This is a genomic window from Pseudomonas fluorescens HK44 (assembly GCF_000217955.3).
GTDB lineage: Bacteria > Pseudomonadota > Gammaproteobacteria > Pseudomonadales > Pseudomonadaceae > Aquipseudomonas > Aquipseudomonas fluorescens_AQ.
In genome coordinates this window covers 1-56,351 of the sequence record NZ_AFOY02000023.1, presented here as the reverse complement: position 1 = coordinate 56,351, position 56,351 = coordinate 1, and the positions used below count along the sequence as shown (strand labels likewise).

57 protein-coding genes (1 of these 57 running past the window's edge) are annotated in these 56,351 nt (G+C 61.2%); 29 read left to right on the top strand and 28 right to left on the bottom strand.

The features are described 5' to 3' along the window. From mrdA to HK44_RS26070, 5 genes are all read right to left on the bottom strand, one after another. Positions 1-227 carry the 5' end (the start) of a penicillin-binding protein 2 gene (mrdA, locus tag HK44_RS26090; protein ID WP_019693810.1) on the bottom strand. Its footprint begins 1,669 nt before the window's first position, so only the first 227 of its 1,896 coding nucleotides appear in the window; its start codon is at positions 225-227; its stop codon lies off the left edge, out of view. Between the two features lie 12 nt (positions 228-239). Continuing rightward, positions 240-707 (bottom strand): 23S rRNA (pseudouridine(1915)-N(3))-methyltransferase RlmH, encoded by a 468-nt coding sequence (rlmH, locus tag HK44_RS26085; protein ID WP_003185785.1) that lies wholly within the window; start codon positions 705-707, stop codon positions 240-242. Positions 708-716: 9 nt separating this feature from the next. After that, entirely contained in the window at positions 717-1,211 is a 495-nt protein-coding gene (gene rsfS / locus HK44_RS26080; protein ID WP_019693811.1) for a ribosome silencing factor, read from the bottom strand. 72 nt (positions 1,212-1,283) lie between these two features. Further along, on the bottom strand, positions 1,284-2,006 hold the full coding sequence (nadD, locus tag HK44_RS26075; RefSeq protein ID WP_242031602.1) for a nicotinate-nucleotide adenylyltransferase: 723 nt from the start codon (positions 2,004-2,006) through the stop codon (positions 1,284-1,286). Next, complete coding sequence (locus tag HK44_RS26070) at positions 1,975-3,246, bottom strand: glutamate-5-semialdehyde dehydrogenase (protein ID WP_019693813.1); 1,272 nt, start codon at positions 3,244-3,246, stop codon at positions 1,975-1,977. The genes nadD and HK44_RS26070 overlap by 32 nt, the downstream gene beginning before the upstream one ends. 162 nt (positions 3,247-3,408) lie before the next feature. Between HK44_RS26070 and HK44_RS26065 the strand changes: the two genes are divergently transcribed. Next, positions 3,409-4,095, top strand: a complete 687-nt coding sequence (locus tag HK44_RS26065; protein ID WP_031319711.1) for a DNA-3-methyladenine glycosylase — start codon at positions 3,409-3,411, stop codon at positions 4,093-4,095. Positions 4,096-4,159: 64 nt separating this feature from the next. Beyond that, a complete protein-coding gene (locus tag HK44_RS26060; protein ID WP_019693815.1) occupies positions 4,160-5,476 on the top strand; it encodes a bifunctional DedA family/phosphatase PAP2 family protein in 1,317 nt (438 codons plus the stop codon). A 6-nt stretch (positions 5,477-5,482) separates the two neighbouring features. Here HK44_RS26060 and HK44_RS26055 read toward each other — a convergent pair whose 3' ends face one another. From HK44_RS26055 to HK44_RS26045, 3 genes are read right to left on the bottom strand one after another with little or no spacing between them, the layout of a single operon-like run. Next, entirely contained in the window at positions 5,483-6,073 is a 591-nt protein-coding gene (locus HK44_RS26055; RefSeq protein ID WP_019693816.1) for an LON peptidase substrate-binding domain-containing protein, read from the bottom strand. Positions 6,074-6,083: 10 nt separating this feature from the next. Then, entirely contained in the window at positions 6,084-6,800 is a 717-nt protein-coding gene (locus HK44_RS26050) for an LrgB family protein (protein ID WP_019693817.1), read from the bottom strand. Then, positions 6,797-7,162, bottom strand: a complete 366-nt coding sequence (locus HK44_RS26045) for a CidA/LrgA family protein (protein WP_019693818.1) — start codon at positions 7,160-7,162, stop codon at positions 6,797-6,799. The genes HK44_RS26050 and HK44_RS26045 overlap by 4 nt, the downstream gene beginning before the upstream one ends. A 194-nt stretch (positions 7,163-7,356) precedes the next feature. Here HK44_RS26045 and HK44_RS26040 point away from each other — a divergent pair, with 194 nt between their 5' ends. The 3 genes from HK44_RS26040 (at position 7,357) to HK44_RS26030 (ending at position 10,304) form a co-directional block, all read left to right on the top strand. After that, complete coding sequence (locus HK44_RS26040) at positions 7,357-7,812, top strand: MaoC family dehydratase (protein ID WP_019693819.1); 456 nt, start codon at positions 7,357-7,359, stop codon at positions 7,810-7,812. 103 nt (positions 7,813-7,915) lie between these two features. Continuing rightward, the gene (locus HK44_RS26035; RefSeq protein ID WP_019693820.1) at positions 7,916-9,634 is read left to right on the top strand and encodes a C13 family peptidase; all 1,719 of its coding nucleotides are present in this window, start codon (positions 7,916-7,918) and stop codon (positions 9,632-9,634) included. A 28-nt stretch (positions 9,635-9,662) separates the two neighbouring features. Further along, positions 9,663-10,304, top strand: a complete 642-nt coding sequence (locus tag HK44_RS26030; protein WP_019693821.1) for an oxidoreductase — start codon at positions 9,663-9,665, stop codon at positions 10,302-10,304. A 170-nt stretch (positions 10,305-10,474) separates the two neighbouring features. On the opposite strand, the gene HK44_RS26025 is transcribed toward HK44_RS26030, so the two are convergent. The 4 genes from HK44_RS26025 to HK44_RS26010 form a co-directional block, all read right to left on the bottom strand. Further along, positions 10,475-10,759 (bottom strand): YceK/YidQ family lipoprotein, encoded by a 285-nt coding sequence (locus HK44_RS26025; RefSeq protein ID WP_019693822.1) that lies wholly within the window; start codon positions 10,757-10,759, stop codon positions 10,475-10,477. Continuing rightward, complete coding sequence (gene ubiX / locus HK44_RS26020) at positions 10,752-11,384, bottom strand: flavin prenyltransferase UbiX (protein WP_019693823.1); 633 nt, start codon at positions 11,382-11,384, stop codon at positions 10,752-10,754. Before ubiX ends, HK44_RS26025 begins: the two co-directional genes overlap by 8 nt. Continuing rightward, a complete protein-coding gene (gene mpl / locus HK44_RS26015) occupies positions 11,381-12,730 on the bottom strand; it encodes a UDP-N-acetylmuramate:L-alanyl-gamma-D-glutamyl-meso-diaminopimelate ligase (protein ID WP_019693824.1) in 1,350 nt (449 codons plus the stop codon). Before mpl ends, ubiX begins: the two co-directional genes overlap by 4 nt. A gap of 257 nt (positions 12,731-12,987) precedes the next feature. Further along, positions 12,988-14,904 (bottom strand): sigma-54-dependent Fis family transcriptional regulator, encoded by a 1,917-nt coding sequence (locus HK44_RS26010; protein ID WP_019693825.1) that lies wholly within the window; start codon positions 14,902-14,904, stop codon positions 12,988-12,990. A gap of 428 nt (positions 14,905-15,332) precedes the next feature. On the opposite strand from HK44_RS26010, the gene exaC reads away from it, so the two are divergent. The 13 genes from exaC (at position 15,333) to HK44_RS25945 (ending at position 30,695) form a co-directional block, all read left to right on the top strand. Further along, complete coding sequence (gene exaC, locus HK44_RS26005) at positions 15,333-16,853, top strand: acetaldehyde dehydrogenase ExaC (protein WP_019693826.1); 1,521 nt, start codon at positions 15,333-15,335, stop codon at positions 16,851-16,853. A 215-nt stretch (positions 16,854-17,068) separates the two neighbouring features. Further along, positions 17,069-18,439: an ethanolamine permease gene (gene eat / locus HK44_RS26000; RefSeq protein ID WP_019693827.1), complete on the top strand. Its 1,371-nt coding sequence runs from the start codon at positions 17,069-17,071 to the stop codon at positions 18,437-18,439. Between the two features lie 178 nt (positions 18,440-18,617). Beyond that, positions 18,618-20,012: an ethanolamine ammonia-lyase subunit EutB gene (locus HK44_RS25995; protein ID WP_019693828.1), complete on the top strand. Its 1,395-nt coding sequence runs from the start codon at positions 18,618-18,620 to the stop codon at positions 20,010-20,012. 11 nt (positions 20,013-20,023) lie between these two features. After that, a complete protein-coding gene (gene eutC, locus HK44_RS25990; RefSeq protein WP_031319709.1) occupies positions 20,024-20,848 on the top strand; it encodes an ethanolamine ammonia-lyase subunit EutC in 825 nt (274 codons plus the stop codon). 129 nt (positions 20,849-20,977) lie between these two features. Next, positions 20,978-21,439: a GNAT family N-acetyltransferase gene (locus tag HK44_RS25985; RefSeq protein WP_019693830.1), complete on the top strand. Its 462-nt coding sequence runs from the start codon at positions 20,978-20,980 to the stop codon at positions 21,437-21,439. Positions 21,440-21,785: 346 nt separating this feature from the next. Continuing rightward, the gene (locus HK44_RS25980) at positions 21,786-22,442 is read left to right on the top strand and encodes a DedA family protein (RefSeq protein ID WP_019693831.1); all 657 of its coding nucleotides are present in this window, start codon (positions 21,786-21,788) and stop codon (positions 22,440-22,442) included. Between the two features lie 6 nt (positions 22,443-22,448). Continuing rightward, positions 22,449-23,261: a zinc-dependent peptidase gene (locus tag HK44_RS25975; protein ID WP_019693832.1), complete on the top strand. Its 813-nt coding sequence runs from the start codon at positions 22,449-22,451 to the stop codon at positions 23,259-23,261. 122 nt (positions 23,262-23,383) lie between these two features. Then, on the top strand, positions 23,384-23,911 hold the full coding sequence (ppa, locus tag HK44_RS25970) for an inorganic diphosphatase (protein WP_019693833.1): 528 nt from the start codon (positions 23,384-23,386) through the stop codon (positions 23,909-23,911). 230 nt (positions 23,912-24,141) lie between these two features. Then, entirely contained in the window at positions 24,142-24,891 is a 750-nt protein-coding gene (locus tag HK44_RS25965) for a S24 family peptidase (protein ID WP_019693834.1), read from the top strand. A gap of 578 nt (positions 24,892-25,469) precedes the next feature. Further along, positions 25,470-25,712: an exodeoxyribonuclease VII small subunit gene (locus HK44_RS25960; RefSeq protein ID WP_019693836.1), complete on the top strand. Its 243-nt coding sequence runs from the start codon at positions 25,470-25,472 to the stop codon at positions 25,710-25,712. Further along, positions 25,709-26,596, top strand: coding sequence for a (2E,6E)-farnesyl diphosphate synthase (gene ispA, locus HK44_RS25955; RefSeq protein WP_019693837.1), 888 nt, complete (start codon positions 25,709-25,711; stop codon positions 26,594-26,596). The genes HK44_RS25960 and ispA overlap by 4 nt, the downstream gene beginning before the upstream one ends. A 110-nt stretch (positions 26,597-26,706) precedes the next feature. Continuing rightward, positions 26,707-28,605 (top strand): 1-deoxy-D-xylulose-5-phosphate synthase, encoded by a 1,899-nt coding sequence (gene dxs / locus HK44_RS25950; protein ID WP_019693838.1) that lies wholly within the window; start codon positions 26,707-26,709, stop codon positions 28,603-28,605. Positions 28,606-28,811: 206 nt separating this feature from the next. Continuing rightward, a complete protein-coding gene (locus HK44_RS25945) occupies positions 28,812-30,695 on the top strand; it encodes a TonB-dependent receptor domain-containing protein (RefSeq protein ID WP_019693839.1) in 1,884 nt (627 codons plus the stop codon). A gap of 151 nt (positions 30,696-30,846) precedes the next feature. Here HK44_RS25945 and HK44_RS25940 read toward each other — a convergent pair whose 3' ends face one another. The 12 genes from HK44_RS25940 to nrdR form a co-directional block, all read right to left on the bottom strand. Beyond that, positions 30,847-31,644 carry a cobalamin-binding protein gene (locus HK44_RS25940; protein WP_019693840.1) on the bottom strand — a complete coding sequence of 266 codons (798 nt, stop codon included), beginning with the start codon at positions 31,642-31,644 and terminating at the stop codon, positions 30,847-30,849. Further along, a complete protein-coding gene (locus HK44_RS25935; RefSeq protein ID WP_019693841.1) occupies positions 31,644-32,063 on the bottom strand; it encodes a hypothetical protein in 420 nt (139 codons plus the stop codon). Before HK44_RS25935 ends, HK44_RS25940 begins: the two co-directional genes overlap by 1 nt. Beyond that, positions 32,060-32,677, bottom strand: coding sequence for a GTP cyclohydrolase II (gene ribA / locus HK44_RS25930; protein ID WP_019693842.1), 618 nt, complete (start codon positions 32,675-32,677; stop codon positions 32,060-32,062). The genes HK44_RS25935 and ribA overlap by 4 nt, the downstream gene beginning before the upstream one ends. A 111-nt stretch (positions 32,678-32,788) precedes the next feature. Next, positions 32,789-33,544, bottom strand: a complete 756-nt coding sequence (locus HK44_RS25925; protein ID WP_019693843.1) for a substrate-binding periplasmic protein — start codon at positions 33,542-33,544, stop codon at positions 32,789-32,791. Positions 33,545-33,566: 22 nt separating this feature from the next. Continuing rightward, the gene (locus tag HK44_RS25920; protein ID WP_019693844.1) at positions 33,567-34,070 is read right to left on the bottom strand and encodes a phosphatidylglycerophosphatase A family protein; all 504 of its coding nucleotides are present in this window, start codon (positions 34,068-34,070) and stop codon (positions 33,567-33,569) included. Next, the gene (gene thiL, locus HK44_RS25915; protein WP_019693845.1) at positions 34,067-35,032 is read right to left on the bottom strand and encodes a thiamine-phosphate kinase; all 966 of its coding nucleotides are present in this window, start codon (positions 35,030-35,032) and stop codon (positions 34,067-34,069) included. The genes HK44_RS25920 and thiL overlap by 4 nt, the downstream gene beginning before the upstream one ends. 23 nt (positions 35,033-35,055) lie before the next feature. Beyond that, on the bottom strand, positions 35,056-35,556 hold the full coding sequence (gene nusB / locus HK44_RS25910) for a transcription antitermination factor NusB (RefSeq protein WP_019693846.1): 501 nt from the start codon (positions 35,554-35,556) through the stop codon (positions 35,056-35,058). Beyond that, entirely contained in the window at positions 35,553-36,029 is a 477-nt protein-coding gene (ribH, locus tag HK44_RS25905) for a 6,7-dimethyl-8-ribityllumazine synthase (protein ID WP_003228649.1), read from the bottom strand. Before ribH ends, nusB begins: the two co-directional genes overlap by 4 nt. Positions 36,030-36,119: 90 nt before the next feature. Beyond that, on the bottom strand, positions 36,120-37,211 hold the full coding sequence (ribBA, locus tag HK44_RS25900; protein WP_019693847.1) for a bifunctional 3,4-dihydroxy-2-butanone-4-phosphate synthase/GTP cyclohydrolase II: 1,092 nt from the start codon (positions 37,209-37,211) through the stop codon (positions 36,120-36,122). 31 nt (positions 37,212-37,242) lie between these two features. Beyond that, entirely contained in the window at positions 37,243-37,905 is a 663-nt protein-coding gene (locus HK44_RS25895) for a riboflavin synthase (protein ID WP_019693848.1), read from the bottom strand. A 48-nt stretch (positions 37,906-37,953) separates the two neighbouring features. After that, positions 37,954-39,087, bottom strand: coding sequence for a bifunctional diaminohydroxyphosphoribosylaminopyrimidine deaminase/5-amino-6-(5-phosphoribosylamino)uracil reductase RibD (gene ribD / locus HK44_RS25890; protein WP_019693849.1), 1,134 nt, complete (start codon positions 39,085-39,087; stop codon positions 37,954-37,956). Then, on the bottom strand, positions 39,084-39,548 hold the full coding sequence (gene nrdR, locus HK44_RS25885) for a transcriptional regulator NrdR (RefSeq protein WP_019693850.1): 465 nt from the start codon (positions 39,546-39,548) through the stop codon (positions 39,084-39,086). Before nrdR ends, ribD begins: the two co-directional genes overlap by 4 nt. Before the next feature lie 128 nt (positions 39,549-39,676). On the opposite strand from nrdR, the gene HK44_RS25880 reads away from it, so the two are divergent. The 3 genes from HK44_RS25880 (at position 39,677) to trxA (ending at position 41,861) form a co-directional block, all read left to right on the top strand. Then, on the top strand, positions 39,677-40,138 hold the full coding sequence (locus tag HK44_RS25880; RefSeq protein ID WP_019693851.1) for a hypothetical protein: 462 nt from the start codon (positions 39,677-39,679) through the stop codon (positions 40,136-40,138). Continuing rightward, positions 40,135-40,791, top strand: a complete 657-nt coding sequence (locus tag HK44_RS25875; protein WP_019693852.1) for a class I SAM-dependent methyltransferase — start codon at positions 40,135-40,137, stop codon at positions 40,789-40,791. The genes HK44_RS25880 and HK44_RS25875 overlap by 4 nt, the downstream gene beginning before the upstream one ends. Positions 40,792-40,988: 197 nt before the next feature. Further along, the gene (trxA, locus tag HK44_RS25870; RefSeq protein WP_019693853.1) at positions 40,989-41,861 is read left to right on the top strand and encodes a thioredoxin; all 873 of its coding nucleotides are present in this window, start codon (positions 40,989-40,991) and stop codon (positions 41,859-41,861) included. On the opposite strand, the gene HK44_RS25865 is transcribed toward trxA, so the two are convergent. Beyond that, the gene (locus tag HK44_RS25865; protein WP_019693854.1) at positions 41,858-42,217 is read right to left on the bottom strand and encodes a hypothetical protein; all 360 of its coding nucleotides are present in this window, start codon (positions 42,215-42,217) and stop codon (positions 41,858-41,860) included. The genes trxA and HK44_RS25865 overlap by 4 nt on opposite strands. Before the next feature lie 133 nt (positions 42,218-42,350). Here HK44_RS25865 and HK44_RS25860 point away from each other — a divergent pair, with 133 nt between their 5' ends. The 5 genes from HK44_RS25860 to HK44_RS25840 all read left to right on the top strand — a co-directional run bounded on the left by HK44_RS25860 (position 42,351) and on the right by HK44_RS25840 (position 46,478). After that, positions 42,351-42,962, top strand: coding sequence for a DUF2796 domain-containing protein (locus tag HK44_RS25860; protein ID WP_019693855.1), 612 nt, complete (start codon positions 42,351-42,353; stop codon positions 42,960-42,962). Positions 42,963-43,097: 135 nt separating this feature from the next. Continuing rightward, a complete protein-coding gene (locus tag HK44_RS25855) occupies positions 43,098-43,808 on the top strand; it encodes an ABC transporter ATP-binding protein (protein ID WP_019693856.1) in 711 nt (236 codons plus the stop codon). Position 43,809: 1 nt separating this feature from the next. Then, complete coding sequence (locus tag HK44_RS25850) at positions 43,810-45,075, top strand: ABC transporter permease (RefSeq protein WP_019693857.1); 1,266 nt, start codon at positions 43,810-43,812, stop codon at positions 45,073-45,075. An 11-nt stretch (positions 45,076-45,086) separates the two neighbouring features. Then, a complete protein-coding gene (locus HK44_RS25845; RefSeq protein WP_019693858.1) occupies positions 45,087-45,605 on the top strand; it encodes a DUF3299 domain-containing protein in 519 nt (172 codons plus the stop codon). Between the two features lie 174 nt (positions 45,606-45,779). Further along, positions 45,780-46,478: an OmpW/AlkL family protein gene (locus tag HK44_RS25840; protein ID WP_019693859.1), complete on the top strand. Its 699-nt coding sequence runs from the start codon at positions 45,780-45,782 to the stop codon at positions 46,476-46,478. A 103-nt stretch (positions 46,479-46,581) separates the two neighbouring features. On the opposite strand, the gene HK44_RS25835 is transcribed toward HK44_RS25840, so the two are convergent. Together HK44_RS25835 and HK44_RS25830 are read right to left on the bottom strand one after the other, a co-directional pair. Further along, on the bottom strand, positions 46,582-47,511 hold the full coding sequence (locus HK44_RS25835; protein ID WP_019693860.1) for an NAD-dependent epimerase/dehydratase family protein: 930 nt from the start codon (positions 47,509-47,511) through the stop codon (positions 46,582-46,584). Next, entirely contained in the window at positions 47,504-48,388 is an 885-nt protein-coding gene (locus HK44_RS25830) for a sugar nucleotide-binding protein (RefSeq protein WP_019693861.1), read from the bottom strand. Before HK44_RS25830 ends, HK44_RS25835 begins: the two co-directional genes overlap by 8 nt. Positions 48,389-48,752: 364 nt before the next feature. On the opposite strand from HK44_RS25830, the gene HK44_RS25825 reads away from it, so the two are divergent. Both HK44_RS25825 and HK44_RS25820 read left to right on the top strand, forming a co-directional pair. After that, on the top strand, positions 48,753-53,069 hold the full coding sequence (locus HK44_RS25825) for a DEAD/DEAH box helicase (protein WP_019693862.1): 4,317 nt from the start codon (positions 48,753-48,755) through the stop codon (positions 53,067-53,069). A 127-nt stretch (positions 53,070-53,196) separates the two neighbouring features. Then, positions 53,197-54,408, top strand: a complete 1,212-nt coding sequence (locus HK44_RS25820; RefSeq protein WP_019693863.1) for an MFS transporter — start codon at positions 53,197-53,199, stop codon at positions 54,406-54,408. 249 nt (positions 54,409-54,657) lie between these two features. Here HK44_RS25820 and HK44_RS25815 read toward each other — a convergent pair whose 3' ends face one another. Then, entirely contained in the window at positions 54,658-55,647 is a 990-nt protein-coding gene (locus HK44_RS25815; RefSeq protein ID WP_019693864.1) for a GlxA family transcriptional regulator, read from the bottom strand. A gap of 98 nt (positions 55,648-55,745) precedes the next feature. Here HK44_RS25815 and HK44_RS25810 point away from each other — a divergent pair, with 98 nt between their 5' ends. Continuing rightward, positions 55,746-56,300 (top strand): cysteine hydrolase family protein, encoded by a 555-nt coding sequence (locus tag HK44_RS25810; RefSeq protein ID WP_019693865.1) that lies wholly within the window; start codon positions 55,746-55,748, stop codon positions 56,298-56,300. Positions 56,301-56,351 lie beyond the last annotated feature (51 nt).

Sequence of the window (56,351 nt, the reverse complement as noted above, 5' to 3'; positions counted from 1 at the left end):
CCATTACGGTCATAGATCAGCCCGCGAGTCGGCGGTATCGGCTGAACGTGGACGCGGTTGTTTTCCGACAGCGTCGAGTGGTACTCGTACTGAATCACTTGCAGGAAATACAGCCGCGCGATCAGCACGCCGATCAGCGTGACCACCGCAATTGCCCCGAACACGACCCGGCCGCGCACCAGACGGGCGTCTTTCTCGTGGTCCTTGATGCGGATCGGCTGGGACATGGGGGCGCTGAACTACTTGTGGTAAGGGTGCCCGGACAGCACGGTCCAGGCGCGATACAACTGTTCACCGATCAGAATCCGCACCAGCGGGTGCGGCAGGGTCAGTGGCGACAGCGACCAGCGCTGATCAGCCCGCGCGCAGACTTCCGGCGCCAGCCCTTCGGGACCGCCGACCATGAAGTTCACCGTACGCGAGTCCAGCCGCCAGCGATCCAGCTCGACCGCCAGTTGCTCGGTGCTCCAGGGCTTGCCGTGAACTTCGAGGGTGACGATGCGCTCGTTCGGGCCGACCTTGGCCAGCATGGCTTCGCCTTCCTGGCGAATGAAGCGCGCCACGTCAGCGTTCTTGCCACGGGTGTTGAGCGGTATTTCCACCAGTTCCAGCGCCAGCTCGGAAGGAAGACGCTTGGCATATTCATGCCAGCCTTCTTCCACCCACTTGGGCATGCGTGAACCGACGGCGATCAGACGCAATCGCACAGCGAACCCTTATTGCTGGTCTTTGTTGAGCTTGGTGAAGTGCTCATGAGGGTTTTCCGGGCTGTGATGCGCGGCGCTGGCCGAACGGCTTTGCTCGGCACCGGCCCACAGGCGCTCCAGGTCATAGAACTGGCGAGCCGAGGCGGTCATCATGTGCACGATGACGTCGTCCATATCCAGCAGCACCCAGTCGCTGTCGCCCTTGCCTTCTTCACCCAGCGGCTTGACGCCCTGGGCCTTGACCGCCTCGCGAACCTTATCCAGCATCGCGCCGATCTGACGGTTGGAAGTACCGGTTGCGATGATCATGAAGTCAGTGATGCTCTGCTTTTCACGAACGTCAATTACCTGAATGTCCTGGGCCTTGACGTCTTCCAGGGCCGCCACGGCAACCTTGACCAGCTCTTCGCCGGCAAGTACCACGCCGGTGTGAGCCTCTACTGGCAGCGGGGCGCTCTTGAACGTGCCCTTGCGCTTTACTTTGCTTACGTCTTTGTCAGTCATATAAAACTCGTTTTTGCTCGTATGTTCGGGCGCTTCGATACACGCGTTCACGTGCCTTGAAGCGCGCCTTTTTCAGTTCGACGCACGGTAAAGTCCGTGCGCATCGATATAGGCCAGGACCGCGTCGGGCACCAGGAAACGTACCGACTTACCGCTGGCCAGCAGTTGACGGATCTGGGTGGCGGATACCGCGAGCGGCGTCTGCCAGACGAATGCAATCTGTCCGCTCGACCCTTTGAGGGCCAGCGGGTCGCTCACCGAGCGCGCTGCCAGCAGGTTGCGCAAGGCATCCGGCGGTTCGCTGTCGGCATCCGGGCGTTGCAGCACCAGGATGTGGCAATGCTGGAGCAACTCTTCCCAGCGGTGCCAAGTGGGCAGGCCGCAAAATGCGTCCCAGCCCAAAAGTAGAAACAACTGGTCATCAGCGGCGAGTTCAGCGCGCATCAGTTCCAGGGTGTCGATGGTGTAGGACGGCTTGTCGCGCTTGAGCTCGCGGTCATCCACCACCAACGGCGTCATACCGGCTACCGCGCGCTCGACCATCGCCAGACGGTCCTGCGCCGAAACCTGCGGCGTATCCCGATGGGGCGGCCTGGCGCTGGGCGTCAGGCGCAACTCATCGAGGGCCAGCGCTTCAGCCACTTCCAGCGCACTGCGCAAATGGCCGATGTGCACCGGATCGAAGGTCCCGCCCAGGACGCCAATACGCCGTGGGCCGGTTTCGCTGGCGGTCACAGCGGCGCTCTGGCCGAGATCGCCCAAGTCAGACCGGCTCCTGGCCGCGCAACTGGCCATCACCGACCACGATGTACTTCTCGCAGGTCAGACCTTCCAGGCCCACCGGGCCGCGGGCGTGCAGCTTATCAGTAGAAATGCCAATCTCGGCACCCAATCCGTATTCGAAGCCATCGGCAAAGCACGTCGGGGTGTTGATCATCACCGAGGCCGAATCGACTTCAGCCACGAAACGCCGGGTTTCACCCTGGTGTTCGCTGACGATCGAGTCGGTATGGTGCGAGCCGTAATGGTTGATGTGCTCGATGGCCTGGTCCAGGCCGTCGACCACCAGGATCGACAGGATCGGCGCCAGGTATTCGGTGCTCCAGTCTTCTTCAGTCGCGGCCACGACGTCGATGATCGCCCGGGTGCGTTCGCAACCGCGCAGTTCGACGCCCTTTTCGCGGAACTGTTCAGCCATCGCCGGCAGAAATGCCTTGGCGACCGCTTGATCGACCAACAGGGTTTCCATGGCGCCGCAGATGCCGTAACGGTAAGTCTTGGCGTTGAATGCAATGCGTTGGGCCTTCGGCAGCTCGGCGTGGGCACTGACATACACGTGGCAAATGCCGTCCAGGTGCTTGATCACCGGCACGCGAGCGTCGCGGCTGACCCGTTCGATCAAGCCCTTGCCGCCGCGCGGTACGATCACGTCGACGTACTCGGGCATGGTGATCAACGCACCAACGGCAGCACGGTCGGTGGTTTCGACCACTTGCACCACGGCCGCCGGCAAACCGGCTTCAGCCAGGCCGCGCTGAATGCAGGCGGCAATCGCACGGTTGGAATGAATGGCCTCGGAACCACCGCGCAGGATGGTTGCGTTACCCGACTTCAGGCACAGGCTCGCGGCATCGATGGTCACGTTTGGCCGCGACTCATAGATGATCCCGACCACGCCCAGGGGCACGCGCATCTTGCCGACCTGAATACCCGACGGCCGGTAACTCATGTCGCGGATCGAGCCGACCGGGTCGGGCAGCGCCGCCACCTGACGCAAACCGACAATCATCCCGTCGATGCGTGCGGGGGTCAGGGCCAGACGCTCGAGCATGGCTGGCTCAAGCCCATTGGCCTGGCCTGCGGCCAGATCCAGCTCATTGGCGGCGGTCAACTCGGCGCGAGCGTTATCCAGAGCGTTGGCAGCAGCCAGCAGGGCGCGGTTTTTCTGCCCGGTACTGGCACGGCCAATCACGCGGGAAGCGTCGCGGGCAGCGCGACCCAAACGGGTCATGTAGTCAAGAACGGACTCAGTCATGGTCTCTGTGGTCTTGGCAAAGAGGAAAGCGGCAGATTATAGCTGTCGCGCGCTCCTACTAACAGCAGTGACGGGCGGATGGTCGAAATGGGCAGTGTTCAGCCTCGATTAAGTCCGCAGTTGTTATCATTCCGCCATATTTTCCTGATCTCTTCGGCCGCCATGCCTATTCTGACCACAGCGAAGTTGCCAAAAGCCCTGCCCAACAGCTTTTTCAACCGTGATGCTCAGCTGCTTGCCTGTGAATTGCTGGGTAAAGTGATCCGCCATCGGGTCGGTGACCTGTGGCTTTCGGCGCGGATTATCGAGACCGAAGCCTATTACTGCGAAGAAAAGGGCAGCCATGCCTCGCTCGGCTACACCGAAAAGCGTAAGGCTTTGTTTCTGGATGGCGGCCACATCTATATGTACTACGCCCGCGGCGGTGATTCGCTGAACTTCAGCGCCCACGGGCCGGGCAATGCAGTGCTGATCAAGTCGGCTTACCCGTGGGTCGATGAATTCTCCGGCCCGGCAAGCCTGGCCCAGATGCTGCTCAACAACCCCGACGCCAAGGGTCGACCGCGCCCCTCGCAAAAGCTCTGCGCCGGCCAGACCTTGCTGTGCAAGGCGCTGGGCCTGAAGGTACCGATCTGGGATGCCAAGCGCTTCGATCATGAAATACTGTTTGTCGAAGACGTCGGTGCACCTCCCCCGCATGTCATCCAGACCACACGCCTGGGCATTCCCCATGGACGCGACGAACACCTGATGTACCGCTTCGTCGACAGTGCTTACGCGCCCTACTGTACCCGGAACCCCCTACGACGCGGCCAGGTCGAAAACCGCGACTATTTCCTGCTTCCGTGAGCACTGCTGCGGCAAGCAGCAAAAACACCCACAGTTCATTTGACGATTTGATGGAGTTGTATGTATGGGCCCATGGCTCGATAGCCTGACCGTCTGGTTGACGGCAAATCCGCAATGGCTGGCGGTGGCGGTATTTATAGTGGCCTGCATTGAGTGCCTGGCAATTGTCGGGTTAATCGTGCCCGGCATCGTGTTGCTGTTTGCCATCACGGTGCTGGCCGGCAGCGGCGCGCTGTCGCTGGGCGAAACGCTGCTGCTGGGCTTTCTTGGCGGCCTGTTCGGCGATCTGCTGTCGTACTTCCTGGGCAGACACTTCCACCAGAACATTCGGCGCTTGCCAGGGCTGCGTCACCATCCGGCATGGATCAACGGTGCCGAGAACTATTTCCAGCGCTATGGCATCGCGAGCTTATTGGTCGGGCGCTTTATCGGCCCTTTGCGCCCGATGCTGCCAATGGTTGCCGGGATGTTCGACATGCCGTTCCCACGCTTCTTTGCGGTCAGCTTGCTCGCGGGCGCCGGCTGGTCGGTGGCCTATCTGCTGCCGGGCTGGGCCACGGGCGCGGCAATTCGCCTGCCGCTGCCGGAAGGTTTCTGGCCTCAAGCCGGGTTGGTCGTTGGTAGCATCGCGGTATGGGTGGGCCTGAGCATCAACAGCAGCTTGCGCGGTCATCGCCAGGCCACCGCACTGATCGCCGGCCTGAGCCTGCTGATACTCGGCGGACTGTTCATAGGCTATCCGCACCTGAGCGCCTTCGATCAAGGCTTGATGACGCTGATTCAAAAACACCGTAGCCCGGCGCTGGATGAAGTCGCGGTGATGTTCACCCTGATCGGCGAATTCAAAAACATGTTGGTGATCAGCGCCGCGCTGACGATTCTGTTACTGATCACACGCCAATGGCGGCAGATGATCTTCGCCGGCAGCACGCTGCTGATCACCGCGGTGCTGAACACCGGAACCAAGAACCTGTTCGCCCGGATGCGCCCGGAAGTACTGACCGATCCGCTGACCAGCTACAGCATGCCCAGCGGTCATGCGTCGGGCTCGTTTGCGTTGTTCCTGACCCTCGCGGTACTGGCCGGCCGAGGTCAACCGCAGCGCATGCGCCTCACCTGGTTGCTGCTCGGTTGCTTGCCGGCAGCCGCCATCGCCCTGTCGCGGGTTTATCTCGGCGCACACTGGCCAACCGATATAACCGCCGGCGCGATGCTCGCGGCTTGCGTGTGCGCTGCCAGCCTGGCCGTGACCCAGCGCCAGCCCCCCTTGAGCCCTATGCCGGCCAAGGTCTGGTGGCAGGTATTGCCGGTAATGCTGGCATTGTTCGGGTTCTTCGCGCTGTGGCACTTGCCTCATACATTACAGCGGTATGCTTACTGACGAGTGTCAGGCAAACAATTCCCCCTGCAACTCGTCCAGCAGCGCCTGAATTGCATCCAGTCGCTGCTGCGGGTCGTCGAGTTGCAGCAGTTCGATCTTGTCCACTTCAGAAAACGGCAACAGGTACGCCAATTGATTGGCCAGTGACTGTTGCCCGGTCGCGTCGCTGCCCATGTTCAACGCTTCGACCATCGGGTGTTCGGCCAAGGCCTTGAGCAGTGCGACCAGATCGGCGTCTTCGTCCTGTAGCGGTTGTTCCGGTTCGTCCTCCAGCCACTCGACGTCGGCGACGGTCAACTGATCGCGTTGAATCTCGGTGTGCAGCACGTGGAAACGCCGCCCGCCCTGCACCCGGATGCCCAGCAGACCATTATCCTGCTGCTTGAAATCGGTAATCAGCGCTTCGCACCCCACCAGCGCATAGCCTTCAGGGGCAATGCCGACTTCTTCGCCGTCAAGAATGCACACCACGCCGAAGCCGCCTCCCTGTTTCATGCAGCGGCTGATCATGTCCAGATAGCGCGCTTCAAAAATCTGCAAGTCGAGGATACAGCCAGGAAACAGCACCGTGTTCAGCGGAAAAAGCGGCAAGCTCATAGACATTTCCTTACACCACCATCGACACCGCCAACGGCAGGAACACCGCCGTGGCCACGCCCATCAGACTCATCGCCAGCGCCGCGAAGGCGCCGCACTCTTCACTTTCCTGCATCGCCACCGCAGTCCCGACCGCGTGGGCGGTCATACCCAGCGCCATGCCGCGGGCTTCAGGGCTGTGCACACCGAGCCGGTTCAACAGGCTCGGGCCGAAAATGGCGCCAATCACCCCGGTGATCAACACGAACACCGCCGCCAGCGCCGCCACTCCGCCAATCTGTTCGGCCACCAGCATGGCAATCGGCGAGGTGACCGATTTGGGCGCCATGGTCATCAGGATCATGTGCTCGGCGCCAAACCACCAACCCAGCAGCACGCCCATGCCGGTGGCAACCACACCACCTATCACCAGCGTAGTAAATATCGGCCAGAACAGCTGTCGAATCCGCCGCAGGTTCAGGTAGAGCGGCACCGCCAGCGCAACGGTCGCCGGCCCCAGTAGAATGCTGAGGATCTCGGTACTTTTGCGGTATTCGGTATACGTCAGCCCGCACGCGAGCAACACGCCGATCACCAGCAGCATCGATACCAGCACGGGCTGCAGGAAGATCCAGCGGGTTTTCTCGAACGCTGCCAACACCAGTTGATAGGCGCCCAACGTAACGCCAATACCGAACAACGGGTGATGAATCACTGCCGCCAGCGCACCCTGCCAGTCGAAGATCATTGCGACCCCTCCGAGCGCACGGCGTGGCGCTTGATCAGCCGTTGCATCAAGACTCCGGCGAACGCCATGGACAGCAGCAGCGACAACACCAGTGCGCCAACGATGGCCCAGAAGTCCGCCGCAATATCGGCGGCGTATACCATCACGCCCACCGCGGGCGGCACCAGCAGCAATGGCAAATAACGCAGCAGGCTGCCAGCGGCCAGGCTCAGGGGCTCAGCCACTTCGCCACGAATGACCAGGAACCCCAGCAGCAGCAACAGGCCGATAATCGGCCCTGGCAGTACCGGCAAAAACAAATGGTTGAGGGCCGTGCCGAGCAATTGAAACAGCACCAGCCAGGTCAGGCCGCGTAGCAACATCCGTCATCTCCAGCAAAACTCGTCCCCACAAGCGGGCCGGACATTATAAGCATGGCACTCGCTATGCATGGGTATTCGCCAAAGGCATGGAGACTTGACCGGCTCTAATCGCCATGATGATCTAAAGTGGTTGTTCCGGGGCCAACCCCCCACCTGAAAAAATCAAAAAACCGATGAACCCAAGGAGAGTCTCAATGCCCTATGTTCCCGTTGCAGAGCTCAAAGATTATGTCGGCAAGGAACTCGGACGTTCCGAATGGCTCACGATCGATCAGGACCGCATCAACCTGTTCGCTGAAGCTACAGGCGATTATCAGTTCATCCACGTTGACCCGGTAAAAGCCGCACAAACCCCGTTTGGCAGCACGATCGCCCACGGTTTCCTGTCGCTGTCGCTGATCCCGAAACTGATGGAAGACATCCTGGTCCTGCCGCAAGGCTTGAAGATGGTCGTCAATTACGGTCTGGACAGCGTGCGTTTCATTCAACCGGTGAAAGTCGACTCCAGAGTCCGGCTCAAGGTCGAACTGAGCGACGTCACCGAAAAGAAACCCGGCCAATGGCTGCTCAAGGCCACCGCCACGCTGGAAATCGAAGGCCAGGAAAAACCGGCGTACATCGCTGAACCGTTGTCGCTGGCGTTCGTTTAACACCCGCCGGATGCGAAGCAGTTCCTACTGTTTCGCACCGCGTCTCTATATATCAGACACATAGCTGCGGCATACTCCCTCGCCTAATTGCCCGGATCCCGCTATGCGCTCACTTGCACCCCTTGCCCTGACCCTGTTGCTCACCGCGTGTGGTGACGGCGAATCGCTGTTGCCGCCCGACGCACGCCTGCCCGATGGCGGCCGCTATCGGGGTGACCTGGTCAATGGGTTGCTGCAAGGCCAGGGCCGGATCGACTACCCGAACGGCAGCTGGTACGCCGGTCAGTTTGACAAGGGCCAGTGGCACGGTCAGGGCGAATGGCACGGCAGCAACGGCGAGGTTTACCGCGGGGAATTCCAACAGGGACTGTTTCATGGCCAGGGCACGCTGACCACCAACGGCAGCAGCTACACCGGCGGCTTCAAACTCGGGCGGCGCGACGGTGAAGGCACCCTCAAAGAAGACGGCATGACCTACCGTGGCGAGTTCAAGGCCGATCAGTATTCCGGCCTCGGCCGCCTCGAACTTGAAGACGGCAGCCAGTATCAGGGCCAGTTCGCCAACGGCAAACCCAACGGTGAAGGCCAGCGTGGCGATGCCAGCGGCAACCAGTTCACCGGTACTTTTGTCGACGGTCAGCTGGAAGGCAACGGCACCTTCAGCAGCGCCGAAGGCGACAGCTACGTCGGTGGTTTCAAACAGAATCAGTTGAACGGCAGAGGCCGCTACGAGAACGCCGACGGCGACGTGTGGGTCGGCCAGTTCAAGGAAGGTGCGCTGAACGGAAAAGGCGAACTGATCGGCGCCGACAACAGCCACTACATCGGCCAATTCAGTGATTGGCGTTTCACCGGTCAAGGCCGCTTGAACCTGGCGGACGGCAGCTTCTACATCGGCGAATTCGATAACGACAGCTATCAAGGGCACGGCACGCTGGTGCTGACGGATGGCACCGTGCAAAGCGGCGACTGGATCAATGGCCAGCGCGTACGCGATGCCAATGGCAAGTTGCTGCCGGACACCCTCGAGCTGGGGTTACTGGCGCAAGGGCGCCTGCTCGAAGACGCCCTGGCCAATGTGCCCGCCTCGACCCCGGCGATCGAGCTGTACACCCTGACCGTGGGCGGCGACGGCAAGCAGAGCGTGTTTCTGCGCGAGTCCGATTACGTCAGCAACATGCTCGCCAGCCGCTTCGGCGCCTATGGCCAGATCCGTCTGGTCAACCATCGCGACCACCTTGGCGACCGGCCGATGGCCACGCGCGAGAACCTGCGCCGCGCTGCCCTGACCCTGGCCGAACGCAGCGGGCCGGAAGATCTGGTGTTCGTCTACCTGACCAGCCACGGCACCCACGAACACGAACTGGTGCTCGACCAACCGCGCATGGAGCTGGCCGACTTGCCGGCTGACGAATTGGCCGCCGTCCTCGCACCGCTGAAAAACCGCGACAAGATCATCGTGATTTCAGCCTGCTACTCCGGCGGTTTCATCCCGGCACTCAAAGACGAACGCACACTGATCATGACCGCCTCGCGCGCCGACCGAGTGTCGTTCGGTTGCTCGGAAGAGGCAGACTTCACTTACTTCGGCGACGCGTTGTTCGTTCAGGCGCTGAACCAGACCGACGATCTGGAGCAGGCATTCAAACTGGCCAAGGCCACGGTCGCCGAGCGTGAACTAGCAGACAGTTTCGAGGCCTCCGAACCACAGATCTGGGCGCCAAAAGGGGTATTGGCACATTGGCAATTACTGCGCAAGCAACAAGCACGCAAGGCACTGCAAAGTGCTGCTTTGACCAGCAAGGAAGCAAAGAGCAACTAAGCTGAATCAGTATCAAGGGGGAAACATTATGTACTTGACGCCTCAGCATGTATTGCTCGCTGGAGCCACCGGCCTGATCGGTGAACACTTACTCGATCGGCTGCTCAACGAGCCGACCATCAGCCGCGTACTGGCACCGTCACGCCGACCACTGGCCGAACATCCTCATCTGGAAAACCCGGTTGGCGATCCGGCGGTGCTTCTCCCCCAACTCAGTGGCCGCGTCGACATTGCCTACTGCTGCCTGGGCACGACGATCAAACAGGCCGGCTCCGAACAAGCCTTTCGCGCAGTCGATCTGGACTTGGTGGTGGCGTTCGCCAAACGTGCACGAGAAATGGGCGCACGGCACTTGATCGTGATCAGCGCCCTGGGGGCCGATCGCAGATCCTCGGTTTTCTACAACCGGGTCAAGGGCGAGATGGAATACGCATTGCGCGCACAGAACTGGCCGCAACTGACCATCTGCCGGCCTTCCCTGCTACTGGGTGATCGGATTGAACCGCGACTCGCCGAACAACTGGCAGGCCCGCTGTCCAAACTGATTCCCGGCAAATACCACGGTATCGAAGCCTGCCAACTGGCCCGAGCCATGTGGCGCCTGGCGCTGGAAGAACAGGATGGCTTGCGGATTGTCGAGTCCGACGAATTACGCAAACTCGGCAAGTAACCTTCGAAGCTACGCGGTTCCCTGTGGCGAGGGAGCTTGCTCCCGCTCGGCTGCGCAGCAGTCGTAATCCGGTCAATTCGATTTGCCTGAAGAGTCACGACGGCAAGTTTTGGGGGTGCTTCGCGCCCCAGCGGGAGCAAGCTCCCTCGCCACAAAGATTGCGTCAGCCCTTACAACCCGCCAGTCGCCTGAAACCCTACCCCTAACACCGTCAACACCGACAGCGGCAACAGCAGCGTGTCGAGCAGTGCGCTGGCCGGCAGGTCGATGCCTGGGTAGCTCGGTGCTTCGGCGCCAAAATGATCCTTGGCGCAGCAACCGCCGTCCAGCGCGTACAGATCAAGGCGCATCCCCGAGTACACCACTGGCGCGCCTGGCTTGGCCGCGTCCAATGTGCGTGCGGTGGCACAGCCGCCCAATTGCAGGGCAAGCAGAAGAATCAATAGCTTATTCATCGCTGCTCAAGTGGTGTTCGCCCCAACGCGGCAGCATGTCTTGCGGGATGTTCAACAAATTGAGAATCCGCGCCACGACAAAGTCCACCAGATCATCGATGGTCTGCGGCTGGTGATAGAAACCCGGCGAGGCCGGCAGAATGGTCACGCCCATGTTCGACAGCTTGAGCATGTTTTCCAGATGAATGCTTGAATATGGCGCCTCGCGTGGCACCAGAATCAATTGCCGACGCTCTTTCAAGGTCACGTCGGCGGCGCGCTCGATCAGGTTGTTGCAGGCGCCTGTGGCAATCGCCGACAAGGTCCCGGTCGAACACGGCACCACCACCATCGCAGCCGGTGAACCGGAGCCCGAGGCCACCGGCGACATCCAGTCTTCCTTGCCATACACCCGAATCTGCCCGGCAGCCGCGCCGGTGTATTCGGTGAGGAAGGCCTGCATCATCTGCGGTTTCGGCGGCAGCGTAACGTCGGTCTCGGTCGCCATCACCAGTTGCGCCGCCTTGGAGATCAGGAAGTGCACCTCGCGGTCTTCGCGCACCAGACAATCGAGCAGACGCAAACCGTACTGGGCGCCGGAAGCGCCGGTCATGGCCAGTGTGATGCGATCCGGACCATTACTCATTTAAGCGCCTCGGCCAACTTGCCATGCAGGCCGCCGAAGCCGCCGTTGCTCATGATCACCACGTGAGTGCCCGGTTTAGCCTGGCCCTTCACCTGCTCGATGATGCCATCCAGCGAGTCGCAGACCATCGACGGCACGGTGCACAGCGCAGCAACGGCGGGCAAGTCCCAGCCGAGGTTGGCGGGTGCGTACCAGATCACCTGATCGGCATCGACCACGCTTTCCGGCAAACCGTCACGGTGCGCGCCGAGCTTCATCGAGTTGGAGCGCGGCTCGATGATCGCAATCAACGGTGCGTCGCCGATGCGTTTGCGCAGACCGTCAAGGGTGGTCGCAATGGCGGTCGGATGGTGAGCGAAGTCGTCGTAGATGGTGACGCCGTGAACGTCAGCGACTTTTTCCATGCGGCGCTTGACGCTCTTGAACGCGCTCAATGCGGCGATGCCCATACTCGGAACCACGCCCACATGCCGCGCGGCCGCCAGAGTGGCCAAGGCGTTGGCAACGTTGTGCTGGCCGGTCATGTCCCACTCGACCACGCCTTGGGCGACGCCTTCGAACATCACTTCAAACTTCGAACCGTCTTCGCTAAGCAACTTGACCTGCCACTGCCCGCCCGTACCGGTGGTTTGCACCGGGGTCCAGCAACCCATTTCGATCACGCGCTGCAACGCAGGTTCGGTGGTCGGATGGATCACCAGGCCTTCGCTCGGAATGGTCCGCACCAGGTGGTGGAACTGGCGTTCGATGGCCGGCAGATCGGGGAAGATGTCGGCGTGATCGTACTCAAGGTTATTGAGGATCGCGGTACGCGGACGGTAGTGAACGAATTTCGAACGCTTGTCGAAGAAGGCGCTGTCGTATTCATCGGCTTCGATCACGAAGAACGGCGTGTCACCCAGACGCGCCGATACCGAGAAGTTCTGCGGCACGCCGCCAATCAAAAAGCCCGGGCTCATGCCCGCGTGCTCCAGCACCCAGGCGAGCATGCTGCTGGTAGTGGTTTTACCGTGAGTGCCAGCAACCGCCAGCACCCAGCGACCTTGCAGCACGTGGTCGGCCAGCCATTGCGGACCGGAGACGTACGGCAGGCCTTTGTTCAATACGTATTCAACCGCCGGGTTGCCGCGCGACATCGCATTGCCGATCACCACCAGATCCGGGGCCGGATCGAGTTGGGCAGGATCGTAGCCTTGCGTCAGCTCAATGCCCTGCGCCTGCAACTGAGTGCTCATCGGCGGGTAGACGTTGGCATCGGAGCCGGTCACATGATGGCCCAGCTCTTTGGCCAGGACCGCCATCGAACCCATGAAAGTGCCGCAAATACCCAGAATATGAATGTGCATAGTCAACCTCGTAAAACATCGAGGCAGGTTAGCGTAGGGAGGGGAAAATCGCACTCTTTAGTGAGATGACCACGACCACTGTGGCGAGGGAGCTTGCTCCCGCTGGACTGCGTAGCAGTCCCATTTTTAGGGCCGCTTCGCGCCCCAGCGGGACGGTGCGGCGTTCCGACAAGCTCCCTCGCCACAGGGAAGCGTCCATCCTTAACTGACTGGCATTAGGGCTTGCCCCCTCGCCACAAAAGTGTGCCCCGTGCGGTTTAACGGGCAATCCCGTGTTTGCGCAGTTTTCTATAGAGGGTGTTGCGGCTGACTCCCAGCTGTTCAGCGGTATGGGTCATGTGCCAACGCTGCTGCCCCAGCGCATTGAGCAACGCCAGGCGCTCGGCATCGTCCAGCGGATATTCGGACACCTCTTCCACCTGCGCCAACACTGGAGCCGGTCGGGCCTGGCGAATCATCACCGGCAAATCCTCAACCCCGATCCGTCCGTCATCGCACAATGCCGACAGGGTCCGCAGCACATTGCGCAATTGCCGCACGTTACCTGGCCAGGCGTAATCGAGCAGAGCCTGTCGCGCCGCCGCGTCAATCAGCACCGCCTCCCCGCCCGACTCTTCAGCCAGCAAAAAGTCCAGCAACTGCGACTTGTCGCTGCGTTCGCGCAACGCCGGCAAAGCGATTTCCAGACCATTGAGGCGGTAATACAAATCTTCACGGAAACTGCCGTCCTGCACCCGTTCGAGCAAATTCCGGTGAGTGGCACTGATGATCCGCACGTTGACCGGCAGCGGCTCGCCACCGATGGGCACCACCTGCCGATCTTCCAGCACCCTTAATAGTCGGGTTTGCAACGCCAGCGGCATGTCACCTATTTCGTCGAGGAACAGCGTGCCGCCATCGGCCTGCTGCAACTTGCCGCGCATGCCCTCTTTGCGCGCACCGGTGAAACTGCCACCGCGATAACCGAACAGTTCGCTTTCGATCAGGCTTTCAGGGATCGCCGCACAGTTGAGCGCGACGAAGGCTTTTTCCGCGCGCTGACTGGCCTGATGCACGGCCTTGGCGAAGGCCTCCTTACCTGAGCCGGTTTCACCGTTGATCAGCAGCGGCACATCACGTTCGAAGACCCGCAAGGCTTTACGAAAATCAGCCTGTAGCCCTTCATCCCCCAGACAAATGCCCGAAAGCGCCGGGCGCTCGGCAATGACCGGCTGTTGCAGCACCGGGGTCGGGACGCTGCGGGGCTGGCCGCGCAGCAGCGCAAACAGCACCCGCCCGTCGCGGGTGCGCAGTGGCCAACTGGCGCTGGCATTGACGCTCGCGCGCGCCAGCAGTTCGTCCAGCGAGCAATCGAAAAACGCCTCGACCGGTTGCCCCAGCAACCCGCCACGAATATGCCCCAGCAGGTTCAACGCGCTCTGATTGACCGCACTGATCCGCCCTTCTCCGTCGAACGCCAGCAGCCCTTCGCTGAACAGCCCGACCGACTCGGCCTGCAAGTGAAAGCGCAGCAGCCATTGATTGTCGAAGTAACGCAGGAAATAGCAGCTCTCGATCATCTTCGCCGAGAGGTTGACCAGCGCCATGGTGTGAAACTGGCTCTGACGCGAGACATCGTGGCGCGCCGACGAAACGTCGAGCACCGCCAGCAGCTCGCCGTGCGGGTCGAACACCGGGCTCGCCGAACAGGTCAGGCCGGTGTGGCGCCCCCGAAAATGCTCATCCTGATGAATGGTCAGCGACTGCCGCTCCACCAAGCAGGTGCCGATGCCATTGGTGCCTTCGCAGGCTTCGCTCCAGTCGGCGCCCAGCCACAGACCGGCGCGCTCGAAAATCTTCCGTTCGGCAGGCGCGGTGACACAGTTGAGGATCACCCCGCGGGCGTCGGTCAACAGCACGGCGTGGCCGGCACCGGAAAGTTGTTGATGCAGGCTGGTCATTTCGCCGCCGGCAATCTGCAGGACTTGCTGCAAGCGCTCGCGACTCTCCAGCACGCGACCGTGTTCAAGCACCGTCGGCGCCATGGTCAGGGCCGGGTCGAGGTGATAGTCCTCAAGACAACGCAGCCAGGAACGGGCGATGGACGGATCGCTACCCGGACCGTGCAAACGGGATTTGCCTTGGGTCACGGTCAAGACTTGCTGGGCATGGCGACTCAAATGGTTGCTGTGCATTTTTTATTATTCTCCCCGAACACTGTGCTGGGCCCAATGAAGGACTGTCACCACCTTGTGGCGAGGACGCTTGCTCCCGCTCGAGTGCGTAGCGCTCGCAAAAAATCATCAACGGCAGACATTTTGGGGCCGCTTCGCGACCCAGCGCGAGCAAGCTCCCTCGCCACAGAGCGCCCAGCATCCTCCTGCCTCGATTGCTTTGCAATGCTGGCAAGACCGCCCAGTCACAGGCTGTGCCACAAGCGGTACAAACTGTCACAAGCGCCGTACCGCATCTGCCACAGCCCCGGTTTCACCACCGTTCAAAAAAACCGTAAGCCCTTGATTTAGCTGACCCGCAAAGCACTGGCCCGACCTTTGCTCTACGCTTCACAAGCGCTCACTGCGCGTACTCCCTTATAAGCACAAAAGCCAAGGAGACACTCACCATGCGTTACGCTCACCCAGGTACTGAAGGCGCTATCGTTTCGTTCAAGAGTCAATACGGCAACTACATCGGCGGCGAATTCGTCGCGCCTGTCAAAGGTCAGTACTTCACCAATACCTCACCGGTCAACGGCCAACCGATTGCCGAATTCCCCCGTTCCACGGCCGAAGACATCGAAAAAGCCCTGGACGCTGCCCATGCAGCCGCCGACGCCTGGGGCAGCACTTCTGCTCAGGCGCGCTCGCTGGTACTGCTGAAAATCGCCGACCGCATCGAGCAAAACCTCGAAGTCCTGGCGATCACCGAAAGCTGGGACAACGGCAAAGCCGTACGTGAAACCCTCAACGCCGACATCCCTCTGGCCGCTGACCACTTCCGCTACTTCGCCGGTTGCCTGCGCGCTCAGGAAGGCAGCGCCGCGGAAATCGACGGCAACACCGTGGCTTATCACATTCACGAACCGCTGGGCGTGGTCGGGCAGATCATCCCGTGGAACTTCCCGATCCTGATGGCCGCCTGGAAACTCGCCCCGGCGCTGGCCGCCGGCAACTGCGTGGTGCTCAAGCCCGCCGAGCAAACCCCACTGGGCATTACCGTGCTGCTGGAGCTGATCGGCGACCTGCTGCCACCCGGCGTGCTGAACGTCGTGCAAGGTTTCGGCAAAGAAGCCGGTGAAGCCCTGGCCACCAGCAAACGCATTGCCAAAATTGCCTTTACCGGCTCGACGCCGGTCGGCTCGCACATCATGAAATGCGCCGCCGAAAACATTATTCCGTCCACCGTGGAACTGGGCGGCAAGTCGCCTAACATTTTCTTCGCCGACATCATGCAGGCCGAACCGGCCTTCATCGAGAAAGCCGCTGAAGGCCTGGTGCTGGCGTTCTTCAACCAGGGCGAAGTCTGCACCTGCCCGTCCCGCGCGCTGGTGCAAGAGTCGATTTACGACGACTTCATGAAAGTGGTGATGAAGAAAGTCCTGCAAATCAAACGTGGCGACCCGCTCGACACCGACACCATGGTCGGCGCCCAGGCGTCCGAGCAGCAATTCGACAAGATCCTCTCGTACCTGGAAATCGCCAAAGGCGAAGGTGCCGAATTGCTGACCGGCGGCAAGGTGGAAAAACTTACGGGCAACCTGGCGACCGGGTATTACATCCAGCCGACCCTGCTCAAGGGCACCAACAAAATGCGCGTGTTCCAGGAAGAAATCTTTGGCCCGGTGGTGAGCATCACCACCTTCAAGGACGAAGCCGAAGCCCTCGCGATTGCCAACGACACCGAGTTCGGCCTCGGCGCCGGTCTCTGGACCCGCGACATCAACCGCGCCTACCGTATGGGCCGGGCGATCAAGGCCGGTCGCGTCTGGACCAACTGCTACCACCTGTACCCGGCTCACGCTGCGTTCGGTGGTTACAAGAAGTCCGGCGTCGGCCGTGAAACCCACAAAATGATGCTCGACCACTACCAGCAAACCAAAAACCTGCTGGTGAGCTACGACATCAACCCGTTGGGCTTCTTCTAAAAACCGGGGGGCGACGCTGATGTTTCGGCGTCGCCCTTCAAATCGCCATCGTCGGATCGCCGCCTTAACTGACACACCAAACACCGCCCTGCCGCTCTGGCACGGGCTTTGCGTGCCTGTTCGACAGATTACCCGCTGCGTGAACAGCGTCGATCCACCCAAACCGCCACACCCGAAAGTCCAACAGATCGAACAATAAAAAACAGAGAGGACTTATGACTTCTTCAACAACGCTCAAACCCACACTCGGCACCTTGCATCTATGGGGCATTGCCGTCGGCCTGGTGATTTCCGGCGAATACTTCGGCTGGAGTTACGGCTGGGGCACCGCAGGCACCCTGGGGTTCCTCGTCACCGCGTTGATGGTGGCGACGATGTACACCTGCTTCATCTTCAGTTTCACCGAACTCACCACCGCGATTCCCCACGCTGGCGGGCCCTTTGCCTACAGCCGACGGGCCTTTGGTGAAAAAGGCGGCTTGATCGCCGGGATCGCCACGCTGATCGAGTTCGTCTTTGCGCCACCGGCCATTGCGATGGCCATTGGCGCCTACCTGAACGTGCAATACCCGGATCTGGACCCGAAAATCGCCGCGGTCGGCTCCTACTTCGTGTTCATGGGCCTGAACATCCTGGGTGTCAGCATTGCCGCGACCTTCGAACTGGTGGTGACCGTGCTGGCGGTAGCCGAATTGCTGGTGTTCATGGGCGTGGTTGCGCCGGGCTTCAGCTTCAGCAATTTCGTGCTCAACGGCTGGTCCGGCTCCAATGAGTTCACCGTCGCCTCGATCCCCGGCATCTTTGCGGCGATCCCCTTCGCCATCTGGTTCTTCCTCGCCATCGAAGGCGCGGCCATGGCTGCCGAAGAAGCCAAGGACCCTAAACGCACCATTCCACGGGCCTATGTCAGCGGTATCCTGACCCTGGTGTTCCTGGCGATCGGCGTGATGGTCATGGCCGGCGGTGTGGGCGACTGGCGTCAACTGGCAAACATCAACGACCCGCTGCCTCAGGCAATGAAAGCCGTGGTCGGCAACAACTCCAGCTGGATGCACATGCTGGTGTGGATCGGCCTGTTTGGTCTGGTGGCGAGCTTCCACGGGATCATCCTCGGCTACTCGCGACAGTTCTTCGCCCTCGCTCGCGCCGGCTACCTGCCTCGCGGCCTGGCCAAGCTCTCGCGTTTCCAGACCCCGCACCGGGCAATTCTGGCCGGCGGTGTGATCGGCATCGCGGCGATCTACAGCGATGGGCTGGTCAATCTGCAAGGCATGACCCTCACCGCCGCAATGATCACCATGTCGGTGTTCGGCGCCATCGTGATGTACATCATCAGCATGCTCAGCCTGTTCAAACTGCGCAAAACCGAGCCGTTGCTGGAGCGTACCTTCCGCGCGCCGGGCTATCCGATCGTGCCAGGCATTGCGCTGTTCCTGGCGGTGGTCTGCCTGGTGGCGATGGCCTGGTTCAATACCTTGATCGGGATGATTTTCCTCGGTTTCATGGTGGCCGGCTTCATCTACTTCCAATTGACCGCCAAACAGCGCTTCGACGCACCGGCGGACGCGATGCTCACGGGTATCTGAGTCGCACCGGCGCCGGGCAACTTTCCCGGCGCCTGCCCTGAAACAACGCAACACCCGTAGGAGCAAGGCTTGCCCGCGATAGCTTCACCGCGGTCTGACAGAGACACCGCGGCGATCCGATCGCGGGCAAGCCTTGCTCCTACGGGTCATCACTTACAGATTCAAGAGGACACCGCTCATGGCTGCATTTGTCCATACCGTCGGCGCCCGGACCTACCGTTTCGACGGCCTCAAGGAAGTCATGGCCAAGGCCAGCCCGGCGCGCTCCGGGGACTTTCTGGCCGGCGTTGCCGCCCTGAACGATGGCGAACGGGTCGCCGCGCAAATGACCCTGGCTGACATCCCGCTCAAGCATTTCCTGCAAGAAGTACTGATCCCTTACGAATCCGACGAAGTCACCCGACTGATCATCGACACCCACGACGCCAGCGCCTTTGCGGCCGTCAGCCACCTGACCGTCGGCGGTTTTCGCGACTGGCTGCTCAGCGATGCCGCCGACGAGCACAGCCTGCGGGCGCTAGCCCCTGGCCTGACCCCGGAAATGGCCGCCGCCGTGTCGAAGATCATGCGCGTACAGGACCTGGTGCTGGTGGCGCAGAAGATCCGCGTGGTGACTCGGTTTCGCGGCACCATGGGCCTGCGCGGGCGCCTGTCGACCCGCCTGCAACCCAACCACCCCACCGACGAACCCGCCGGCATTGCCGCGAGCATTCTCGACGGCCTGCTCTACGGCAATGGCGACGCGATGATCGGCATCAACCCGGCCACCGACAGCATCGCCTCGATCTGCGCCATGCTGGAAATGCTCGACGCGGTCATCCAGCGCTACGAAATTCCGACCCAAGCCTGTGTGCTGACCCACGTCACCACCTCCATCGAGGCGATCAACCGTGGCGTGCCACTGGACCTGGTGTTCCAGTCTATCGCCGGCACCGAAGCCGCCAACGCCAGTTTCGGCATCAGCCTGAGCCTGCTGCAGGAAGGTTATGAAGCAGGCCTGAGCCTCAATCGCGGCACGCTGGGGCAAAACCTGATGTACTTCGAAACCGGCCAGGGCAGCGCGCTCTCGGCCAACGCCCATCACGGCATCGACCAGCAAACCTGCGAAACCCGCGCCTATGCGGTGGCACGGCACTTCAAGCCGTTTCTGGTGAACACGGTGGTCGGCTTCATTGGCCCGGAATACCTCTACAACGGCAAACAGATCATCCGCGCCGGCCTCGAAGACCACTTCTGCGGCAAGTTGCTCGGGGTGCCGATGGGTTGCGATATCTGCTACACCAATCACGCCGAAGCCGATCAGGACGACATGGACACCCTGCTGACGCTGCTCGGCGTGGCCGGGATCAACTTCATCATGGGCATCCCCGGCTCCGATGACATCATGCTCAACTACCAGACCACGTCGTTCCACGACGCGCTCTACGCGCGCCAGACCCTGGGCCTGAAACCGGCTCCCGAGTTTGAGCGGTGGCTGGCACATATGGGCATCTTCACCCAAGGTGACGGCAAGGTGCACTTCGGCAACAACCTGCCGCCGGCCTTCCGCCAGGCCATGGCGCAACTGGGATGAGTAATCTGCTGATGGATAAACCAACCGTCGACCCGCAAAACCCCTGGCTGGGACTGCGCCGCCTGACTCCGGCACGCATCGCTTTAGGTCGTTCCGGCACCAGCATGCCGACCGGCGCGCAACTGGATTTCCAGTACGCCCACGCCGAGGCCCGCGATGCCGTGCACCTGCCCTTCGATCATGTCGGGCTCAGCCAGCAACTGGCCGAGCGCGGGCGCGACAGTCTGCTGCTGCACAGCGCCGCCAGCGATCGCCACAGTTATCTGCAACGGCCAGACCTGGGTCGCAAGCTGAGTGCCCCGTCCGCGCAACAGCTGCGCGAACATGCGTTGGCCAACCCGGGCGGCGTTGACTTGGCGATAGTCGTGGCCGACGGCCTCTCGGCGCTGGCCGTGCATCGGCATACCTTGCCGTTTCTGGCGCGTATGGAAGAACAGACTCACGCCGAAGGCTGGTCGTTGTCGCCCGTGATTCTGGTGGAACAGGGTCGCGTCGCCGTGGCTGACGAAATCGGCGAATTGCTGGGCGCAAAAATGGTCGTGATCCTGATCGGCGAACGCCCTGGACTCAGCTCGCCAGACAGTCTCGGCTTGTATTTCACCTATAATCCAAAGGTCGGCCTGACGGACGCCTATCGCAACTGTATTTCCAATGTCCGCCATGAAGGTTTGAGCTATGGCATGGCGGCACACCGTTTGCTGTACTTGATGCGCGAGGCCTGTCGACGGCAGTTGTCGGGGGTTAACCTGAAAGACGAAGCCCAGGTCCAGACTATTGGGTCGAAAAATGACGCTGATATGAAAGGAAATTTCCTACTGAGTCTGCCGGATGCCTGACCCGTATTGGAATTGCGTTGTTGATCCGCTTTCAGGCAGAGTCGACGAACGGCTGCTCGAGCAGTAAACCGATTGCCGTCGTATCCACTGGAAACTGCCGCCCTATCTACTTGAAAGTTGAGGCTTAGCATGCGGATTACTCAAGCAACCCTCGAGCACCTGGACCTTCTGACGCCATTGTTCGTCAAATACCGCGAATTTTATGGCGCACTGGCCTATCCAGACTCGTCCCGGGCCTTTCTGGAAAAGCGTCTGCGGCGCAAGGAGTCGGTGATCTATCTGGCCTTGCCCGATGATGACGACAACAAACTGCTGGGTTTTTGTCAGCTGTATCCAAGCTTTTCGTCCCTGTCGCTCAAGCGCGTATGGATCCTCAACGACATCTACGTCGCCGAAGACGCCCGCCGCCAACTGGTTGCCGACAACCTGATGCGCACCGCAAAGAAAATGGCCAAGGAAACCCAGGCTGTACGCATGCGCGTGTCGACCAGCAGCGACAACAAAATTGCACAGAAAACCTACGAATCCATCGGGTTTCGCGAAGACACCGAGTTCAAGAACTACGTCTTGCCGATCAGCGAAGAGCTCTGAGCTATTTGTGGTGAGGCGGGCTCTTGTGGCGAGGGAGCTTGCTCCCGCTCGGCTGCGAAGCAGTCGTAAATCTCCTCCCCTTTTTATCTGACACATCGAAAACTCAGGTCTGGGAGTGCTTCGCACTCCAGCGGGAGCAAGCTCCCTCGCCACAGGGGGAGCTCAGTACCGAACCACCGATCCAACTTGGAAATCCCTCGCTACAAACTCGACACGCTTTTCACCTTTCAGTCCGTATAATCACGAACCTCACGGGCTGTAAGAAAAACTCCACAGCCCTGTAGCCCAATTTTCGAAAATATTCGCACAGGCCTGCTGAGTCGGGTCGTTACCACAGGTGCCCACCATGGATTTCAACCCGATCGACCTAATCCTGCATCTCGATGTCTACCTCGACTTGCTGGTGACCAACTACGGGCCATGGATCTACGCCATCCTGTTCATGGTGATTTTTTGTGAAACCGGCCTGGTGGTGATGCCTTTCCTGCCGGGCGATTCGTTGTTGTTCATCGCTGGCGCGGTAGCGGCCGGTGGCGGCATGGACCCGGTACTGCTGGGCGGTTTGCTGATGCTGGCGGCGATTCTCGGTGACAGCACCAACTATCTTATCGGGCGAACAGCCGGCGAAAAGTTGTTCAGTAATCCGAATTCGAAGATCTTCCGCCGCGATTACCTGCAACAAACCCATGATTTTTATGACAAGCATGGCGGCAAGACCGTGACCCTGGCGCGCTTCCTGCCGATCATCCGGACTTTCGCACCGTTCGTCGCCGGCGTAGGCAAAATGCCTTACCCGCGCTTCTTGGCCTTCAGCGTGGTCGGCACCATCCTTTGGGTTGGCGGCCTGGTGACCCTGGGTTATTTCTTCGGTAACGTGCCGTTCATCAAGAAGAACCTGTCGTTGCTGGTAGTGGGCATCATCCTGCTGTCGCTGGTACCGATGATCATTGGTGTGATCCGCAATCGCCTGGCCAACGCAAGCTCCAAAGCCGAGTCGCGCTGAACGTCCATGTGGTTCCTCAATGCCTGGCGCCGCCAGCGCACGCTGGCCAAGCACCCCGTTGCCGATGAAACCTGGCAGCGGGTGCGCCAGCACCTGAGTTTTCTCGACGGTCTCAGCGAGACTGAAGACCGCTGGCTACGTGAAGCCGCGGTGCTCTTTCTGCAAGAAAAACACCTGACCTGCCTGCCCGGCGTCGAACTGCACCAGGAGCAACGCCTGCTGCTCGCCGCGCAGGCGCAATTGCCATTGCTGCACCTGGGCGATTTGAACTGGTATCAGGGCTTTCACGAAATCGTGCTCTACCCCGACGACTTCCTCAGCCCGCAGCGCCATCGCGATGCCAGCGGTGTCGAGCATGAATGGAACGGCGAGCACAGCGGCGAAGCCTGGCAACAGGGGCCGATCATTCTGGCATGGCCGGGCGTGATGGCCAGCGGGGGCTGGGAAGGCTACAACCTGGTGATCCACGAACTGGCGCACAAACTCGACATGCTCAACGGCGACGCCAACGGCTTGCCGCCGCTGCACAGCGACATGCGCGTCAGTGACTGGGCGAAAGTCATGCAACACGCCTACGACGACCTCAATCGCCAACTGGATCGCCACCCGCACGCCAACACGCCGATCGACCCTTATGCGGCGGAAAATCCGGCCGAGTTCTTCGCCGTCACCAGTGAATACTTCTTCAGCGCCCCGGACTTGCTGCACGCAACTTATCCACAGGTCTATCAGCAACTGCAGCTGTTTTATCGCCAGGACCCGCTGGCCAGGCTTGAGCAACTGCAAGCCACCCATCCGGGCTATCAGGCACACGACTAGCTTCCTGCCCGGGTCTATACGACCTCTGGTACGTGGCGCAGGCGACGGAATATGCCTATAATCGCCGCCACTTTTTGGTCAATCCGGCCAAGTCATTTGGCCACTTACGGGGGCACCGCCCAATGAGCTACAGCAAGATTCCGGCTGGCAAAGACCTGCCGAACGACATCTACGTCGCGATCGAGATTCCGGCCAACCACGCGCCGATCAAATACGAAATCGACAAAGACAGCGATTGCCTGTTCGTTGACCGTTTCATGGCCACCCCAATGTTCTACCCGGCCAACTACGGTTACATCCCGAACACCCTGGCGGACGACGGTGACCCCCTCGACGTGCTGGTCGTGACCCCTTACCCGGTTGCTCCAGGTTCGGTGATCCGCGCGCGCCCGGTCGGCATCCTGAACATGACCGACGATGGCGGTGGCGATGCCAAAGTTATCGCCGTTCCACACGACAAGCTGTCCCAGCTGTACGTCGACGTGAAGGAATACACCGACCTGCCAGCGCTGCTGATTCAGCAGATCGAGCACTTCTTTGCGAACTACAAAGATCTCGAAAAAGGCAAATGGGTGAAGATCGAAGGCTGGGACGGCGCAGATGCCGCTCGCGCCGCGATCATGAAGTCGGTTGCTGCCTATAAAGGCTGAGACGGCCTTGGCTGAACGCCACTGACCTCTTGAAGAAACCCCGGTTATCCGGGGTTTTTTTATGAGCGTTAAAACGCCAAGATAAACACAGCGTTTAATGAAACAAAGTCTAACGTTTAGAGATGTTTAATATGAACTAACAATATCCTGCACTACAGCAGAATATTCCCGCGAAAATTGATCCGGTTGTTTATTTAATCCGGCCACCCCCGCCCGTAAACTCCGTATTCATGAAAAAGCACAAATGCGGCCCACGCTTCAAAGCGCTCCTGAAAGAGGTGAACATCACCCCGACGGAATTCGCGGCCTTCTGCAACGTCGAGCCCCAGCACGTGAACAACTGGTACATCCGCGGCGTTCCCTATCCGCGAATGGACGAAATCGCTCGCCTGTTAAGCGTCAACAGCTTATGGCTGATCAAAGGCGAAGGCCCAAGGCACCCCGGCCCGGGCCAACTGGCCGACCAGACCGGCAACGTTTACGAGGCGCAGGAAACACGCGGCGTGTACACCGTGAACGTCGATTCGCTCGATGTAGAAATCCCGCTGTATAAAGAAGTCCCCACGGCCTACGGTGCCAGCGACACCCAGGTCGCCGAAATACCCGGCGAGTTCATCCGCCTGCCGCGACACTACCTCGAAAGCCTTGAAGTCGAACCGGCCCAGGCCATCTGCGTGCCAATGGTCGGCGACAGCATGTCGGAGAAAATCGCAGACGGCTCGACCCTCGCCATCGACCGCAGCCTGACCCAGGTCGTCGACGGCCAGATCTACGCCCTCGAACACGCCGGCATGCTGCGCATCAAATACCTGCACCGCCTCCCCTCCGGCGCCCTGCGACTGCGCAGCCACAACAGCAACGACTACCCCGACGAAATTTTCAGCGCTAAACAGATCGAAGAACAAAACATCGAAATCCTCGGCTGGGTCTTCTGGTGGTCCACGCTGAATAAACAGCGGCCACCGGTGCCGTTCTGCTGACACCGCGCCACCCTTTTAAGCAGCACAACGCTCTGGATAGCACTTCACGCTGGGAATTCCCTACAAAAATCAGTATGCTGCGCCCCACATTTGCATCGCCCCGCCCTGCGCTGGTCCGATCGCACCGACAAAGCAGATGACTTTCTCGCCAAGTCCCACAGCCGGACGCAAGATCCGGGTGTACGTTTTGAAGGCTGGTACGGTTTACCAAAAATAAACCAAGCCCGTCCCCGAGAAGCCGGCCACAAGCCGGCTTTTTAATGCCTGCAGGAAAGTCGTATTAGAGATATTCCGCCATGGACGACATCAAGCCCACCACAGTCGACCTGACGCAGCTCTCACTTACCGAGCAAGACAATCTCAGCGAAGTGGATGAAGCACTGGTAGCTGTGGTTGTAGAACGTCTTGCGACGCCTCAGCGAGTCGCCTGCCCGGAGCGGGCCGCAGCACCCGATATCAGGTCAATTATTCGGACAGCACCGAGGCCTGACTCGACGGGAACCGCCCCGCTCCATTTGCCCCTCTCCCCCCTATCTGCTAGTGTCGCGCCGGTTTAACGTCTACCGGAAATCGCCGCCATGGCCCGCAAAAAAGCTGCACTGGATTTCGAACAATCCCTCGCCGACCTGCAAACGCTGGTCGAGCGCCTGGAGAACGGCGAGCTGTCGCTGGAAGACTCGTTGACCGCTTTCGAGCAAGGCATCGGTCTGACCCGTGATTGCCAGGCTGCGCTGGCGCAGGCCGAGCAGAAGGTTCAGGTGCTGCTTGAGCGTGATGGCGAGCTGACCGAGGCTCCCTTTGACGCGGAACAGCCAGAATGATCGCGGCGTATTCGGCCAGTAGTCAGGCCCGGGTCAACGCGGCACTCGAAACCCTGTTCAATGCGCCGAGCCCTGAACTCGCACGTTTATATGAAGCCATGCGCTACAGCGTGATGAATGGCGGCAAACGCGTTCGTCCGTTGCTGGCCTATGCGGCCTGCGAAGCGCTGGGCGGTGAGGCTGAGCAAGCCAACGGCGCGGCCTGTGCGGTGGAGTTGATCCACGCGTACTCGCTGGTGCACGACGACTTGCCGGCGATGGACGACGACGATCTGCGTCGCGGCCAACCGACCACCCATAAAAAATTCGACGAAGCCTGCGCGATTCTCGCCGGGGACGGTCTGCAAAGCCTGGCGTTCAGTGCTTTGCTCGACCCGCACCTGAATTCAGCCGACGCCGAAATCCGCCTGCACATGGTCAGTGCCCTGGCATTGGCAGCGGGCCCGGCCGGGATGGTCGGCGGTCAGGCCATCGACCTGGGCTCGGTCGGTTTGAAGCTTGATCAGAAAGCCCTCGAATACATGCATCGGCACAAGACCGGCGCGCTGATCGAAGCCAGCGTCAAGCTTGGCGCCCTGGCCAGCGGCCGCGCCGAAAAAGACCAACTGAAATCCTTGCAGACCTATGCACAGGCCATCGGCCTGGCGTTTCAGGTGCAGGACGACATTCTCGACGTCGAAAGCGATACCGAAACCCTCGGCAAGCGCCAGGGCGCCGATATTGCCCGTGACAAACCGACTTACCCGGCGCTGCTCGGCCTCGACGCGGCCAAGGCTTACGCCCTGGAACTGCGCGATCAGGCCCTGCACGCACTGCGACCGTTTGACGCGTCGGCCGAGCCGCTGCGTGATCTGGCGCGCTATATCGTCGAACGCCGCAACTGATCCGGCGCTCGTTGCCCACTGCAAATCGGCCAAGTTCTGAGCTCTGCGTGGGCAGCGTGCGATGCATCAGGTAAACTGCCGCCTCTTTTATACCTATAACGATTCGCCTGATGCCCACGACGTTTCATGAGATTCCCCGCAAGCGCCCGACCACGCCCTTGCTCGACCGTGCCAACACGCCGGACAGCCTGCGCCGGTTAGGCGAAGCCGAGCTGGAAACCCTGGCGAATGAGTTGCGCCTGGAATTGCTCTACACGGTCGGTCAGACCGGCGGGCATTTCGGTGCCGGCCTGGGTGTCATCGAGCTGACTATCGCGTTGCATTACGTTTTCGACACCCCGGACGACCGGTTGGTGTGGGACGTCGGTCATCAGGCCTATCCGCACAAGATCCTCACCGGTCGGCGCGAGCGCATGGCCACCCTGCGCCAGAAGGACGGTATTGCAGCCTTCCCGCGCCGCTCCGAGAGCGAGTACGACACCTTTGGCGTCGGCCACTCCAGCACCTCGATCAGCGCAGCGCTGGGCATGGCGATTGCTGCCCGCCTGCAAAACAGCGATCGCAAGGCGATCGCAGTGATCGGCGACGGCGCACTGACCGCGGGCATGGCGTTCGAAGCGCTGAACCACGCGCCGGAAGTCGACGCCAACATGCTGGTGATCCTCAACGACAATGACATGTCGATCTCGCGCAATGTCGGCGGGCTGTCGAATTACCTGGCGAAGATCCTCTCCAGCCGCACTTACGCAAGCATGCGTGAAGGCAGCAAGAAGGTCCTGTCGCGCCTTCCCGGCGCCTGGGAAATTGCCCGTCGTACCGAAGAATACGCCAAAGGCATGCTGGTGCCCGGCACCCTGTTCGAAGAACTCGGCTGGAACTACATCGGCCCGATCGACGGCCATGACCTGCCCACCCTGATCGCGACCCTGCGCAACATGCGTGACCTCAAGGGCCCGCAGTTCCTGCACGTCGTGACCAAAAAAGGCAAAGGCTTCGCCCCGGCGGAAGTCGACCCGATCGGTTACCACGCGATCACCAAACTCGAACCGCTGGACGCTCCAGCCGCTGCGCCGAAAAAAGCCGGTGGGCCGAAATACTCCGGCGTGTTTGGCGAGTGGCTGTGCGACATGGCCGCTGCTGACCCGCGCCTGGTCGGCATCACCCCGGCAATGAAAGAAGGCTCCGACCTGGTGGCCTTCAGCGAGCGATTCCCGCTGCGCTATTTCGACGTGGCGATTGCCGAGCAACACGCGGTCACTTTCGCCGCCGGCATGGCCTGCGAAGGCGCCAAACCGGTGGTGGCGATTTATTCGACGTTCCTGCAACGCGGTTACGACCAACTGATCCATGACGTCGCGGTGCAAAACCTCGACGTGCTGTTCGCCATCGACCGTGCAGGCCTGGTGGGCGAAGACGGCCCGACTCACGCCGGCAGTTTCGACCTGTCATTCCTGCGCTGCATCCCCGGCATGGTGGTGATGACCCCGAGCGACGAAAACGAACTGCGCAAGATGCTCAGCACCGGCCATCTGTACAACGGCCCGGCGGCAGTGCGTTACCCGCGCGGTACCGGCCCGAATGCCCCAATCGAGAAAAACCTCGAACCGATCGAAATCGGCAAAGGCGTGATTCGTCGTCAGGGCAGCACCGTCGCCCTGCTGGTGTTTGGCGTGCAACTGGCCGAAGCGCTGAAAGTCGCTGAAAAACTCGATGCGACCGTGGTCGACATGCGCTTCGTCAAACCGCTCGATGAAGCGTTGGTACGCGAGATCGCCGGCAGCCACGAGTTGCTGGTGACCATCGAAGAAAACGCCATCATGGGCGGTGCCGGTGGCGCGGTCAGCGAATTCCTCGCCCGCGAGAACATCCTCAAGTCGATGCTGCACCTGGGCCTGCCGGACGTCTACGTCGAGCACGCCAAGCCAGCGCAAATGCTCGCCGAATGCGGTCTGGATGAAGCGGGCATCGAAGAAGCCGTACGTCAGCGCTTGCAGCTGCTGGGCCTCTAAATCTCCTGGATGCACACGTCTCCTGTGGCGAGGGGGCTTGCCCCCGCTGGGCTACGAAGTAGCCCCCAAAACCAGCCAACGCGATCTTCCAGCAAGAGCGCGTTGGCTTTTTTACGACGGCTTCGCAGCCGAACGGGGCGGCGCGGCGTTCCGACAAGCCCCCTCGCCACAAAAGCCCTCCACAAAAAGCCCTCAACACTGTGCCCATGAACTTCCCCCGCCTCGCCCTGACGTTGTCCCTTTTGCCTGCCGGTCAGCTTTTGGCCGACACCTTTGAGCGCGAGCAAGCCCTGAAACTTCCCGACGTGCTGATCAGCGCCAACCGCCAGGTCGAAGCGCGCAACGACAGCAGCGCCGCCAACACTGTGTTTACCCGCGACGACATCGACCGCCTGCAACCGAGCAGCGTGACCAACCTGCTAAGCCGGGTGCCGGGCGTACAAGTCGCACAAAGCGGCGGCCGTGGCAGCTTGCCGGGGATCTATATTCGCGGCACCAACTCAGCGCAAACGCTGGTATTGGTCGACGGCCAACGCATCGGCAACTCGACGTCCGGCGACAGTAATCTGCAGCACCTGAATATCCAGCAGATCGAGCGCGTGGAAGTGCTACGTGGTTCACGCTCGGTGATTTACGGCAGCGACGCGATTGGCGGGGTGATTCAGATCTTTACCCGGCGCGGCGCCGAGTCGGGTCTGCAACCGCGCGTGCACATGGGGTTTGGCAGCAACCAGACCTGGGAGCGCAGCCTGGGGCTGTCCGGGGGCGACGCGCAAACCCGTTTCAACCTCGGCGCCAGCCTTGATGACACGGCGGGGATCAATCGCACTCATACCTCCTACCCCAGCGATGACGACCACGATGCCTATCGCAACCAGTCCGTCAGCCTGAGCCTGAGCCATGCCGTCAATGACGATATCGAGGCCGGCCTGGATATCCTCGATAACCGTGGCAAAAGCGAGTTCGACAACCCGTTCGGTCGCTACGACATGAGCACCGGCAACAGCGTCCAGCAAAAGCCCTACAACGATTTCACTGTGAGCAGCGTCAGCAGTTATGTCGACGCACGCATCAACGATGCGTGGAAGTCCCGCGTGGAACTGGGTCACAACGAAAACCGCGAAGAGACCTTCGACAAACTCAGCAGCGATCACAGCGTGTTCAACACTTACCGCAATTCGCTGAACTGGCAGAACGACCTGACGCTGAACCTGCAGAACAGCCTGATTCTTGGCGGCGATTGGTATGAAGACCGGGTCAACAGCAGCACTCCCTTCGACGAAGACAGCCGCTGGAACCGCGCGGTGTTTATCCAGCATCGTTTCCAGGCTGAAAGCTTCTCCACCGAACTGGGTTTGCGCCGCGACCAGAATCAGCAGTTTGGCGGCCAGAACAGCTGGAGCGGCACCTTCACGCTGCCACTGAACCCGGACAACGACGTGCTGCTGAGCTACAGCGAAGGCTTCCGCGCACCGACGTTCAACGACCTCTACTACCCGGACTTCAGCAACCCTCACCTGAAACCCGAAACCTCGAAAAGCTACGAGGTGCAGTGGCGCAGTCAGCTGAGCGAAACCAGTCGGCTGGAAGCCTCGCTGTACCGCACCGACCTTGAAGACGCGATCATCTTCGGCAGCGATTCGCGCCCGGAAAACATCGCGTCGGCGCGGATCAATGGTTTCGAAGCCGCCCTCAAGCAGGAGGTGTTCGACTGGCAGAGCAACCTCGGCATTGCGATCATCGACCCACGAGATCGCGACAGCGGCCACACCCTGGCCCGCCGTGCACGACGGACGTTGAGCCTGGATCTGGACCGTCAGTTTGATCGGCTCGGCCTCGGCGCCACCTGGCAAGCAGTGAGCGGCAGCTATGACGACAAGGACAACCGCCAGCCGTTGGGCGGTTACGCCCTGCTCGGGTTACGCAGCCGTTGGGCGGCGAGTCACGAGGTCATGCTGGAGATGAAAGTCGATAACCTGTTGAACAAGAACTACAGCCGCGCGCTCTACGAGCATGACGGTAGCCAGTATGGGTATCGGGAAGAAGGTCGGGCGCTGATGTTTGGGGTGACGTGGATGCCGGAAATCTAACAAACAACACTGGCCACTGTGGCGAGGGAGCTTGCTCCCGTTCGGGTGCGCAGCAGCCGTAATCCAGTTGATGCGGTGTGCCTGATTAGAATCGGCTGCTGAATTTGGGGCTGCTTCGCAGCCCAGCGGGAGCAAGCTCCCTCGCCACAGGTCAACGCTGCGGTGCAATGAGTCGGCACAACTTGGCCGTCGCTTCGATCATCTGCCCGCTCGGCCGCTCCAGGCCTTTATCCGCCACCAACAGCAATTGCCCTTGAGCCACCGCAGTCATCTGTGGCCAGGCTTTCCAGGCGTCGAGCTGTGCCTGGCTGCTGGCGAGGATCACCTGGGGATTACGCGAAAGCACTGACTCCACACTGACCTGCGGCGCCGGCAAGGTCATGTCGGCAAACACGTTACGCGCACCGCATACCTCAAGCGCATCGCTGATGATCTGCCTGCCGCCCACGGTGTAGAGCGGTCGATCCCAGACCTGATAAAACACCCGAAGCGGTTCTTTGCGTTGATAGCGCTGGCGTAAATCGTCGAGCTGCTTGCGCAGATCAACCGCAAGCGTGCGCCCACGTTCGGGTCGGCCGAGTTGCTTGGCGATCGCTTCGATTTGGCGGGTCAGTTGTATGAGGTTATGCGGTTCGGCGACGTAGGTCGGGATCCCCAATCGACTCAGTTGCTCACGTTGCGCCGGGCCGACACTGCCAGGCCAGAGCAACAGTAAATCCGGCTTGAGACTGAGCAGGCGCTCCATATCCAGCTGACCGTAACGGCCAACAGAAGGGATGGCGTTGAGTTCTGCAGGACGCTCGCCAGCATCGAGCACCCCCACCAGCAGGTCGGCCGAGCCCAGTTCAACGACGATTTCCGAGAGTGACGGCGCAAGGCTGACCACCCGCTCTACCCCGACCGCCGAGCCATTGATGGCCAGCAGCAGAACCGCCAGCCAACGGCGCATCAGCCGAGTTGACGCGGAATACGGTAAAGGTAGAACAGCACCGCGGTCGACAGCGCCAGCAAGACCAAAGGCACTGCTTCAAGACCGACGAACACCGCCAGAGCACCGATCCAGGCCGGCAATGCCGCGACAAGGAATGCCCGACGACGTTTAGCCGCCAGGGCAACCCAGGCAGCGGGTTCTTCCGGAGTATCGAGGGCTTTCTGAGTGGCGATCAAGGCGTGTTTGTAGCCGCCGAAAAACCGCAGGCTGACAAACATCGAGGCCACCCCGGCAATGAAAAACGGCATCGCCAGCACCGGCAAAAACGCCTCGCTCTGGCCGAACACAGCGTTGATCACCAGCAGCGGCAGCAAGGCCAGCGCCAGGTATTGCCACCAGTTGACGGACAGTCGCCGCCGGACCTGACCACGAGTCACGCCCGGTCTGCCTCGCCCTGATGCTCGTTGCCCATCATGTGGTCGAGCTTGCTGGCCTTGGTCGCCAAGTAGAGCTTGTTGTGCGGATTGTGACCGGTGTGCAGCGGCACGCGCTCGGCAACCACGATGCCCATGTCGGTCAAGGCTTTGACCTTGCGCGGGTTGTTGGTCATCAGGCGCAGGGATTTCACGCCCAGGTGTTCAAGCATCGGCAGGCACATGGCGTAGTCGCGCTGGTCGGCGGCAAAACCCAGACGCTCGTTGGCTTCAACGGTGTCGGCGCCGCCATCTTGCAATTCATAGGCGCGGATCTTGTTCAGCAGGCCAATGCCACGGCCTTCCTGACGCAGGTAAAGCAACACGCCACGACCTTCGCGAGCGATTGCCTGCAACGCCGCCTCGAGTTGCGAACCGCAGTCGCAACGCTGGCTGAACAAGGCGTCGCCGGTCAGGCATTCGGAGTGCAACCGGCCGAGTACCGGGGCACCGTCGGCGACATCACCCAGGCTTAGTACGACGTGCTCGCGACCGGTGGCCTCATCGAGAAAGCCATGCATGGTGAATTGCGCAAAAGGCGTGGGCAGCTTGGAAGCGGCGACAAAAACGACAGGCACCGGTGTGCTCCTGATCTGTATGTACTGGAGATTCGCAGAGGCGGCATTGTAACAGCAGGTTCCGACAGACGCTTAGGCTGAATTATCGGCCATAACGATCAAAAAGTTTGATCACTGCCCTGCCGGCTTGGCACTCTCATCAAAGGGGTAAGGTTGTTTCCAGTGTTCGAAGATCGGTTTCAACTGGCCGGTTTTGACCAGCAATGCCATGCGCTGGTCGTACAGCGCCATCAGGGCACGGGCCCGTGGTGTATCGGCGAAACCAAGGTACAACGGCAGTTCGGTCAAGTGTGTACGTCGGTACAAGGACGGATCCTCAGCTTCTGCAAGCACTTCATTGATTTCCGTCAGCGCGTCGATATAGAAGTCCGCCCGAGCCTGTTTGAGCATCGGCAAGATTCCGGTGCGGCGTTCGATCTGGTTATAGCGGTGGATGTTCGGCAGGTAACTTTCGTAGCGATAGCCACGGACCCAGGCCAGTCGGTACGCCCCCAGAGTCTCCAGAGTCGGTACCGGGTTGCTCGCAAGGCCCAGGGCATAGATATGATCGGAGTCGAAATTCCAGCGGGGATACAGCACCTGATCGGCCTCATTGGAATAGGAGCCAACCAGCGCGTCCACTTCACGACGCTGTACCAGCCCCACCGAACGGGTGTAAGGCACAGTGCGAATATCCAGTTTCACCCCGGCCGGCTCGAACACGGCGCGCAAAATGTCCCAGGCCAGCCCATGACCATCGGCGGCGGTGTAGTCATCCCAGTCTTCGCTGGCCAGATGAATCACGGCCGGTGTCGTCGGCACATCCGCCGCACGGGCGAGCGAACAGAACACCGCAAAAACCAGAACCCACAACCAGCGCACCACCATCCTTTAGCCCTCAATCAGCCAATCAGGCGAAATACCGGACCAGTCCTTGCAACGCCAACCAGGCAAACACGCCTGCCAGCACGTCGTCGAGCATGATCCCGACGCCGCCATGCACATGTTGGTCGATCCAGCGAATCGGCCATGGCTTGAGAATGTCGAAGAAGCGGAACAGCAGGAACCCCGCCAATAGCCAGTACCAACCTGCCGGCACCAGCCACAGGGTGATCCACATCCCGACCATTTCGTCCCAGACGATGCCTTCGTGGTCGTGCACCCGCAAATCGTCAGCAACCTTGCCGCACAGCCAGAAGCCGAACAGCATCGTGATGCCGAGCATCAGCCAGTAACCCCAGCCGGGCAACATCTGCCATAAAGGAATAAAGGGTATCGCAACCAGCGAGCCCCAGGTGCCCGGCGCCTTGGGCAGGGTGCCCGAGCCAAAACCGAAAGCCAGGAAATGCCAGGGATTACGCCAGACCGATGGCGGCACGCGTCCTGCCGGGCTCTGCTTGGGATGATCTGTCACGGTGTCTCCCGAAAATGTTGATAGCCCCGGGCTTGCGGGGTGATGTCTTGCCCGCTCGCGTCCAGCAGCGTCACGCCCTGCCCCGCCACGACCTGCCCGATAACGTGAATCGGCCAACCGTCGGCGAGCAAGGCAGGCAAGTGCGCGGAAGGCAAAGTGAACGCCAGCACGTAGTCGTCGCCGCCACTCAAGGCCGCCATGCGGGCGGCATTCTCACCGAGAAAGCTCACCAGTGCCGTGGACAGCGGCAGCTTTTCGCTTTCGATCAGCAAGCCGACAGCCGAGGCCTTGGCGATATGCCCGCAATCGGCGAGCAAACCGTCAGAGATATCCAGTGCCGAGGTGGCTTTGCCGCGCAACGCCATGCCCAATTCAAGCTGCGGCTGTGGCGACCAATAATGCGCCAACAACGGCCCGGCAACATCGGCGGGCGCGACTCGCTCACCCAACACCAACGACAATGCACCGGCGGCGTTGCCCAGTTCACCGCCCACGCACACCAGATCACCGGGTTGCGCACCGCTGCGGGTCAGCGCCTTGCCTGCCGGGACCCGACCGAACACGGTCATGGTCAGGCTCAGCGGGCCGCGTGTAGTGTCGCCGCCCACCAGCTGTACACCGCAGTTTTGCGCCATGGCGTTCAAGCCACGGGCGAAGGCGTCCAGCCAATCGGCGGTCACCGTCGGCAAGGTCAGGGCAAGGGTAAAGGCAATGGGGGTGGCGCCCATGGCAGCCAGATCGCTGACCGCCACAGCCAGCGAACGCTGACCGAGCAGAAACGGGTCGCAAGGGTCTGCGAAATGCACACCGGCCACGAGCGTGTCGGTGGAAATTGCCAGCTGCTCCCCGGCGGGAACAGCGAGCAAGGCGCAGTCGTCGCCGATCCCCAGGGCAACGCCTTCACCGCCTTGCGCACAAGGCGCGGCGGCAAAGTAATTGCGGATCAGCTCAAACTCGCCCATGGCAATGGCAGTTCAAGCGCCGATCAGCGCTTGAACGCCTTCACTTCAGCTTCACGCAGGCGCGGGGCCAGTTTGTCGAGTACACCGTTGACGAACTTGTGGCCATCGGTGGAACCGAAGACTTTAGCCAGCTCGATGCCTTCGTTGATCACCACGCGATAAGGCACGTCGACACGCTTGAGCAGTTCCCAGGTGGACAGGCGTAGAACCGCCAGTTCAACCGGGTCCAGCTCTTCGATTTCGATGTCCAGGCAAGGCTTGAGCGCGGTGTCGATCTCGGTGCGGTGCGCCGGAACCCCGTGGAGGATTTCGCGGAAGTACGCGGCATCGACATCGGTGAAATCGTTATCGACCCGGAACTGCGCTTCGATCTCGTTCAGCGATTGCTTGGCCATGTGCCATTGATACAGCGCTTGGGTCGCGAGCTGACGGGCTTCGCGACGCTTGACGCTTTTCGATGGTTTGCCAGCATCCGCAGGCTTTGGATCGCGCGGGTTGAAACGATCGCTTTCGTCGCTAATCACTTGGCCTCCAACTGCGCCAGCAGGCTGACCATTTCCAAAGCGGACAAGGCAGCTTCAGCACCTTTGTTGCCGGCCTTGGTGCCGGAACGTTCGATGGCTTGCTCGATCGAGTCGACGGTCAGTACGCCGAAAGCGACCGGTACGCCGAATTCCATGGACACCTGGGCCAGGCCCTTGGTGCACTCGCCAGCCACGTATTCGAAGTGCGGAGTACCGCCACGAATGACCGCGCCCAGTGCGATGATTGCCGCGAACTCGCCCTTCTGAGCGACTTTCTGCGCAACCAGCGGGATTTCGAAGGCGCCAGGGGCACGAATGATGGTGATGTCGCTTTCGCTCACGCCATGGCGAACCAGGGCATCAACAGCACCGCTTACCAGGCTTTCAACAACGAAGCTGTTGAAGCGGCCAACAACCAAAGCGTAGCGGCCTTTGGGGGCGATGAAGGTACCTTCGATGGTCTTCAGGGTCATTCGACAAATCTCTTAAAGAGCCGGGACGCGTTCAGTACGCGTCCCTCAGTGATATTTGAACCGCGAATTCAAGACAAAAACAGCCGGTCTTTATTCGGAGGGCACGTATTCTACAACTTCCAGATCGAAACCGGATATCGCATTAAATTTCATTGGCGCACTCATCAGGCGCATTTTGCGTACGCCCAGGTCACGCAGGATCTGCGAACCGGCACCGACGATGCTGTAGGTGGTCGGTTTTTTCGGCTGCGCGTGATCGGCGGTTTCGCGGATATGCGCCAGCAACACGTCGCCATCGAGCGGGTGACCAAGCAACAGCACCACACCGCTGCCGGCCTCGGCAACCGCAGCCATGGCGGCGCGCAGGCTCCAGCGGCCTGGCTGCTTGACCATCAACAGGTCGCGCAGCGGGTCCATGTTGTGCACGCGAACCAGGGTCGGTTCTTCGGCGCAAATGGTGCCCAGGGTCAGTGCCATGTGCACGTCACCTTCTACCGAATCACGATAGGTCACCAGATTGAACTGGCCCAGTTCGCTGTCCAGCGGCTGCTCGGCAATCCGCTGAACGGTACGCTCGTGGATCATCCGGTAGTGAATCAGGTCGGCGATGGTGCCGATCTTGATGCCGTGTTCGGCGGCGAAGGTTTCCAGCTCGGCGCGACGGGACATGGTGCCGTCGTCGTTCATCACTTCGCAGATTACCCCGCTCGGCTCGAAACCGGCCATGCGCGCCAGGTCGCAAGCCGCTTCGGTATGGCCGGCGCGGGCCAGGGTGCCGCCAGCCTGGGCCATCAGCGGGAAAATGTGGCCGGGGCTGACGATGTCTTCGGCCTTGGCGTCTTTGGCAGCGGCCGCTTGCACGGTGCGCGCACGGTCAGCCGCAGAGATACCGGTGGTGACACCGACAGCGGCTTCGATGGACACGGTGAACTTGGTGCCGAAACCGGAACCGTTGCGCGGCGCCATCAAGGGCAGCTTGAGCAGCTCGCAGCGCTCGCGGCTCATCGGCATGCAAATCAGGCCACGGGCGTGCTTGGCCATGAAGTTGATGTGTTCAGGCTGGCAGCACTCGGCGGCCATGATCAGGTCGCCTTCGTTCTCGCGGTCTTCGTCATCCATGAGGATGACCATCTTGCCTTGGCGGATGTCTTCAACCAGTTCTTCGATGCTATTGAGCGCCACGCGGCACCCCCCTTCTTTCAAAAATTGAGTTTCAGGAATTGAGGTAGCCGTTCTCGGCCAGAAAACTTTCGGTAATGTTGCCCCTCGAGGATTCTGCTGCCTTGTCACCCAGCAACAGACGCTCCAGGTAACGGGCCAGCAGATCGACCTCAAGGTTGACCCGGCGACCTGGCTGGTAAGACGCCATGATGGTTTCGCTCAGGGTGTGCGGAATGATCGTCAACAGGAACTCGGCGCCATCGACCGCGTTCACCGTCAGGCTGGTGCCGTCGACCGTGATCGAGCCTTTATGGGCGATGTACTTGGCCAGGTCTTTCGGCGCACGAATGCGGAACTCCACGGCACGGGCATTCTCGGTACGCGCAACCACTTCGCCGACGCCGTCGACGTGACCGCTGACCAGATGTCCACCCAGTCGGGTGGTCGGGGTCAGGGCTTTTTCCAGGTTGACCGGGCTGCCGCTTTTCAGGTCATTCATGGCGGTGCAGTCGAGGGTTTCGCGACTGACGTCCGCTGCAAAGCCATTGCCCGGCAGTTCGACGGCGGTCAGGCAAACGCCGTTGACCGCGATGCTATCGCCGAGTTTGACGTCGCTCAGGTCGAGCTTGCCGGTTTCTACGTGGACCCGCACATCGCCGCCTTTGGGGGTCAATGCACGGATGCTGCCGATGGATTCGATGATGCCGGTAAACATGGAGTCCTCCTCGAGAACAAAACCTTCGCTTGTGGCGCAGGCCGGGAATTATACGCTCGCTGGCGGAACGGGGACCGCGATGACTCGCCAATCATCGCCCACCGCACGAATTTCTGTGATCTTAAGCGTTGGCGCGTCCTTCATTTGCGCGAGTGGCCAGTCCAGCAATGGTCGCGCTGTGGAGCCGAGGAACTTGCCCGCGATGAAGATATGGAATTCGTCCACCAACCCTTGCTGGGCAAACGCTCCAGCCAGACGCGGGCCAGCTTCCACCAGCACTTCGTTGACGCCACGGGCGGCGAGTTCTACCAGTAGCTTGCGCAGGTCGACCTGGCCATCGTCGCCGGGCACGATCAAGCATTCGGGGCCGTTGGCGTATTGCTCTTCCACCGCGACACAGGTGGCGACCAGCGCCGGGCCGGCCTTGAAGAACGGCGCGTCGAGCGGCACGCGCAGGCGGCCGTCGATCAGCACGCGAAGCGGCGGACGGCTCAACGCCAGCGCGGTTTGCTCGGCATCCAGCCCCAACTCATCCGCACGCACGGTCAAGCGCGCGTCATCGGCCAGCACCGTGTCGGCACCGGTCAACACGACGCTGGCCTGCGCCCGCAAACGCTGGACCGCCGAGCGGGCGGCGGGACCGGTGATCCATTGGCTTTCGCCACTGGCCATGGCAGTGCGACCGTCGAGGCTCATCGCCAACTTGACCCGCACGAACGGCAAGCCATGCTCCATGCGTTTGAGAAAACCTTCATTGAGCTTGCGCGCCTCGCCTTCGAGCACGCCGCTGCGGGTCTCGATGCCCGCCTGCTCCAGACGCTGCAGGCCGCGACCGGCGACTTCCGGGTTCGGGTCCTGCATCCCCGCAACGACTCGCGCCAGGCCGGCGTTCACCAGCGCATCGGCGCACGGCGGCGTGCGGCCATGATGGCTGCAAGGTTCCAGCGTGACGTAGGCGGTGGCGCCCCGAGCGTTTTCGCCGGCGGCGCGCAGGGCGTGGACTTCGGCATGCGGTTCGCCGGCGCGCACGTGCCAGCCTTCGCCGACAATCTGCCCGTCACGCACGATCACGCAGCCCACCCGAGGGTTGGGATGGGTGGTGTAGTGACCTTTGCGCGCCAGTTCCAGCGCGCGCGCCATGTAATGGGCGTCGAGAATCGCTTGCTCTGAAGAAATCGTCATGGTTTGACCGGCTCACGGGCCAGGCGATCGATCTCTTCGCGGAACTCGTTGAGGTCCTGGAAGCGGCGATACACCGAAGCGAAACGAATGTAGGCGACTTCATCGAGCTTTTGCAGCTCGGCCATCACCAGTTCACCGACCACGAGGGACTTGACCTCGCGCTCGCCGGTGGCGCGCAATTTGTGTTTGATATGAGCCAGCGCCGCTTCCAGGCGCTCGACGCTTACCGGGCGCTTCTCCAGCGCACGCTGCATGCCGGCGCGAAGTTTTTCTTCGTCGAACGGCTGACGGCTGCCGTCGGTTTTGATCAGGCGCGGCAACACCAGTTCGGCGGTTTCGAACGTCGTGAAACGTTCGCCGCAGGCCAGGCATTCGCGCCGGCGGCGCACCTGTTCGCCCTCGGCGACCAGACGCGAGTCGATGACCTTGGTGTCGTTGGCACCGCAGAAGGGACAGTGCATGGTGGCAGGCAACAAAAAAAGGGAGGGCCATGGTAGCGCATCCCACTGGCAAGACAAGCCATAGGGTTTGCGGTATACAGACGAGCTATATTGTCTGATCGATGGATTTCACTTTGCTGGAGCCGCAAATGCCGCTAAGGCCGCTTGTTTTACTCAGTCTCATCGGCCTGTTGGTCGCGTGTAGCAGCGCACCCAAACCGGCGGCACCAACCCCAGGCCCTGCGCCGCAGATGGCCCAGAAGAAAGCCCAGGCCTCGGCCGACCTCGGACCGCTACCCGCGTATCAACGGGAATTGAGCGGCACCTTGCAGGGCGTGCCGGCCGGCGCCGAGGTTGAACTGGCGCTGCTGGTGATCGACGAACGCTCCCGGCCACAGCAATTGCTCGCCAGCGCCAACCTGATCGGCAACAACAAGGCTCTGCCGTTCCATCTGCGATTCAATCCGGATGCCTTCCCGGTCGGTGCACGCGTCGAATTGCGCGGGCGCGCCACCCAATCCGGACAATTGATTCTGCACCTGCCGGCGCAACGCATCTTTGAGCCGACCACCCAGGCCCTGGGCCAGTTGCAGTTCCTCAAAGCGCCATGAATGCACCGCTCGACCTGCGACTGGCATTAACTGAACTGCTCGGCGATGCACAGCTTGTCCCGTGTCCGTTGCCTGAGACCTCGCTGAAACTCTGGCTGATCGACGGCGACAACATGGACCGCGCCTTCAGCCCGGAAGAAACCCGGCGCATTCTCCACGAGCCGCCGTACTGGAGTTTTTGCTGGGCCAGCGGCCTGGCGATGGCCCGTTATCTGGCGGAGCATCCGCAGTGGGTTGCCGGCAAGCGCGTGCTGGATTTCGGCGCTGGCTCCGGTGTCGCGGGCATTGCGGCAGTCAAGGCCGGCGCGCTGGAAGTGGTGGCCTGCGACCTTGATCCACTGGCGATTGCCGCCTGCCGGGCAAATGCCGAACTCAATGACGTCACGCTCAGCTACTCGACAGACTTTTTTGCCGAGGCCGATCGTTTTGATCTGATTCTGGTGGCCGACGTGTTGTACGACCGGGCCAACCTGCCGTTGCTCGATGAGTTTCTCAGCCGTGGCCGCGAGGCGTTGGTGGCGGATTCGCGGGTTCGCGATTTCCGTCATCCGTTGTATCAGCGGCTGGAAATGCTTGAGGCGATGACATTGCCGGATCTGGCAGAACCGGAAGAATTTCGGCATGTGAGCCTGTACCACGCGCGACGCGACTGAAAAGCATCGTCGGAACGCCGCCCGGAGCAAGCTCGCTCCCACAGTGTTTTTTGTATCGCACACAGATTTTGTGGCAGGCATTGATCCCTGTGGGAGCGAGCCTGCTCGCGATGACGGTTTATCAGACACCTGAGGACTTACTGCCGCCCCCCGCCAAGCCTTATAGTTCCCCCATTCACGTTTCTTCGAGATGCCTCATGAGTCAAGACACGCCGTATATCTTCGACGCCACTACCGCCGATTTCGACCAGTCGGTGATCGAGAACTCGTTCCACAAGCCGGTGCTGGTGGATTTCTGGGCTGAATGGTGTGCGCCATGCAAGGCGCTGATGCCGATGATGCAAACCATCGCCGAGAGCTATCAGGGCGAGTTGCTGCTGGCCAAGGTCAACTGCGACGTCGAGCCGGACATCGTTTCGCGCTTCGGTATTCGCAGCCTGCCGACCGTGGTGCTGTTCAAAGACGGTCAGCCGGTGGACGGCTTTGCCGGCGCGCAGCCCGAGTCCGCGGTTCGCGCACTGCTTGAGCCACACGTGCAAATGCCACCGCCGGCCGCTGCCGACCCGATCGAACAGGCTCAGGCGCTGTTCGACGAAGGTCGTTTCGCGGATGCCGAAGCCACGCTGAAAGTGCTGCTCAGTGAGGACAATACCAACGCCCGCGCGCTGATCCTCTACGCGCGTTGCCTGACCGAACGCGGCGAACTGGGTGAAGCCCAGGCCGTGCTCGACACGGTGAAAAGCGATGAACACAAAGCGGCACTGGCCGGCGCCAAGGCGCAAATCAAGTTTCTCGGCCAGGCCGCTGACTTGCCGGATGTCGCCGATCTGAAGTCCCGCCTGGCGCAAAACCCGCAGGACGATGAAGCCGTCTACCAACTGGCGATCCAGCAACTGGCCCGCCAGCAGTACGAGCCGGCGCTGGACTCCCTGCTCAAGCTGTTCATCCGCAATCGCAGTTACAGCGAAGGGTTGCCGCACAAGACCCTGCTGCAAGTGTTCGAACTGCTGGGCAACGATCACCCACTGGTGACCGTTTACCGCCGCAAGCTGTTTGCAGCACTCTACTAGGCCTGCTCGATCCAGCTATAGAGCGGCGTATCCCCGCCGCTCACTACCTTGACCTCCGGGCTATGGCGCAAGCGCACCAGCAGACGTTTACCGGCGACGGTGTTGCCGGTCAAACCCTCCAGTTGCTCCAGCAGCTCCGGCCCCGTCAGTTGCCCGGATTTACGCAATAGATCCTTGGCAAGCTGCCACAGCAGCTCATCCTGATTGACCGGTTTGACCACCGGATCGGCCACCACCGCAGCGCTTTCTGATGTGCTTACCTGCAACTGCGCGCCAAGCCGCGCCCAATCCCCATCGTCCAGTTCCAGGGTCAAATCCACCGGCCAATCGCCGATGCTTCCACGAATGCGCAACATTGGGGTTTCCTCAGATTTATGACGAACATGCTCCCACGCGTCTTGCGCAACGCCAAGCAGACAGTCAAACTCTCGCCACTCTTGTTATAAGATTACATAACAAAGCTTTCATCTTCCTTCCCGGAGAGATTCCATGCGCCGTCTGTTACTCGCTTTGCCGTTTGCTCTGTTGCCGCTGGCTATCGCTCAAGCCGCTGAAGTTCATGATCACGAGCATGAACACGGGAGCCTGGGCGCCCACGAACATGGCGTCGGGCGTCTGAACGCGGCACTCGATGGTCAGACGCTGGAACTGGAGCTGGAAAGCCCGGCGATGAACCTGGTGGGCTTTGAACACGTTGCCAGCAGCGATGCAGACAAGGCCAACGTTGCCGCCGCCCGTGCGCAACTGGAGAAACCGCTGGTGCTGTTCAGCCTGCCAAAAGCGGCCAACTGCGTGGTCAGCCAACAAGAACTGAACAGCCCGCTGTTCGGTGACAAACCGGATGCCGATGATCATGACGACGATGACGACCACGCGACCGACGGTAAAGGCCTGGCCGCCGAAGAGCATCACCACGACCACAGCGAAATCCACGCGCACTACCAATTCACCTGCGCCGCCCCTGGCGCGCTGAAGACCCTGGATTTGTCGCAGGTGTTCACGACCTTCCCCGCGACTCAGAAAATTCAGGTACAACTCATCAGCCCAAGCGGCCAGCAAGGGGTTGAAGTGACCTCCAAAGCTGCTGCCCTGAAATTCTGATCCACCGCACATCCCCCCTGTGGGAGCGAGCCTGCTCGCGATGAGTCCTGCGCACTCAACATTGATGCGACTGTAAGACCGCTATCGCGAGCAGGCTCGCTCCCACAGGTGATCAACACTCATGAAATCGGCGCTATGACCCAAGCACTTATCGAACTGTCAGACCTGGGCTTCAACTGGCCCGGTCACCCGCCTTTACTGGATATCCCGGCGTTTCGCCTGGAGCCCGGTGAAACGCTGTTTCTCAAAGGCCCCAGCGGCAGTGGCAAGACCACCCTGCTCGGCCTGCTCGGTGGCGTGCAGAAACCCAATCGCGGGAGCATTCGCCTGCTTGGCCAGGAGCTGACCGAGTTGTCGGCCGGCGCCCGCGATCACTTTCGGGTCGACCACACGGGCTACATCTTCCAGCAGTTCAACCTGCTGCCGTTTCTCTCGGTGCGCGAGAACGTCGAGCTGCCGTGTCACTTCTCCAAACTACGCGCCAGCCGCGCGATTCAGCGCCACGGCAGCATTGATCAGGCGGCGGCGACACTACTCGCGCACCTGGGGCTCAAGGATGAAAACATGCTCGGCCGCCGTGCCGATTCACTGTCCATCGGCCAACAACAGCGGGTCGCCGCTGCACGGGCGCTGATCGGCCAGCCGGAACTGGTGATCGCCGACGAGCCGACCTCGGCGCTGGATTACGACGCCCGTGAGGCATTTATCCGTTTGCTGTTCGCCGAGTGCCGCGAAGCCGGCTCCAGCCTGCTGTTCGTCAGCCACGACCAGAGTCTGGCGCCGCTGTTCGATCGTCACCTGTCGCTGGCCGAACTCAATCGCGCCGCCACGCCGCTCGAGGTCTGAAATGTATTTGTTTCGTCTAGCCATGGCCAGCCTGGCTAACCGCCGTTTCACCGCGATCCTCACCGCGTTCGCCATCGCCCTGTCGGTCTGCCTGCTGTTGGCGGTGGAACGGGTACGCACCGAAGCCAAGAGCAGTTTCGCCAGCACCATCAGCGGCACCGACCTGATTGTCGGCGCGCGCTCAGGCTCGGTGAACCTGTTGCTGTACTCGGTGTTTCGCATTGGCAACGCCACCAACAACATCCGTTGGGACAGCTTCGAGCACTTCGCCAACAACCCGAAAGTGAAATGGGCGATCCCGATTTCCCTCGGTGACTCCCATCGCGGTTATCGAGTGATGGGCACCACCGATGCCTACTTCCAGCATTACCAGTACGGCCATCAACAAAACCTGCAACTGGCCAGCGGCCGGGCGTTTGCCACGGATCCATTCGAAGTGGTGCTGGGTGCCGAAGTGGCCGATGCGTTGCATTACAAACTCGGCGACAAGCTGGTGCTGGCTCACGGCGTGGCGGTAATCAGCCTGGTCAAGCATGACGACAAACCGTTCACTGTGGTCGGCATCCTCAAACGCACCGGCACCCCGGTCGACCGCACGCTGCACATCAGCCTCGGCGGTATGGAGGCGATTCACATCGATTGGCACAACGGTGTGCCGGCTCAGGGCAGCGGTCGTATCAGCGCCGATCAGGCGCGCAACATGGACCTCACGCCGCAAGCCATCACCGCGTTCATGCTCGGCCTCAACAACAAGATTTCGACCTTCGCCGTGCAACGCGAGATCAATGAGTTCCGTGGCGAGCCAATGCTGGCGATCTTGCCGGGCGTTGCCTTGCAGGAACTCTGGAGCCTGATGGGCACCGCTGAAAAAGCGCTGTTCGTGGTCTCGCTGTTCGTCGTGCTAACGGGGTTGATCGGCATGCTCACGGCGATTCTTACCAGCCTCAACGAACGTCGCCGAGAGATGGCGATCCTGCGTTCGGTCGGCGCCCGGCCGTGGCACATTGCAACGTTGCTGGTGCTGGAAGCCTTTGCGTTGGCGCTGTCCGGGGTGGTTGCGGGCCTGGCGCTGCTGTACGTATGCATCGCCGCCGCCCAGGGCTACGTGCAATCGACCTACGGCTTGTACCTGCCACTGGCCTGGCCAAGCGAGTATGAATGGACGCTGCTCGGTGGCATTCTGATCGCCGCGCTGCTGATGGGCAGCGTTCCGGCCTGGCGCGCTTATCGCCAATCGTTGGCCGATGGCCTGTCGATCCGTTTATGAGGACATTGAAGATGCTCCGCGCTCTGCCTGCGCTGTTGATGCTGGTCGCCCTGCCCCTGTGGGCGGCCGCACCGAAAGACCTGACCTGGGCGCAAATGATCCCGCCAGACGCGCCGGCAGAAGTGCCGAACATGAAACCGCTGCACGACCTGTCGCAGATGAGCAGCGCGTTGTCCGCCGAGTCCGCGCCGGCGGCCAAGCAAGACATGCCCAATGCGCCAGTGGTGAAGAGCCTCGACGGCAAGAACATCCGCTTGCCGGGTTACATCGTGCCGCTGGAAGTCAGCGAGGAAGGTCGCACCACCGATTTTCTACTGGTGCCGTACTTCGGCGCATGCATCCACGTACCGCCTCCACCCTCGAACCAGATCGTCCACGTCAAAAGCGCGGTTGGGGTGAAGCTCGACGAGCTGTATCAGCCGTACTGGATTGAAGGGGCGCTGCAGGTCAAAGCGTCGACCAGCGAATTGGCGGATGCCGGGTATCAGATGGATGCGGACAAGATCTACGTGTACGAATTGCCGGAGTGAAACCGCTAGTTGTTCGTCGCTTGAAAGATAGCCTGCTCGCGATGGCGACACCGCTGTAGCAAAGGACGCCCCCCGATTCGCCCCCCACTGTTTCATTGAGCTGAGTCAAAAGCGCCGTTCCTGACGCTTCGTACCATTGGACATAGAAATTTTTAATCGTCCTTTGGAGCTTCCATGCACAAGTCATTGCTTAGCGCTTCCCTCATTGCATTCGCGCTTGCAACCCCGCTCGTCCATGCACACGATGCCGGTGACATCATCGTTCGCGCCGGTGCGATCACCGTCAACCCGAAAGCCAGCAGCTCCAGCGTCAAGGTCGATCAAGGACCATTGGCCGGCGCCAACCTGGGTGGCAAGGCCACCATGAACAGCAACACACAGCTGGGCCTGAACTTCGCGTACATGCTCACCAACAATATCGGCATCGAGCTGCTCGCGGCCTCGCCGTTCGAGCACGACGTGAACCTCAAAGGCACCTCTCTGGGCGCAGCCAACGGTAAGCTTGGCACCCTCAAACACCTGCCGCCGACTCTAAGCGTGGTTTACTACCCGCTCAACAACAAGTCTGCATTTCAGCCGTATGTGGGCGCCGGCATCAACTACACCTGGATCTACGACGAAAAGCTCAGCAATGAAGCGCAAGCCAACGGCTTCAGCAACTTCAAGGCGAAAAACTCCTGGGGTATGGCGTTCCAGGTCGGTGCCGACTACATGATCACCGACAACATCATGCTCAACGCCCAAATGCGCTACATCGACATCAACACCCGAGTGACCGTGGAAAACGACGCCGTGGCGCCGGGCACTCGGGCCAGGGTCAACGTGGATGTGGACCCGTTCGTGTACATGGTGGGCCTGGGTTACAAGTTCTAAACCCGAGTACACGCGAAAGGCCCTCTTGAGGCCAATACCAGAACTTGTGGGAGCGAGCTTGCTCCCACATGGGCTTGGCTGGGCTTTCGTGACTGCGAAAAGCTTAGCGCCCCAACAACCGCGCCAGCCCGACGCTCATCGGCGTCTGCTCGGGGAAGGTGAAACGCTGCAACAGACGCTGGTTGTTCGCCCGCGAATGGCGGATATCACCGGAGCGCGCCGGGCCGTAGGTAATCGGTGGCAACTGCCCCACCACCTCTTCCAACGCCTGGAGCATTTGTTTGAGGGTCGTCGCCTGGTTCCAGCCGACATTGACCGCACCCACTTCAAGCGTCGGCGTTTCGATGGCCTGCACCAGCAGGTCGACCAGGTCTTCGACATAGACAAAATCGCGGGTCTGTTCACCGTCACCGAATACGGTGATCGGCAGGCCTTTCTGCGCACGCTCGCTGAAAATACTGATCACCCCGGAGTACGGCGACGAGGGATCCTGGCGCGGGCCGAAGATGTTGAAGAACCGGAAAATCGCCGGCTCCAGACCGTGCTGACGACGGTAGAAGTCGAGGTAGTACTCGCCTGCCAGTTTGTCCGAGGCGTACGGCGTGAGCGGGGCCTTGGCGGTCTCTTCGTCGATCGACTCGCCTTCACCGTTATTGCCGTAGACCGCTGCGCTTGAAGCGAACAGCACGCGCTTGACGCCGGCCTGACGCATCGCCTCGCAGACGTTCAAGGTGCCGATGAAATTGCTCTGGTGAGTGCGCACCGGATCATCCACCGACGCCTGAACCGACGCCACGGCGGCCAAATGCGCCACCGCGCTGCAGCCGACCATCACCGTTGCCACCAGCGCAGCATCGGCGACGTCACCTTCGATCAGTTCGACCCGTGGATTGTCCAGCGGCAGGTTGCTGCGTTTACCGGTGGACAGGTCGTCGAGGATGCGCACCGAATGCCCCTTGGCGAGCAAGGCGTCAGCGAGGTGCGAACCAATGAAGCCGGCGCCGCCAGTGATCAAAACAGGGCCATCAGCCATGACGATAAAACCTATCCAGTAAGCCCGGGAGTGCTGCGCGCCAGGCGCGTGGTTTGATCCCGAAGGTGTGCAGAATTTTCTTGCAGGCGAGTACCGCGTGCTGCGGTTCTTCGGCGGCATCCGGCCGTGCGGCGTGAGCCTGCGCGGTCGGTGCTTCAATGGCCAGCGGGTGCAGATTGCGCGCTTCGGCGAGGATCGCCTGCCCCAGCGCCAGCGGCGTGGTCGCCTCATGCCCGGCGTAATGGTAAGTGCCCCACAGTGGCGCTGCGCAATCAAGTTGCTTGAGCACCGAAATAATCACCCGCGCCGCATCGTCCACCGGTGTCGGGTTGCCACGCCGGTCATCGGCCATCAGCAGCTCTTCAGGCAGCTCGGCACGCGCGAGGAAACGCCCGAGGGTGCCGTCGACGCTGTCATCGAGCAACCAGCCAAACCGCAGCATCACGTGTTGCGGGCAGGTCGCGCGCACGCTTTGCTCGATACGCCACAAGGCCTGGCCACGCAGCCCCAGCGGCACCGGTTCGTCTTTTTCGCTGTAGGCCGTCGCCCGCGAGCCATCGAATACCCGATAGCTGGAAGGCTGCACCAGGACAATATTGTGATGCTGGCACAGTTCGGCCAGCCGCTCGACCGCCCGTTCCTGGGCAGCCAAACGCGCCTCGGCCACACTCTCCGCCTGAAACCAGTCGAAGTAGTAGGCGAGATTGATCAGCGCGTCGGGACGAGTATCGTCGAGCAGCTGCGTCAGGCTTGCGGCGTCCCAGCCGTCTTGCGGTGGACGGGGGGCGAGGAAACCGATGTCTTCCTCTGCACCGAGGCGAATCAGCGCCTGCCCAAGGGCATTTCCGCCACCCAGTAACATAAGGCGCATTCGCATAGAGTCAGCAGGCCCAGTCTGTTTGGAACGATGATTTTATCGGCACAGCCCGCAGGCGTTGCCGTTGAGATTTGCCGGAATCGTTGCATTTTGCGGGTTTAAAGCGCAACCGTCACTCGTAAAGTGTAGATCCTCAGGTTTGACGCCCGCTCATTTGGGTAAACGGGCTTGTTGTGGCGAGGGGGCTTGCCCCCGTTCGACTGCGAAGCAGTCGCAATCCAGTGGACGCGGTGTACCAGATGGAATGTGGTCGCTGGTTTTGGGGCCGCTTCGCAGCCCAGCGGGGGCAAGCCCCCTCGCCACAGGATTACCGGTTAGCTGCGCAGACTTGCAACTTCCTGCCCCCAGCCGCATAAATTACCGCATGAACCTCCCCGTATCAGCCGACAGCGCCCTGGCAGGCTTTCACCCTGCCGTCAGCGCCTGGTTCAACAGCACCTTCCCGGCGGTCACCGCCGCGCAAGCCGGCGCGTGGCCGTTGATTCGCCAGCGTCGTTCGACACTGGTCGCCGCGCCTACCGGCTCCGGCAAAACCCTCACGGCGTTTCTTGCGGTCATCGATGACCTGGTCCATCAAGGCCTGGCACACGGTGGCGAGTTACCCGACGAAACCCTGGTGGTTTACGTCTCGCCCCTCAAGGCGCTGTCCAACGATATCCAGATCAACCTGCAAACCCCGCTGGCCGGTATTACCGAACAACTGCGACGCCTGGGTTTCCCCGAGTTACAGATCAACACCGCCGTGCGCACTGGCGACACTCCGCAAAAGGACCGCTCGGCGATGCGTAAAAGCGCGCCGCACATTCTGGTCACCACCCCGGAGTCGCTGTACGTGCTGCTCGGCTCCGACTCCGGCCGGCGCATGCTCGCCAGCACCCGCACGGTGATCGTCGACGAAATCCACGCCATCGCCGGCAGCAAACGCGGCAGCCACCTGGCCCTGAGCCTGGAGCGTTTGCAGGCTTTGTGTCTGGAACCGCTGATGCGCATCGGCCTGTCTGCCACGCAAAAACCCATCGAAGCGGTTTCGCGTTTTCTGGTGGGCACCGGCCGCCCCTGCGAGATCGTCGATATCGGCCATGCCCGCCGACGGGACCTGGGCATCGAAGTGCCGCCAGTGCCGCTGTCGGCGGTGATGGCCAACGATGTCTGGGAGCTGGTCTACGACCGTATCGCCACACTCGCGCGCGAGCACCGGACCACGCTGATTTTCGTCAACACCCGACGCTTGGCCGAGCGCCTGAGCCGTCACCTTAGCGAGCGCTTGGGCAAAGACGCCGTCGCCGCCCACCACGGCAGCCTGGCCAAGGAGTTTCGCCTCGATGCCGAACAGCGGCTCAAGCGTGGCGACCTGCAAGTGTTGATCGCCACCGCGTCGCTGGAACTGGGCATCGACATCGGCGACGTCGACCTGGTCTGCCAGATCGCCTCGCCGCGTTCGATCGCCGGGTTTCTGCAACGGGTCGGACGCTCCGGGCACCAGGTCGGCGGCACCCCCAAGGGCCGCCTGTTCGCCACCACCCGCGACGACCTGATCGAATGCGCCGCCCTGCTCGACTGTGTGCGCCGGGGCGAACTCGACACCTTGCTGATCCCCCACGCGCCGTTGGACGTACTGGCGCAGCAGATCGTCGCCGAGGTCAGTTGCCAGAAATGGCAGGAGCAGGCCCTGCTCGAAATGGTACGCCGCGCATCGCCCTATACCGAACTCGACGACACACACTATCAAGCACTGCTGCAGATGCTCGCCGAAGGCTATAACGGTCGTCAGGGAATCCGCAGCGCTTACCTGCACCGCGACGCGGTGACTCGCACATTACGTGGCCGGCGCGGCGCCAAACTGACGGCGGTGACCAGTGGCGGGACGATTCCCGACAACGCCGATTACAGCGTGTTGCTGGAGCCACAAGGGCTGAACATCGGCAGCGTCAACGAAGACTTCGCGGTGGAAAGCATTGCTGGCGACGTCTTTCAGTTGGGCAACACTTCGTACCGGATCCTGCGGGTCGAAACCGGCAAGATCCGCGTCGAGGACGCTCAGGGACAGCCGCCGACCATCCCCTTCTGGCTCGGTGAAGCGCCAGGGCGCAGTGCCGAATTGTCACTCGCCGTGGCGCGTCTGCACGCGCACCTCGATGAGCTGTTGGGTGCCACTCCCGGCGATGTACAACCGAGCATCGACTGGCTGACCGAGACCCTCGGCCTGAACCTCGCCAGCGCTGAACAACTGGTGGAGTACCTCGCCCGTGCCCGGCTGACGCTCGGTGCCCTGCCGTCTCAGGACACGCTGCTGATGGAGCGGTTTTTCGACGAGTCCGGCGGCACTCAACTGATCATTCACTCGCTGTTCGGCAGCCGCATCAACCGCGCCTGGGGGCTGGCCTTGCGCAAGCGCTTTTGCCGCACCTTCAACTTCGAATTGCAGGCCGCCGCCAGCGAAGATGCAATCGTCTTGTCGCTGTCCAGCAGCCACAGTTTCGAACTGGACGAGGTCTGGCGTTATCTGCACAGCAACACTGCCGAACAGATCCTCATTCAAGCGGTACTCGACGCGCCACTATTTGGCGTGCGCTGGCGCTGGAACGCCGGTGTCGCCCTCGCATTGCCGCGGTACAGCGGCGGACGCAAAGTGCCGCCGCAGATCCAGCGGATGAAAAGCGAAGACCTGATCGCCAGCGTGTTTCCCGACCAGATCGCCTGCCTGGAAAACCTCGTCGGCGAGCGCGAAATTCCCGATCACCCGCTGGTCGAGCAAACCCTCGACGATTGCCTGCACGAAGCCATGGACTGCGATGGCTGGCTGGCGCTGTTGCGGCGCATGGAACGCGGAGAAGTGCGCTTGATCAGCCGCGACTTGCCTGCGCCCTCGCCGCTGGCGGCGGAAATTCTCAGCGCCCGGCCCTACACCTTTCTCGACGATGCGCCGCTGGAAGAACGCCGTACTCAAGCGGTGCTCAACCGCCGCTGGAGCGACCCGCAATCGACCGATGACCTCGGCGCACTGGATGCCGAGGCCATTCAATCGGTGCGCGATGAGGCCTGGCCGCAACCCACCAGCGCCGATGAAATGCATGAAGCGCTGATGAGCCTGGCCGCCATCAGCGACGCCGAAGCACGAGCCAATCCGCAGTGGCCGCACTGGCTGCAAACCCTGGCGGATGGAGGGCGCGCCAGCCGTTTGCAGATCAATGCGGAGCACTCTGTATGGCTGGCACTGGAGCGCCTGACCTGCCTGCAAGCGATCTATCCACACCCGGCGTTGATACCGCCGTTGCAGGCCTTGCCGGGTTTCGATGAACCCTGGGACGTTGATGAGGCGCTGGTCGAACTGATCCGGGCGCGCCTGAGCGCTTTTGGTCCGCTACCGATTCATGCGATTGCTCAACCGCTGGGGCTTTCGACGGCTCAAGTCACCCAGGCACTGGCGCAACTGGAGCGCGAAGGCTACGTGTTGCGCGGGCGCTTCAGCCCGGCGACCTCGCAAGAAGAATGGTGCGAACGGCATTTGCTGGCGCGCATTCATCGCTACACGGTCAAACGCCTGCGTCGGGAAATCGAGCCCGTGGCGTTGCAGGACTTCATGCGTTTTCTGTTTGACTGGCAGCATCTGTCGCCGGCAACCCAAGGTCAGGCCAGCGCGGTGTTGCCGGCGATTGTCAGTCAGTTCGAAGGCTACCCGGCAGCCGCGTCTGCCTGGGACAGCGACCTTCTGCCGGCGCGGCTCAAGGGCTATTCATCGACGTGGCTGGATGAGCTGTGCCGCAGCGGCAAACTGGTCTGGACCCGACTGACGGTTCGCAACAAAGCCACTGGCGTAGGGCTGCGCAGCACACCGATTGTGTTGCTGCCACGGGCGCAGGTGACGCTCTGGAGCAGCCTGACCGAGCCACCGGAGGTCAACGAGCTGTCGCCCAAAACCCAGAAAGTCCATCAAGCGCTGAGCCAACATGGCGCGTTGTTTTTCGATGAACTGCTGCACGAAGCCCATCTGCTGCGCAGTGAGCTGGAGATCGCCTTGCAGGAACTGGTCGGCGCCGGGCTGGTCAATGCCGATAGCTTCGCCGGCCTGCGCGCGCTGATAACACCCGCCAGCAAACGCCAGGCGCGCAGCAGCCGACGGGGACGCGGAGCGTTTGTCGGCGGAATGGACGATGCCGGGCGCTGGGCCTTGTTGCGCCGTCAATCGACGCCGCCGGTTGTGGATAACCGTGGCCCCCCGAGCGAAACCCTCGAACACATCGCCCTGACCTTGCTCAGGCGTTACGGCGTGGTGTTCTGGCGCTTGCTCGAACGCGAGGCCGACTGGCTGCCGAGCTGGCGCGAATTGCTGCGCACTTTTCACCGGCTGGAGGCACGTGGAGAGATTCGCGGCGGACGTTTTGTCAGCGGTCTGGCGGGCGAACAATTCTCCTTACCCGAAGCGATCCCGCTGCTGCGCGAAGTGCGCCGCCGCCCGCATGACGGCAGCCTGATCAGTGTTTGCGGCGTCGACCCGCTAAACCTCGCCGGCACTCTGCTGCCGGGGCACAAAGTCCCCGCCCTCGCCAGCAACCGGTTGGTGTATCGCGATGGTTTGCCAGCCGCGGCCGAAATCGCCGGTACTCAGCATTACTGGCTGGAACTGGATCAGCCCAATACCGCTGAGCTGCACAAAAAACTGACCCAATACAGAACCCTGTAAACGGTTTTGGGTTACGCGCCTTTGATCTTTGCTTAGAGGTCAAATATCAAATGCCCGTCTCGCTATTTTTCCGCAAGAACCCAACCCCGACACTGCGCTCCTGAATCAAACCACCGGAGTTGCAGCCATGCCCATTGCCTTGCTCGCGCTGACCCTTAGCGCTTTTGCCATCGGGACGACCGAGTTCGTCATCGTTGGCCTGTTACCCACCATCGGTGCCGACCTTGGGGTCAGCCTGCCGTCGGCCGGCCTGCTGGTCAGCCTTTACGCGCTGGGTGTCGCCATTGGCGCGCCCGTGCTCACCGCCCTGACGGGCAAAGTCCCACGCAAATTGTTGCTGCTGTCGCTGATGGTGCTGTTCACCCTCGGCAACCTGCTGGCCTGGAAAGCCCCGAGTTACGAGTCGCTGGTCATTGCGCGAATCGTCACCGGCCTGGCCCACGGGGTGTTCTTCTCGATTGGCTCGACTATCGCCACCAGCCTGGTGCCGAAAGAAAAAGCCGCCAGCGCGATTGCCATCATGTTCACCGGCCTGACCGTGGCACTGGTAACCGGCGTACCGTTGGGGACCTTTATCGGTCAACATTTCGGCTGGCGCGAAACCTTCCTCGCCGTGTCGGCGCTGGGTGTGATTGCGTTCATCGGCAGCCTGATCTACGTGCCAAAAAACATCGCCCACAGCAAACCCGCGTCGTTGTTGCAGCAATTGCAGGTGCTCAAACAACCTCGTCTGCTGCTGGTGTACGCCATGACGGCAGTCGGTTACGGAGGTTCGTTTATCGCCTTCACGTTCCTGGCACCGATTCTTCAGGATATTTCCGGCTTCAGCGCCAGCACCGTCAGCCTGGTGCTGCTGGTCTACGGAGTCTCGGTGGCCATCGGCAATATCTGGGGCGGCAAACTGGCCGATAAACGCGGCCCGATCAGCGCGCTGAAACTGATCTTCGCCCTGCTCGCCGCTGTGCTGTTCGTACTGACCTTCACCGCCGGTAATCCTTGGCTGGCACTGGCCACCGTACTGGTCTGGGGCGCCGTGGCGTTCGGCAACGTGCCCGGCCTGCAAGTGTATGTGGTGCGTCAGGCTGAGCATCACACACCGAACGCGGTGGACGTTGCGTCCGGCCTGAACATCGCCGCCTTCAACCTCGGCATCGCTGGCGGTGCCTGGGGTGGTGGGTTGATCGTCGCCCACATGGGCTTGATCCATACCGCGTGGATCGGTGGCCTGGTGGTGCTGGTCGCGTTGGCGCTGACCGCCTGGAGCGGTCGACTTGATCGCCTCGGCCCGGTGTATGCCGAGCCGGTGCAGGGTTCGGCACAGATTGTCGCCGGGCACTGATCCTTCAAACCAACGCAGCCTTCGGGCTGCGTTTTTGTATGCTTCACGTAGCAGCTGCCGAGCCTGCGAGGCTGCGTTTCTGCATACTTCACGTAGCAGCTGCCGAGCCTGCGAGGCTGCGTTCGGCTGCGTAGCAGTCGTGAAATCAGGCTATGTGGTCTTTCAGTTAAATTGTGCACTCAGTGTTTACGACTGCTACGCAGCCGAACGCAGCCTCGCGGGCTCGGCAGCTGCTACGGGGGGGGTTGCTTATTGCCGTGTGGGGGGCGTCACCCCGAATCGTGCGCGATAGTCACTCGGTGCCAGGCCGGTGATTTTCTTGAACGTGGCGCGAAACGCACTCGGGTCCGAGTAGCCGACGTTCCAGGCGATGTGATCGATGGTGCCGTTGGTGAACTCGAGCATCTCCCGAGCCTTGCCGACCCGCAGGTGCTGGCAGTATTCGGTCGGTTTCAAACCGGTCGCGGCCCGAAAGCGCCGCAGGAACGTCCGCTCCTCCAGTCCGGCCTGCTGCGACATTACGCTCAGCGACACCTCCACCGCACCGTTGGCTTGCAGCCAATGCTGGACCTTGAGAATCGCTGCATCGCCATGACTCAGAATCGGTGCGAAGTTACTGCCACATTCGCTCGCACTGTCGCTGTGTTCGATCACCAGAAAACGCGCGGTGCTGGTGGCGATGCTCGGCCCCATCAGACGATTGACCAGCCGCAAACCCAGCTCCGACCAGGCCATTAATCCGGCAGTGGTGATCAGGTCGCCATCGTCGACAATGGGTTTGTCGGCGTTGAGCGCGACCTTCGGGTAACGCTCGGCAAATTTTTTCGCCGAGGTCCAGTGAGTGGTGGCGCGGCGACCGTCGAGCAGACCGCTTTCGGCCAACAGAATAGACCCCACGCACACCCCGCCAAGGGTCGCGCCGGCCGCGTGTTGCTGGCGAATCCACTGAATAAGCGCAGGCGATGCCTGACCTTCGGAAAAGCCGCCAATCGAGGGCGGGATCAACAGCGCGATCAGCGCGCCGTCAGCAGCGGGATGACTGTCGTAAATGCGTTGGGGCGCATGCTCGACATCCGCCTGCCAGTGGCTGACTCGCAACAATGGCAGTTGCGCGCTCTGATGCTCGGCGGCGATGCGATTCGCGACACCGAACAGATCCGTCAAACCATGCACCGCCGCCATCTGTGCGCCGGGATAGATCAGCACGCCCAACTCGGCGACTGCGCGTTCTACGCCCATTGTCAGTTTTCCCCCTTCTATTGTCGGTGCGGCCAATCCTCGAACGGCCGGTGAAACCCAATACTTCGTTCCACACCAACCCTTCCGAGGAAACACCCATGGCCAAGCAAGCACTCATCGTAGTCGATATCCAGAATGACTACTTCCCTCAAGGCAAATGGCCGCTGGTCGGTACCGACGCGGCTGCCGACAACGCCGCGCGGGTGATCCGGGCCTTCCGTGATGTCGGTGATCAGGTGGTGCATATCCGCCATGAATTCACCTCTGACACCGCGCCGTTTTTCACACCGGGCTCGGAGGGCGCGCAGTTGCACCCAAAAGTCCGCAACCACAGCCATGAACCGGTGGTGCTCAAACACTTCGTCAACGCATTCCGCGAAACCGAACTGGAGTCGATCCTTGACCAACACGGCATCGACAACCTGGTGATCGTCGGCAGCATGAGCCACATGTGCATCGATGGCGCCGCACGTGCCGCGGCCGACCTTGGCTACGGCGTCACGGTGATCCACGACGCTTGCGCCACCCGAGACCTGGAGTTCAACGGCATGACTGTCCCCGCCGCCCAGGTGCATGCCGCGTTCATGTCGGCCCTGGGTTTTGCCTACGCAACGGTGGTGTCCACCGATGACTACCTGGCGGCCAATCACTGAACCTGACCCCGGCAAGACCCCAAGGCCCGCAGCGCTGACACGCTGCGGGCC

What these genes read in the sequence shown, in the direction of transcription:
- HK44_RS26050 (WP_019693817.1), bottom strand. Translation starts at nt 6,800, where the DNA reads ATGATCTTCGACTGGCAGGGTGCGCTGGCGGCAGTGATTCATCACCCG.
- HK44_RS26025 (WP_019693822.1), bottom strand. Translation starts at nt 10,759, where the DNA reads ATGAATAAGCTATTGATTCTTCTGCTTGCCCTGCAATTGGGCGGCTGT.
- ppa (WP_019693833.1), top strand. Translation starts at nt 23,384, where the DNA reads ATGAGCTACAGCAAGATTCCGGCTGGCAAAGACCTGCCGAACGACATC.
- thiL (WP_019693845.1), bottom strand. Translation starts at nt 35,032, where the DNA reads ATGGGCGAGTTTGAGCTGATCCGCAATTACTTTGCCGCCGCGCCTTGT.
- nadD (WP_242031602.1), bottom strand. Translation starts at nt 2,006, where the DNA reads ATGGCCAGTTGCGCGGCCAGGAGCCGGTCTGACTTGGGCGATCTCGGC.
- HK44_RS25925 (WP_019693843.1), bottom strand. Translation starts at nt 33,544, where the DNA reads ATGGTGGTGCGCTGGTTGTGGGTTCTGGTTTTTGCGGTGTTCTGTTCG.
- HK44_RS25875 (WP_019693852.1), top strand. Translation starts at nt 40,135, where the DNA reads ATGAATGCACCGCTCGACCTGCGACTGGCATTAACTGAACTGCTCGGC.
- HK44_RS25815 (WP_019693864.1), bottom strand. Translation starts at nt 55,647, where the DNA reads ATGGGCGTAGAACGCGCAGTCGCCGAGTTGGGCGTGCTGATCTATCCC.
- HK44_RS26040 (WP_019693819.1), top strand. Translation starts at nt 7,357, where the DNA reads ATGCCCTATGTTCCCGTTGCAGAGCTCAAAGATTATGTCGGCAAGGAA.
- HK44_RS25960 (WP_019693836.1), top strand. Translation starts at nt 25,470, where the DNA reads ATGGCCCGCAAAAAAGCTGCACTGGATTTCGAACAATCCCTCGCCGAC.
- HK44_RS26070 (WP_019693813.1), bottom strand. Translation starts at nt 3,246, where the DNA reads ATGACTGAGTCCGTTCTTGACTACATGACCCGTTTGGGTCGCGCTGCC.
- HK44_RS26055 (WP_019693816.1), bottom strand. Translation starts at nt 6,073, where the DNA reads ATGAGCTTGCCGCTTTTTCCGCTGAACACGGTGCTGTTTCCTGGCTGT.
- HK44_RS25860 (WP_019693855.1), top strand. Translation starts at nt 42,351, where the DNA reads ATGCGCCGTCTGTTACTCGCTTTGCCGTTTGCTCTGTTGCCGCTGGCT.
- trxA (WP_019693853.1), top strand. Translation starts at nt 40,989, where the DNA reads ATGAGTCAAGACACGCCGTATATCTTCGACGCCACTACCGCCGATTTC.
- HK44_RS26035 (WP_019693820.1), top strand. Translation starts at nt 7,916, where the DNA reads ATGCGCTCACTTGCACCCCTTGCCCTGACCCTGTTGCTCACCGCGTGT.
- HK44_RS25820 (WP_019693863.1), top strand. Translation starts at nt 53,197, where the DNA reads ATGCCCATTGCCTTGCTCGCGCTGACCCTTAGCGCTTTTGCCATCGGG.
- HK44_RS25985 (WP_019693830.1), top strand. Translation starts at nt 20,978, where the DNA reads ATGCGGATTACTCAAGCAACCCTCGAGCACCTGGACCTTCTGACGCCA.
- HK44_RS25835 (WP_019693860.1), bottom strand. Translation starts at nt 47,511, where the DNA reads ATGGCTGATGGCCCTGTTTTGATCACTGGCGGCGCCGGCTTCATTGGT.
- HK44_RS25855 (WP_019693856.1), top strand. Translation starts at nt 43,098, where the DNA reads ATGACCCAAGCACTTATCGAACTGTCAGACCTGGGCTTCAACTGGCCC.
- eutC (WP_031319709.1), top strand. Translation starts at nt 20,024, where the DNA reads ATGGATAAACCAACCGTCGACCCGCAAAACCCCTGGCTGGGACTGCGC.
- HK44_RS25975 (WP_019693832.1), top strand. Translation starts at nt 22,449, where the DNA reads ATGTGGTTCCTCAATGCCTGGCGCCGCCAGCGCACGCTGGCCAAGCAC.
- HK44_RS25810 (WP_019693865.1), top strand. Translation starts at nt 55,746, where the DNA reads ATGGCCAAGCAAGCACTCATCGTAGTCGATATCCAGAATGACTACTTC.
- nrdR (WP_019693850.1), bottom strand. Translation starts at nt 39,548, where the DNA reads ATGCACTGTCCCTTCTGCGGTGCCAACGACACCAAGGTCATCGACTCG.
- dxs (WP_019693838.1), top strand. Translation starts at nt 26,707, where the DNA reads ATGCCCACGACGTTTCATGAGATTCCCCGCAAGCGCCCGACCACGCCC.
- HK44_RS25865 (WP_019693854.1), bottom strand. Translation starts at nt 42,217, where the DNA reads ATGTTGCGCATTCGTGGAAGCATCGGCGATTGGCCGGTGGATTTGACC.
- ribH (WP_003228649.1), bottom strand. Translation starts at nt 36,029, where the DNA reads ATGACCCTGAAGACCATCGAAGGTACCTTCATCGCCCCCAAAGGCCGC.
- exaC (WP_019693826.1), top strand. Translation starts at nt 15,333, where the DNA reads ATGCGTTACGCTCACCCAGGTACTGAAGGCGCTATCGTTTCGTTCAAG.
- HK44_RS25880 (WP_019693851.1), top strand. Translation starts at nt 39,677, where the DNA reads ATGCCGCTAAGGCCGCTTGTTTTACTCAGTCTCATCGGCCTGTTGGTC.
- HK44_RS26045 (WP_019693818.1), bottom strand. Translation starts at nt 7,162, where the DNA reads ATGTTGCTACGCGGCCTGACCTGGCTGGTGCTGTTTCAATTGCTCGGC.
- HK44_RS25845 (WP_019693858.1), top strand. Translation starts at nt 45,087, where the DNA reads ATGCTCCGCGCTCTGCCTGCGCTGTTGATGCTGGTCGCCCTGCCCCTG.
- eat (WP_019693827.1), top strand. Translation starts at nt 17,069, where the DNA reads ATGACTTCTTCAACAACGCTCAAACCCACACTCGGCACCTTGCATCTA.
- HK44_RS25945 (WP_019693839.1), top strand. Translation starts at nt 28,812, where the DNA reads ATGAACTTCCCCCGCCTCGCCCTGACGTTGTCCCTTTTGCCTGCCGGT.
- ubiX (WP_019693823.1), bottom strand. Translation starts at nt 11,384, where the DNA reads ATGAGTAATGGTCCGGATCGCATCACACTGGCCATGACCGGCGCTTCC.
- ribD (WP_019693849.1), bottom strand. Translation starts at nt 39,087, where the DNA reads ATGACGATTTCTTCAGAGCAAGCGATTCTCGACGCCCATTACATGGCG.
- HK44_RS25940 (WP_019693840.1), bottom strand. Translation starts at nt 31,644, where the DNA reads ATGCGCCGTTGGCTGGCGGTTCTGCTGCTGGCCATCAATGGCTCGGCG.
- HK44_RS25980 (WP_019693831.1), top strand. Translation starts at nt 21,786, where the DNA reads ATGGATTTCAACCCGATCGACCTAATCCTGCATCTCGATGTCTACCTC.
- HK44_RS25965 (WP_019693834.1), top strand. Translation starts at nt 24,142, where the DNA reads ATGAAAAAGCACAAATGCGGCCCACGCTTCAAAGCGCTCCTGAAAGAG.
- rsfS (WP_019693811.1), bottom strand. Translation starts at nt 1,211, where the DNA reads ATGACTGACAAAGACGTAAGCAAAGTAAAGCGCAAGGGCACGTTCAAG.
- HK44_RS25825 (WP_019693862.1), top strand. Translation starts at nt 48,753, where the DNA reads ATGAACCTCCCCGTATCAGCCGACAGCGCCCTGGCAGGCTTTCACCCT.
- HK44_RS26060 (WP_019693815.1), top strand. Translation starts at nt 4,160, where the DNA reads ATGGGCCCATGGCTCGATAGCCTGACCGTCTGGTTGACGGCAAATCCG.
- ispA (WP_019693837.1), top strand. Translation starts at nt 25,709, where the DNA reads ATGATCGCGGCGTATTCGGCCAGTAGTCAGGCCCGGGTCAACGCGGCA.
- HK44_RS25895 (WP_019693848.1), bottom strand. Translation starts at nt 37,905, where the DNA reads ATGTTTACCGGCATCATCGAATCCATCGGCAGCATCCGTGCATTGACC.
- HK44_RS25850 (WP_019693857.1), top strand. Translation starts at nt 43,810, where the DNA reads ATGTATTTGTTTCGTCTAGCCATGGCCAGCCTGGCTAACCGCCGTTTC.
- HK44_RS26065 (WP_031319711.1), top strand. Translation starts at nt 3,409, where the DNA reads ATGCCTATTCTGACCACAGCGAAGTTGCCAAAAGCCCTGCCCAACAGC.
- HK44_RS25995 (WP_019693828.1), top strand. Translation starts at nt 18,618, where the DNA reads ATGGCTGCATTTGTCCATACCGTCGGCGCCCGGACCTACCGTTTCGAC.
- mpl (WP_019693824.1), bottom strand. Translation starts at nt 12,730, where the DNA reads ATGCACATTCATATTCTGGGTATTTGCGGCACTTTCATGGGTTCGATG.
- HK44_RS25830 (WP_019693861.1), bottom strand. Translation starts at nt 48,388, where the DNA reads ATGCGAATGCGCCTTATGTTACTGGGTGGCGGAAATGCCCTTGGGCAG.
- HK44_RS26010 (WP_019693825.1), bottom strand. Translation starts at nt 14,904, where the DNA reads ATGCACAGCAACCATTTGAGTCGCCATGCCCAGCAAGTCTTGACCGTG.
- HK44_RS25840 (WP_019693859.1), top strand. Translation starts at nt 45,780, where the DNA reads ATGCACAAGTCATTGCTTAGCGCTTCCCTCATTGCATTCGCGCTTGCA.
- HK44_RS26030 (WP_019693821.1), top strand. Translation starts at nt 9,663, where the DNA reads ATGTACTTGACGCCTCAGCATGTATTGCTCGCTGGAGCCACCGGCCTG.